The organism is uncultured Shewanella sp. (assembly GCF_947491715.1).
GTDB lineage: Bacteria > Pseudomonadota > Gammaproteobacteria > Enterobacterales > Shewanellaceae > Shewanella.
In genome coordinates this window covers 57,672-115,048 of sequence record NZ_CANLKR010000014.1, presented here as the reverse complement: position 1 = coordinate 115,048, position 57,377 = coordinate 57,672, and the positions used below count along the sequence as shown (strand labels likewise).

General features: G+C 41.1%; 46 protein-coding genes and 1 pseudogene (1 of these 47 only partly in view). 23 read left to right on the top strand and 24 right to left on the bottom strand.

Features of this window, described 5'->3' with window-relative positions:
* From Q0779_RS11660 to Q0779_RS11635, 6 genes are all read left to right on the top strand, one after another.
* On the top strand, window positions 1-316 hold a 316-nt coding region (locus Q0779_RS11660; RefSeq protein ID WP_298772747.1), incomplete at its 5' end, for a hypothetical protein.
* A gap of 16 nt (window positions 317-332) precedes the next feature.
* Window positions 333-1,010 carry a hypothetical protein gene (locus tag Q0779_RS11655; RefSeq protein WP_298772746.1) on the top strand — a complete coding sequence of 226 codons (678 nt, stop codon included), beginning with the start codon at window positions 333-335 and terminating at the stop codon, window positions 1,008-1,010.
* Window positions 1,007-1,444 carry a helix-turn-helix transcriptional regulator gene (locus Q0779_RS11650; protein ID WP_298772744.1) on the top strand — a complete coding sequence of 146 codons (438 nt, stop codon included), beginning with the start codon at window positions 1,007-1,009 and terminating at the stop codon, window positions 1,442-1,444. Before Q0779_RS11655 ends, Q0779_RS11650 begins: the two co-directional genes overlap by 4 nt.
* A gap of 174 nt (window positions 1,445-1,618) precedes the next feature.
* Window positions 1,619-4,300 carry an ATP-dependent helicase HrpB gene (gene hrpB / locus Q0779_RS11645; protein ID WP_298772742.1) on the top strand — a complete coding sequence of 894 codons (2,682 nt, stop codon included), beginning with the start codon at window positions 1,619-1,621 and terminating at the stop codon, window positions 4,298-4,300.
* 46 nt (window positions 4,301-4,346) lie between these two features.
* Window positions 4,347-6,692 (top strand): penicillin-binding protein 1B, encoded by a 2,346-nt coding sequence (gene mrcB, locus Q0779_RS11640; RefSeq protein WP_298772741.1) that lies wholly within the window; start codon window positions 4,347-4,349, stop codon window positions 6,690-6,692.
* Window positions 6,693-6,902: 210 nt separating this feature from the next.
* Window positions 6,903-7,664: a hypothetical protein gene (locus Q0779_RS11635; protein ID WP_298772739.1), complete on the top strand. Its 762-nt coding sequence runs from the start codon at window positions 6,903-6,905 to the stop codon at window positions 7,662-7,664.
* A gap of 3 nt (window positions 7,665-7,667) precedes the next feature.
* Here the strand turns inward: Q0779_RS11635 and Q0779_RS11630 are convergent, their stop codons facing one another.
* From Q0779_RS11630 to Q0779_RS11620, 3 genes are all read right to left on the bottom strand, one after another.
* Entirely contained in the window at window positions 7,668-8,246 is a 579-nt protein-coding gene (locus Q0779_RS11630; protein WP_298772737.1) for a DUF4879 domain-containing protein, read from the bottom strand.
* Between the two features lie 396 nt (window positions 8,247-8,642).
* Window positions 8,643-9,572 (bottom strand): hypothetical protein, encoded by a 930-nt coding sequence (locus Q0779_RS11625; protein WP_298772735.1) that lies wholly within the window; start codon window positions 9,570-9,572, stop codon window positions 8,643-8,645.
* Between the two features lie 87 nt (window positions 9,573-9,659).
* Window positions 9,660-10,121: a hypothetical protein gene (locus Q0779_RS11620; RefSeq protein ID WP_298772733.1), complete on the bottom strand. Its 462-nt coding sequence runs from the start codon at window positions 10,119-10,121 to the stop codon at window positions 9,660-9,662.
* 298 nt (window positions 10,122-10,419) lie between these two features.
* Here Q0779_RS11620 and Q0779_RS11615 point away from each other — a divergent pair, with 298 nt between their 5' ends.
* Complete coding sequence (locus Q0779_RS11615) at window positions 10,420-11,382, top strand: DUF4097 family beta strand repeat-containing protein (RefSeq protein ID WP_298772731.1); 963 nt, start codon at window positions 10,420-10,422, stop codon at window positions 11,380-11,382.
* 86 nt (window positions 11,383-11,468) lie between these two features.
* Here the strand turns inward: Q0779_RS11615 and Q0779_RS11610 are convergent, their stop codons facing one another.
* Complete coding sequence (locus Q0779_RS11610) at window positions 11,469-12,191, bottom strand: pseudouridine synthase (protein WP_298772729.1); 723 nt, start codon at window positions 12,189-12,191, stop codon at window positions 11,469-11,471.
* 164 nt (window positions 12,192-12,355) lie between these two features.
* Between Q0779_RS11610 and Q0779_RS11605 the strand changes: the two genes are divergently transcribed.
* The 4 genes from Q0779_RS11605 to Q0779_RS11590 all read left to right on the top strand — a co-directional run bounded on the left by Q0779_RS11605 (window position 12,356) and on the right by Q0779_RS11590 (window position 16,456).
* Window positions 12,356-14,440 (top strand): M13-type metalloendopeptidase, encoded by a 2,085-nt coding sequence (locus tag Q0779_RS11605; RefSeq protein WP_298772727.1) that lies wholly within the window; start codon window positions 12,356-12,358, stop codon window positions 14,438-14,440.
* A gap of 193 nt (window positions 14,441-14,633) precedes the next feature.
* Window positions 14,634-15,422 carry a RelA/SpoT domain-containing protein gene (locus tag Q0779_RS11600; RefSeq protein WP_298772725.1) on the top strand — a complete coding sequence of 263 codons (789 nt, stop codon included), beginning with the start codon at window positions 14,634-14,636 and terminating at the stop codon, window positions 15,420-15,422.
* Between the two features lie 85 nt (window positions 15,423-15,507).
* Window positions 15,508-15,915: an SMI1/KNR4 family protein gene (locus tag Q0779_RS11595; protein WP_298772723.1), complete on the top strand. Its 408-nt coding sequence runs from the start codon at window positions 15,508-15,510 to the stop codon at window positions 15,913-15,915.
* Between the two features lie 40 nt (window positions 15,916-15,955).
* Entirely contained in the window at window positions 15,956-16,456 is a 501-nt protein-coding gene (locus tag Q0779_RS11590; RefSeq protein WP_298772721.1) for a DUF4447 family protein, read from the top strand.
* A 67-nt stretch (window positions 16,457-16,523) separates the two neighbouring features.
* Here Q0779_RS11590 and Q0779_RS11585 read toward each other — a convergent pair whose 3' ends face one another.
* From Q0779_RS11585 to Q0779_RS11575, 3 genes are all read right to left on the bottom strand, one after another.
* On the bottom strand, window positions 16,524-17,885 hold the full coding sequence (locus Q0779_RS11585) for a glycerophosphodiester phosphodiesterase family protein (RefSeq protein ID WP_298772719.1): 1,362 nt from the start codon (window positions 17,883-17,885) through the stop codon (window positions 16,524-16,526).
* A gap of 371 nt (window positions 17,886-18,256) precedes the next feature.
* Entirely contained in the window at window positions 18,257-18,922 is a 666-nt protein-coding gene (locus tag Q0779_RS11580; RefSeq protein WP_298772718.1) for a glutathione S-transferase family protein, read from the bottom strand.
* A gap of 113 nt (window positions 18,923-19,035) precedes the next feature.
* Complete coding sequence (locus tag Q0779_RS11575) at window positions 19,036-21,639, bottom strand: TonB-dependent receptor (RefSeq protein WP_298772716.1); 2,604 nt, start codon at window positions 21,637-21,639, stop codon at window positions 19,036-19,038.
* A gap of 470 nt (window positions 21,640-22,109) precedes the next feature.
* On the opposite strand from Q0779_RS11575, the gene Q0779_RS11570 reads away from it, so the two are divergent.
* The 3 genes from Q0779_RS11570 to Q0779_RS11560 all read left to right on the top strand — a co-directional run bounded on the left by Q0779_RS11570 (window position 22,110) and on the right by Q0779_RS11560 (window position 25,979).
* Window positions 22,110-23,375, top strand: coding sequence for a divalent metal cation transporter (locus Q0779_RS11570; RefSeq protein ID WP_298772753.1), 1,266 nt, complete (start codon window positions 22,110-22,112; stop codon window positions 23,373-23,375).
* Window positions 23,376-23,438: 63 nt separating this feature from the next.
* Entirely contained in the window at window positions 23,439-23,903 is a 465-nt protein-coding gene (locus tag Q0779_RS11565; protein WP_298772715.1) for a DUF1456 family protein, read from the top strand.
* A gap of 387 nt (window positions 23,904-24,290) precedes the next feature.
* Window positions 24,291-25,979: an NAD-dependent malic enzyme gene (locus Q0779_RS11560; RefSeq protein WP_298772713.1), complete on the top strand. Its 1,689-nt coding sequence runs from the start codon at window positions 24,291-24,293 to the stop codon at window positions 25,977-25,979.
* A 74-nt stretch (window positions 25,980-26,053) separates the two neighbouring features.
* On the opposite strand, the gene Q0779_RS11555 is transcribed toward Q0779_RS11560, so the two are convergent.
* From Q0779_RS11555 to Q0779_RS11525, 7 genes are all read right to left on the bottom strand, one after another.
* Window positions 26,054-26,500, bottom strand: a complete 447-nt coding sequence (locus tag Q0779_RS11555) for a DUF3069 domain-containing protein (protein WP_298772711.1) — start codon at window positions 26,498-26,500, stop codon at window positions 26,054-26,056.
* A gap of 71 nt (window positions 26,501-26,571) precedes the next feature.
* Window positions 26,572-26,928 (bottom strand): cupin domain-containing protein, encoded by a 357-nt coding sequence (locus tag Q0779_RS11550; protein WP_298772709.1) that lies wholly within the window; start codon window positions 26,926-26,928, stop codon window positions 26,572-26,574.
* A 61-nt stretch (window positions 26,929-26,989) separates the two neighbouring features.
* Window positions 26,990-27,535 (bottom strand): phosphatase PAP2 family protein, encoded by a 546-nt coding sequence (locus tag Q0779_RS11545; protein WP_298772707.1) that lies wholly within the window; start codon window positions 27,533-27,535, stop codon window positions 26,990-26,992.
* 143 nt (window positions 27,536-27,678) lie between these two features.
* Window positions 27,679-30,834: a CusA/CzcA family heavy metal efflux RND transporter gene (locus Q0779_RS11540; RefSeq protein WP_298772706.1), complete on the bottom strand. Its 3,156-nt coding sequence runs from the start codon at window positions 30,832-30,834 to the stop codon at window positions 27,679-27,681.
* Window positions 30,835-30,846: 12 nt separating this feature from the next.
* Complete coding sequence (locus tag Q0779_RS11535) at window positions 30,847-32,106, bottom strand: efflux RND transporter periplasmic adaptor subunit (protein WP_298772705.1); 1,260 nt, start codon at window positions 32,104-32,106, stop codon at window positions 30,847-30,849.
* Window positions 32,106-33,425 carry a TolC family protein gene (locus Q0779_RS11530; RefSeq protein ID WP_298772704.1) on the bottom strand — a complete coding sequence of 440 codons (1,320 nt, stop codon included), beginning with the start codon at window positions 33,423-33,425 and terminating at the stop codon, window positions 32,106-32,108. Before Q0779_RS11530 ends, Q0779_RS11535 begins: the two co-directional genes overlap by 1 nt.
* Before the next feature lie 97 nt (window positions 33,426-33,522).
* Complete coding sequence (locus Q0779_RS11525) at window positions 33,523-33,903, bottom strand: hypothetical protein (protein ID WP_298772703.1); 381 nt, start codon at window positions 33,901-33,903, stop codon at window positions 33,523-33,525.
* A gap of 329 nt (window positions 33,904-34,232) precedes the next feature.
* Here Q0779_RS11525 and queG point away from each other — a divergent pair, with 329 nt between their 5' ends.
* Both queG and Q0779_RS11515 read left to right on the top strand, forming a co-directional pair.
* Window positions 34,233-35,450 carry a tRNA epoxyqueuosine(34) reductase QueG gene (queG, locus tag Q0779_RS11520; protein WP_298772702.1) on the top strand — a complete coding sequence of 406 codons (1,218 nt, stop codon included), beginning with the start codon at window positions 34,233-34,235 and terminating at the stop codon, window positions 35,448-35,450.
* 589 nt (window positions 35,451-36,039) lie between these two features.
* Window positions 36,040-36,933, top strand: coding sequence for a hypothetical protein (locus tag Q0779_RS11515; protein ID WP_298772701.1), 894 nt, complete (start codon window positions 36,040-36,042; stop codon window positions 36,931-36,933).
* Window positions 36,934-37,032: 99 nt separating this feature from the next.
* Here Q0779_RS11515 and Q0779_RS11510 read toward each other — a convergent pair.
* Window positions 37,033-37,815, bottom strand: a pseudogene (locus tag Q0779_RS11510) (class II fructose-bisphosphate aldolase); the annotation flags it as partial.
* A gap of 237 nt (window positions 37,816-38,052) precedes the next feature.
* Here Q0779_RS11510 and Q0779_RS11505 point away from each other — a divergent pair.
* On the top strand, window positions 38,053-40,068 hold the full coding sequence (locus Q0779_RS11505) for a S8 family serine peptidase (protein WP_298772700.1): 2,016 nt from the start codon (window positions 38,053-38,055) through the stop codon (window positions 40,066-40,068).
* Between the two features lie 100 nt (window positions 40,069-40,168).
* Here Q0779_RS11505 and fba read toward each other — a convergent pair whose 3' ends face one another.
* The 4 genes from fba to tkt all read right to left on the bottom strand — a co-directional run bounded on the left by fba (window position 40,169) and on the right by tkt (window position 46,401).
* Window positions 40,169-41,233 carry a class II fructose-bisphosphate aldolase gene (gene fba / locus Q0779_RS11500; protein WP_298772699.1) on the bottom strand — a complete coding sequence of 355 codons (1,065 nt, stop codon included), beginning with the start codon at window positions 41,231-41,233 and terminating at the stop codon, window positions 40,169-40,171.
* Between the two features lie 752 nt (window positions 41,234-41,985).
* Window positions 41,986-43,161 (bottom strand): phosphoglycerate kinase, encoded by a 1,176-nt coding sequence (locus Q0779_RS11495; RefSeq protein ID WP_298772698.1) that lies wholly within the window; start codon window positions 43,159-43,161, stop codon window positions 41,986-41,988.
* A gap of 20 nt (window positions 43,162-43,181) precedes the next feature.
* On the bottom strand, window positions 43,182-44,228 hold the full coding sequence (epd, locus tag Q0779_RS11490) for an erythrose-4-phosphate dehydrogenase (protein WP_298772697.1): 1,047 nt from the start codon (window positions 44,226-44,228) through the stop codon (window positions 43,182-43,184).
* 181 nt (window positions 44,229-44,409) lie between these two features.
* The gene (gene tkt / locus Q0779_RS11485) at window positions 44,410-46,401 is read right to left on the bottom strand and encodes a transketolase (RefSeq protein ID WP_298772696.1); all 1,992 of its coding nucleotides are present in this window, start codon (window positions 46,399-46,401) and stop codon (window positions 44,410-44,412) included.
* 398 nt (window positions 46,402-46,799) lie between these two features.
* Here tkt and Q0779_RS11480 point away from each other — a divergent pair, with 398 nt between their 5' ends.
* The 3 genes from Q0779_RS11480 (at window position 46,800) to Q0779_RS11470 (ending at window position 49,998) form a co-directional block, all read left to right on the top strand.
* Complete coding sequence (locus Q0779_RS11480; RefSeq protein ID WP_298772695.1) at window positions 46,800-47,573, top strand: hypothetical protein; 774 nt, start codon at window positions 46,800-46,802, stop codon at window positions 47,571-47,573.
* A gap of 753 nt (window positions 47,574-48,326) precedes the next feature.
* A complete protein-coding gene (gene metK / locus Q0779_RS11475; protein WP_298772694.1) occupies window positions 48,327-49,481 on the top strand; it encodes a methionine adenosyltransferase in 1,155 nt (384 codons plus the stop codon).
* An 82-nt stretch (window positions 49,482-49,563) separates the two neighbouring features.
* On the top strand, window positions 49,564-49,998 hold the full coding sequence (locus tag Q0779_RS11470; RefSeq protein ID WP_298772693.1) for a GNAT family N-acetyltransferase: 435 nt from the start codon (window positions 49,564-49,566) through the stop codon (window positions 49,996-49,998).
* A 4-nt stretch (window positions 49,999-50,002) separates the two neighbouring features.
* Here the strand turns inward: Q0779_RS11470 and Q0779_RS11465 are convergent, their stop codons facing one another.
* Window positions 50,003-50,554, bottom strand: coding sequence for a GNAT family N-acetyltransferase (locus tag Q0779_RS11465; protein ID WP_298772692.1), 552 nt, complete (start codon window positions 50,552-50,554; stop codon window positions 50,003-50,005).
* A 145-nt stretch (window positions 50,555-50,699) separates the two neighbouring features.
* On the opposite strand from Q0779_RS11465, the gene Q0779_RS11460 reads away from it, so the two are divergent.
* The 3 genes from Q0779_RS11460 (at window position 50,700) to Q0779_RS11450 (ending at window position 52,349) form a co-directional block, all read left to right on the top strand.
* Window positions 50,700-51,155: an META domain-containing protein gene (locus Q0779_RS11460; protein WP_298772691.1), complete on the top strand. Its 456-nt coding sequence runs from the start codon at window positions 50,700-50,702 to the stop codon at window positions 51,153-51,155.
* A gap of 12 nt (window positions 51,156-51,167) precedes the next feature.
* Window positions 51,168-51,608 (top strand): GNAT family N-acetyltransferase, encoded by a 441-nt coding sequence (locus tag Q0779_RS11455; protein ID WP_298772690.1) that lies wholly within the window; start codon window positions 51,168-51,170, stop codon window positions 51,606-51,608.
* A 210-nt stretch (window positions 51,609-51,818) separates the two neighbouring features.
* Window positions 51,819-52,349, top strand: a complete 531-nt coding sequence (locus Q0779_RS11450) for a VOC family protein (RefSeq protein ID WP_298772689.1) — start codon at window positions 51,819-51,821, stop codon at window positions 52,347-52,349.
* Between the two features lie 144 nt (window positions 52,350-52,493).
* On the opposite strand, the gene Q0779_RS11445 is transcribed toward Q0779_RS11450, so the two are convergent.
* From Q0779_RS11445 to Q0779_RS11430, 4 genes are all read right to left on the bottom strand, one after another.
* Entirely contained in the window at window positions 52,494-53,042 is a 549-nt protein-coding gene (locus tag Q0779_RS11445) for a hypothetical protein (RefSeq protein WP_298772688.1), read from the bottom strand.
* A 389-nt stretch (window positions 53,043-53,431) separates the two neighbouring features.
* Window positions 53,432-53,692: a hypothetical protein gene (locus Q0779_RS11440; protein ID WP_298772687.1), complete on the bottom strand. Its 261-nt coding sequence runs from the start codon at window positions 53,690-53,692 to the stop codon at window positions 53,432-53,434.
* Between the two features lie 932 nt (window positions 53,693-54,624).
* Window positions 54,625-55,050 carry a hypothetical protein gene (locus Q0779_RS11435; RefSeq protein WP_298772686.1) on the bottom strand — a complete coding sequence of 142 codons (426 nt, stop codon included), beginning with the start codon at window positions 55,048-55,050 and terminating at the stop codon, window positions 54,625-54,627.
* Between the two features lie 132 nt (window positions 55,051-55,182).
* Window positions 55,183-57,377, bottom strand: the 3' portion of a protein-coding gene (locus Q0779_RS11430) for a zinc dependent phospholipase C family protein (protein ID WP_298772685.1). The gene runs 613 nt beyond the window's last position; only the last 2,195 of its 2,808 coding nucleotides appear in the window; the start codon falls outside the window, past its right edge; its stop codon occupies window positions 55,183-55,185.

Below are 57,377 nucleotides of genomic sequence, written 5' to 3'. Positions count from 1 at the left end.
TTGGGCGTCACCCGTGCCCTTGGGTGGCGGTGGTTCGAGTAAGCCTAATAACGATGCCAATGTTGCTTTATTGAATGGTGAAGCAGGTTGGGTGTCACCCGTGCCCTTGGGTGGTGGTGGAACAAGTAAACCGAATAACGATGTAAATTTTGCTTTATTGTATGGTGAAGCGGGTTGGGCGTCACCCGTGCCCTTGGGTGGCGGTGGTTCGAGTAAGCCTAATAACGATGCCAATGTTGCTTTATTGAATGATGAAGCAGGTTGGGTGGCGGTGGGGGGACAAAGCTTAGTGAAAATATCAAATTATCTTAGATAATGAGTAAGGAGTCTGCATGGATGTGTGGTTTGTCGTGCTCATTGGCATCGGTTTGATTGGCTCAGGAGTGATTTACTTTGCCAAGCAAAAACCCTTGTTGTGGTTAGGGGCCTTTGTTGTGAGCGGTGTTTTGGCGTTAACCTTAATTATTTCAGTTTTCTTTAGAGAGTTATATTGGTTAGGTAATATTGGTTTAGTGTTGGCGTTAGGCATGAGTGTGTTGATGTGTCGACGTTTACCTAATTGGGTTTATTTATTGATGATCCCAACAGTGATGAAGCTAGTGGATATGCTGTGGCTGAATGAGTATTTACTCACACAAGTGCCCAGTTGGGGCTTTTATTTCAGTTACATTGGCTATGACTTATTAGTGATGGCGCTGATTTGGTATCGTGGCCCGATAGCCCAAGCTTTAAAGCTTAATGTGCATTACAAACGCTTCGCGCAGGAATATTTATTACTGGGTGTATATGGATTGTTTGTATTGACCAATTTCATCACTGGCATAGAAGATTTAGTGCGTAAAGATGTATTAGGTCATTACTTTGTAGGTTTTGAACCAAGGCTTTTTTACGGTATTTATGAATATGTGCGTTTGCCAATGAATATTACAGAAATATTGTTATTAGTGGGCATGGGCTATGTGGCAGTGAAGGCGGGGACGTCAAATCGATTAACAGGAGCAGGGATGTGAGGGAGCTGGATAATATACGCACAAGTTTTGATTTAACTGAAACACAATTGGCCGAGATCATGAATGTGAGCGAGGCAGAAGTGCAGCAGTGGCAGGCGGGTGAAGGCCAGCCAAGCATGGGGAAAATGTTTAAGTTGTTGGGCTTTATTGCCAAAAATTATGGCCGCTACTTTCATCAAGCAGCCGAGGATGAATACCAGTTAGACCGTGAGCCTGAACCAGAACAACTGCAGTTTAATCCTGCTTGCGAAGAAAATGCCCCTATGGCTGTGCTGAGTCAGGAAGAAAATGAGAAAGTGCGAAATAAGCTCAACCAAGTGACATCCGCCACCAATATGTTGCTGCTGGCAACGGATGAAAATGAGTTACATCATGGCACGCTAAGTTTGATGTCCGATACCTTGTGGGACATGAAACAGATTTTAAAAAGTTGATGATATCTTTCTGAGCTTTTAATATGAGCTCGCAATATGAGCTTTTAATAAGCCGACGTTCATGCGTCGGTTTTTGTTTTTTATTGTTCAAAAAGAGCCTTATTTTTATTTTATGTGAGATCCGAGTACACTGTTTGGCATTATTTTGTATCGATTAATTTATTTGAGTCTGCTTTGAGTCAACTACCTGTTCTTGATCTGCTGAGTGATTTACGCGCCGCCTTTAGCCAACATAACCAAGTGATCCTTGAAGCCCCAACGGGCGCGGGTAAGTCAACGGCTTTACCCTTAGCCATGTTAGATTGGCCTGAGATCTCAGGCAAAATTATCATGTTGGAACCTCGGCGAGTCGCCACTCGAAGCGTGGCTCGTTATATTGCCGCTCAGCGAGAACAAGTGTCGGGTAAAGCCTTAGGTCAAGAAGTGGGTTATCGCGTACGAGGAGAGTCACAGTCTAGTGCGGGCGTGAAGCTTGAGGTGGTGACCGAAGGTATTTTGACGCGAATGATCCAGCAAGATCCCGAGCTAAGTGGTATCGCGATGATTATTTTTGATGAGATCCATGAGCGTCATTTGACCACTGATTTAGGCTTAGCCTTAGCCTTAGAAGTACAGCAAACCTTTCGAGAAGATTTAGCCATTCTGGCCATGTCGGCGACCTTATCGGGTATGCCTCTAACGACTTTGATGCCTGAGGCGATAGCGCTTAAGAGTGAGGGCCGCAGCTTTCCTGTTGAAGTGGCTTATCATACTATCAAAAAGGTTAACTCACTCCACCATAAAGCTTGGCTGGAACCCATGGGGGCTGCGATTATTGCTTTGCTTGACGCGAGCCGATGTGGTGGTGTTGTGGATAAAACCTTGAGTGCGCAATCTTGTGCATTTCTAGCCCAAATCAGTACTTTTGATGGCTTAGAAGACAAAAGTTTATTGGCTTTTTTACCGGGGCAATCTGAAATCAAGCGTCTGCAAACTTACCTTGAAGCTAGGCTGGACAGTCAGCTGTATGTTATTTGTCCTTTATACGGTAGTTTACCGCCTAAAGCTCAAGATATTGCCATTGCGCCTGCTCGAAATGGGCACCGTAAAGTGGTATTAGCCACGAATGTGGCCGAGTCCAGTTTAACCATTGAAGGCATAGGCATGGTGGTGGACTCAGGTTATCAAAGACAAGCTATTTTTAACCCTAAAACAGGCACGAATAAACTCATTTTAAAGCGGATCAGTCAAGCCTCAAGTGCTCAGCGAAGTGGTCGAGCGGGACGCTTGTCTAAGGGAGTGACATTACGGCTATGGGGGCAAGAAGAGCAAGGGCGATTAGCGAAAATGGACTTGGCGGAAATTGAGCACAGTGAACTGACAGATTTAGTGTTTGATTGTGCCTATTGGGGCGTTAAATCTGTGGGTGAATTGCCTATGTTGACCTTGCCAAGTGTGGGTAATGAAGAGGCGGCATGGCAGTTATTACAAGGATTATCGCTGGTGGATCATGCGCGCAAAATAACACCTCTCGGCATTGAGGCTTATGGCTTAGGCTGTGATCCTCGGTTAGCGCATATGCTGCTTAACGCCAAAAAGTGGGCGATTGACAATGATGATAGTGCCTTAGTTGGCTTGGCTTGTGTGGTCGCGGGCTTATTGAGTGCCCGTAGCCGTGTGAGCATGAATGTGAATATAGTGACGCAGTTACCATCGGCATTGAATGGAGAAGCGGGGCAATTAAGCCAGCAGTTTATTCGTAAGTTGGATGCTAAGGTTATGGATCGAAAGGCGCTGAATTTAAAGACGTTGAATCTACACTCTGTGATAAGTCACGCGAGTCCTGCTTCAGTGGCTTTTTTATTAGGGCTGGCTTATCCCGACAGAATTGCAAAAGAGCGCGGCAATAAAGGTTATCAGCTGGCTAATGGCACTGGGGTGGAGCTACCCGATAACGATCCGTTAACGGCTGAGCCTTGGTTGGTGGTGGCAGATTTTCAGGAAAAATCACAAATGGCGGCGCGAGTCTATTTGGCGGCGCCGTTTCCTCATGCGCTGTTAAGGGGCCGCTCCACTCAAAATGGCAGCCATAAAACCGAGCTTTTAGCGGTTCATGACCTGTCTTTTTTAGTGTCTTTGATTAATTTTTGTGAATGGGATGATGACAAAGGACGCTTTTATTCTGAGGATAGGCGTTATATCGGTAAGATTTTACTCAGTAAAGTGGCTGGCGCCAAGCCTGAGCCTGAACATGTGGTTCAAGCACTGTTAGCACAAATTCGCAGCAAAGGGCTGCAAATATTGAACATGAATGATAAGGTGCGACAGCTGCAATATCGCATGAAGCTGGCAACAAGCTTAGATACAAGCGAAGCATGGCCTGATATATCTGATCAATATTTGTTAGAAAGCTTAGAGGATTGGTTAGCGCCTTACTTAATCGATGTAAGCAGTTTAGCCCAATTAATGAAGCTTGATTGTTATCAACTACTATTGAATATCTGTTCATGGCAACAACAGCAAAGATTAGATACTCTGCTGCCGAGCCAGTGGCCGATGTTAACGGGCACTCAAGCGGCAATAGAATATGATGATGCAGGACGTGCCACATTAAGTGTGCGTCTGCAAGAAGCGTTAGGGATGAAAGAGAGCCCGCGTTTAGCTCAAGGCAAATTGGTGGTTACAATGGCGTTATTATCGCCAGCAAGACGGCCTTTGGCGTTAACGGCAGATTTAGCGAGTTTTTGGCAGGGGCCTTATGTTGAGGTGAAAAAAGAGATGAAAGGGCGATACCCTAAACATCTGTGGCCAGAGGATCCGGCTAATACACAACCGACTAAATTTACAAAGAAAAAGACACTAAATACTCAAAAGTAATAACGTTGAGTTCTAGGTTTTGAGTTCTAGGTAATGTGGATAGACAATGAAAACGAAAGCGAGCGGAAAATCAAAAGAGTCGACAGCTAAGCCGTCGAATAAGCGCACGACTAAAAAAAAGCAGCCGAAACGCAAAGGCTCACTCGGTGCGGGTCGTAAAGTTTGGTCCATGTGCTGGAAGCTGGGTCTTGTCGTATTCGCGGCGGTGAGTCTTTATTGTATTTATTTAGATCAGATAATTGCCAATAAGTTTGAAGGGCAAAAGTGGCATTTACCGGCACAAGTGTTTAGTCGTTCAATGGCCTTGTATCCTGGTGCGGCAATTAGCCATAACCAATTACTGTCTGAACTTAAACTGTTGGGTTACCGCAAAGTGGCTAATCCTCGTCAAGTGGGCGAGTTCTCAGCTTCAAAGACCAAAATTGATGTTTGGCGTCGACCTTTTTTACATCCTTTAGGGCAGCAAGCAGCACAGCGTGTGATGGTGACCTTTAATGCGCAAGGGGTGAGTTCGGTGGCAAGATTAAGTGATCATCGTCAATTGGCGGTGTTTCATTTAGAGCCTGTGTTATTGGATCGTATTATCACAGGTGATGGGGAAGACAGATTATTCGTGCCCATGGCGCAGATCCCTAAACCAATTGTTAATGCATTAATCATGACAGAAGATCGTACTTTTTATGATCATTACGGGATTAACCCTTTTGCTATAGTACGTGCGGCATTGGTCAATATTAGTGCTGGCCATACCGTGCAGGGAGGTTCGACACTGACTCAGCAGTTAGCAAAAAACTTTTTTCTCTCGAGTCAGCGGTCATTGACGCGAAAATTACGTGAAGCCTTAATGGCGGTCATTATTGATTTTCGCTATTCAAAAGATGCCATATTAGAAGCTTACCTTAATGAAGTGTATATGGGGCAAGATAAAGCCCGTGGTGTCCATGGCATGGGACTGGCTTCACAGTTTTATTTTGGAAGGCCCATTGCTGAATTGACCTTGCCCCAGCAGGCCTTTCTTGTCGCGGTCATTAAAGGCCCATCTTATTATAATCCGTGGCGTTATCCTGAGCGGGCGCAAGCACGTCGAGATTTAGTATTACGTTTATTGATGGACGCGGGTAAGTTAACTGTGCCTGAATATAAGGCTGCAGTGGAATCGCCTTTAGGGCTGCGTAAAGCCGATAAACCCGTTCATCAAAAATTGCCTGCTTTTTTTGCGGTGGTCAAGCAAGAGTTAAATGATAAATATGGCGGTGCGTTATTGAAACGTTCCGGTGTAAAGGTCTATACCACTCTTGATCCTATTGCACAGGAGGCGGCAGAAAAAGCGGTTAAAGGCACCATGAAGCGTTTAAGCCAAAATGATAAATCATTGCAAGTTGGCATGGTGGTAACAGATAAATATTCTGGCGGCATTGCGGCGATGGTGGGCGATAAAGTGCCTGGGTATCATGGCTATAATCGTGCGGTTGAAATTCGCCGTCCTATTGGTTCATTAATCAAGCCTTTTGTGTATGCGACGGCCTTGAGTGAAGGGGATAAATACAGCTTAGCCACGCCGTTAAAAGATCAACCGATTACCCTTAAAAATGGTCAAGGAAAAACCTGGTCTCCGCAAAATGTGGATAGAAAATTTAGAGAGCAAGTGCCTTTATTGACCGCCTTTAAAAAATCCATGAATGTACCAACGGTGAATTTGGGCATGGCCATTGGCGTGAAAAATGTCGCTCATACGCTAAAGGTTTCTGGTTGGCGAGGGAAAGTCTCTCAATACCCGTCTATGTTACTTGGGGCGGTGAATGGTTCACCTCTCATGGTGGCACAAGCCTATCAAACTATTGCTGATAATGGGCGCTATCGACACTTATCGTCTATCACTGCAGTACTCGACTCCGATAATCAAGCTTTACCTGTTAGGCGTGAAGCTCGAGAGCAAGTGATCTCCCCCGCAACAGATTATTTAGTGAAATATGCCATGACACAAGTGGTGCAATCGGGCACTGCGACCCGTTTAGGGCAGGCTTTTCCGGGTGTGAAGTTGGCTGGAAAAACCGGAACCAGTAATGATTCGAGAGATTCTTGGTTTGCAGGTTTTGATGAGCGCAATGTGGCAGCGGTTTGGGTGGGTCGGGATGATAACGGTAAAACCGGTCTTTATGGCAGCAATGGTGCCATGGCGGTTTACCAGGCCTTTTTAAAGAATCGCCCTCCCATGAGTCTTCGAATGACACCAGTGAGCGGTGTGGTGAATGGTTATTTTGAGCGTACCTCAGGTGTAGCAAAACAAAGTGATTGCAACAATACTGTGGCGTTACCGGCATTAAGTGAAAGTTATCATCCGGCAGCGAACTGCGGTAAACCTTTATCTTGGTGGCAACGTATTTTGAATTAGCCCCTAAACTTTAAAAACAATTGAGAAAATGAGTTTTTAGCTTGTTTGGTTATAAGAGAGCATTTTAGTGGTCTATTAGAGGTGGTTGAGTGTAGACTTAAAATATTACAGATATAAATATTACATTTTATTGTTGCGAAGGAACGTCTTAATTAGTCATGTTTACGTGTTTATCAGTGAATGGCTACACTTGTATGAGGTATGACGTTTATGAAACCTTTAGCGCCTGCTATTGTGTTACCTTTGCTATTGTCGGGGCAAGCTGTTGCTGCCAAGGTGGATTCTTATTCATCTTTAGAGGCCAAAGGTCATCCTGATGTGACCGAACAGCAACTTAATGAGGCCATTAAGTTACGCCTGATGAGTCAATTGGGTGATGAGATATTAGCCAATGATTTAACTCAATTTTTAATGCAACAAGTGCTCACTTGGAAAGCTGAAATGCGAGACGTGCAACAAGGTGACAGTATTATTGCTTATTCTTTTGGGAATCGAATCGATGAGAAAGGCAATAAATTACCGGGACCGATGAATGAACAAATTGCCGACCGTGTCGTTAAAATTTTTGAGCAAAATCAAAAGCCTGTTTATGCTCAATGGGAAGTGGCACAGGCAATCGGCGATCGTATACCTGCTGATTTATTATTCTCTATTTATCCTAAAATCGACCCACAAGGTAAGGTGATTTATTTAAGCACCTTAGGGGTGGCTAAAGAGGTTGTTAGGTTGGCTAAAGGAGCTGAACATTTAGGCACAGCTATCGTGGTGGCTTTTGCCGATCATAGTTTACGCGCAGTGAATTTATCACGAGAAGTCGGCATTGATGCTTATGGACCTAAAGGAGTCAGCTTGCCAAAAGGTTATGATGCAGATTCGGGGCAAGCTTGGACGCGAAGTCGTGAAGCGTTTACTTTGTATGAAATTAAAACGCGAGCCGCTTATGCTGCAGAAGAAATAGAGAATAAAAAATAGTCTTTATTGAATGTAAAGGGAGTCACTCCAATAGAAAGGGTGGCTGTCAGAGTAAGAAGTGACATTTAAATGGCCATGCTCTTGACCACTAAAATCAAAATAATGGAGCCAAGCGGTAATTTTTTCTCCTACTTGGCAAAAATGAAGGGTGTTTGCATGTCCGCATATATATTCAGAATGTACTGTGCTCTTTTCTTGACCATTTAGGCTAGCTTGAGCAGAGTGGCCTTTTCCAAATTGAAACACCACAACCAGTAATTGTTTGCCCTCATGATCTAATTCGGTGGCTTTTTGTGATTGTGCAACATTCATCCAGCCGAGTTGACTCGAGCCAATGGAGACCACTTCAAAGTAGCTAATACCTTGCTTACTCGTATTGATTTGATGTTTGTTATTTGGCAATAAGGACTGCAAATCGTTTAGGGAGAATTCATTCCCTTGAAAACTGGGTCTATTGGCAAATCGATTGATATTAATCACGGTATTATCTTTTATCGTTGCAGCTAGAAGCGCTTCGCTGAATAAAAGTGTCACAGTGAGTAATGCATAAAGTGCCTTTCGAGTCATACTCATACCGACCATGGTTATCTATATACCTTACTTGGGTATAGAGTAGTTTTTTTAAAAACTCAACCTCTAGGGCCTGTTGATCTTTGATGATGATTTCTGCAGCGGTTTGTGGTTTTTTTATACAAGGTAGAGCTTGTGTGGTGTAGTTATTCTCGGCTTTGGTTCAAACGTCGCTCTACCTCCCCCATCCATGGGGTCGTACATAAACAAGCGATAACGCCGTAGAAAGGAGCCACAAACGCTGTCCGTAGGATTCACTAAACGTGTTTTACTCTTTGTTGGGAGCCTCTTTGTTAAAGAAAGAAGACTTAGATCACTAGGCGTCATCCCTCCCGTCGCGATTAAAACACGTTTATCTCGGACATAATTTAACCACCAAAGAGCAACAGGCCCTAGAAAAAGCTGCTTTCAAGCAAAGTGATGGGCAAGGCTCAGAAGTCTTTGTTCATCTGATGGTTCAAGTGTCAGGTTTTTAACGAGATAAACAACAGCTGCGGCTAGCGTAATTTGATGAAGGTTATTTTTATTTTTGAGCAATAATGAATGACAGGCATATTCTAATGGGCTCATTTTATTCGTGGATGTTAGTGGACTCGTTTTGTGTGGGGTGATAGTGGGAATATCACCGTCTTCGTTAAATACCCAATGACACTGCTGATACAGATTGAGTAAGCACTTATCCCATTGGACTTTGCTTAGCACCCCTTGATTTTTCATTATCCAACTTAGGGTAATAATATTATGCCCCCAAAACCCCGGTTGCGTCAGACAAGCGTTAAAAACGGTGTTTAACTCAGGAAAACCTTCCTTATTGAGCTTTGGATTGAAAGAGGGGGAAACAGGGTATTGTATTTGATTGTTACCATAAAAAGTGCTGGTGACAAATTCACAAAATCGTTCGGTGAAACGATAGGTTTGTTGATCATTTTCAAGCTGTGAATACGCTTCATTAAAACTGAGTAAAATGGAAAGGTGGTGGCTAAGATAATGTTCCGTGTTAAGGCATTCATTGAGGTAATAGTGAAAAATAGATTGAAAGCCTTCCTCATTTATCCACTGCTCCATGATGAAATAAGCATAAGGATAAAGTCCATGTTGTAATACCCAATGTCGCCTGCGAACAACCACAGCAATCTCGGTCTTTTCTCCAAGGACTTTTTCTAAATATAGAGGCTCTTCCATGTCGATAATGGACGCGATACGGGCCCAATCAACATGGGGCCAATCAAAGTGGAATTGTAGATAATGCAATGATAAAGAGCATTTTATACTGTGCTGCTGATGAATAATCGCAATTCGCTGCAGAGCGTTATCAAGTGTCATTACGGCTTGTGTCATTGAAAAGTCTTTAATTTATTCCTTTAATTTTCAGATGGTAACATGTATCAGCGACTAATGGACAATATAATCGATCTCCTTTTAATATCAACTCGGATCTCTAGGGAAGTTGCCTTGTAATTGATTAGGAAAGTCACTTTGTCTAAGTTTATCCGGATTTAGAGTATTAAGTAATTGTCCTGTTGGGCTAATAAGGTAATAGGCAGTGCCACCATCGCCGGGGAAAAAGACAGTCACTTTGTTAAATAGGCCAAATTTTGAAAGGGTGATTTGTGAGGCAAATACGCCTAAAAAGTCAGCTAATTGACCTGTTTGCTGACATGAAGGATTTTGCTTAATCACATTGGTAAGGCAGGAGGCATGATTGCTATCTTGATAGGATGGACATTTTGCCAATTTGGGCTGGCATTCTTGGTAGTTCGTTAAATTGAATCCCCCCTTAAGAAAATCAGGCTCTTGTATACTTGTTATGGGAAGTGGCATGGCGAATGTCGCGAAAGGCTTAAGCATAAAACACAATAATGCAATGAAACCATATTTCTTATACATGACTTAATTTCCTGCCAAACTGGGATAATAAAGAGTCTAATAAAAATACTGTGATTATTAAAGAATAAAGGGGGTAATAGTATTAATCTTCATTTAATTAACTGATTGTTTTCGTATTTTTGTTTTTCCGTTGGGTTTTTTTTTATACAAAATGATTTTATACTCATTTTATGTGTAACAAGTAAGGAAAATGTCATCAAAATAAGTCTAGAATGATAAAAGATAAGGGCACACAAGGTTTAGAGAAATATATAAGTTAGCAATCGATGAAAATTAAATAGAACAATCGAGGAGAAACATGATGCGATCCACCATTTTGATCAAATTTTTACTCATTCCTTTTTTATTTTTTAGTCAAGCCAGTTTTGCAGCCAAAAACGTTAATAAACAAATGCAATTACAAGGTGATGTAGCCTTAAATGTTAAAGTTTTACGAGGAAAAGTATTATTTAAATCTTGGCAAAAAAATGCCATTAAGGTGACCGGAAGTTTAGATAAGTTGAGCCAAGGCTTTGTTTTTGAAAAACAAGGTGAACAGGTCTTGATTGAAGATAAATTACCTCAAAAAGTCACGGGAGAAAATAAGCATGGTTCTGATCTTGTGATAACCGTGCCTGCATCGTTGAATTTAGAGGCTTTAGGGGGGTCTGCTCATTATGATGTCAGTTCACTGAGCGGAGAAATTAGCATTGAAACGGTGAGTGGGCATATTAAGGCACAGCAACTATCGGGTAACATTTTATTGCATACCATTTCTGGTGACATTATTACTCAGCGCTTGCAGGGAGATGCGAGTCTCGATACCGTTTCCGGTGTGATAGCTGATTATGATAGTCAAGGATCGATGCGTTATCGTTCAGTGAATGGCAAGTTAAGCGCGAATAACCAAGCAAGAAATGTGTTTGTTGAGCAGATCTCGGGAAATACCACTTTGCGTTTAACGCAAGTCGATAATTTAAGTGTTAAAAGTATCAGTGGTGATTTAGAGTTGAATTTAGACAGTCTCACCAACTCTGCCAACATTAGTAGTGTCAGTGGGAGTATTTTTACTCAGTTTTCTAAGATGCCAAACTGTAATTTTGATATTGATGCGGGGCCGGGTGGGAAAGTGACTAACACGTTAACCAAAGATAAACCCACCAAAGAGAAATATCGGCCTAATACTTACTTACGCTTTATGACTGGAGATGGTTCAGCTGATTTTATTGTGAAGACAATCAGCGGACATATTCAAATAAGAAAACAACGAATTATAGAATAGAGATATTTATGATATTTCTAGGTGGATCTTGCACCTTGTAGTATCACAGCGATAAAATGCCCGTTAATCGGGCATACACTATAAGGTTACTTCACTGACTCTACTTCTGTTGGTGTGAGGTAGCGCCATTCACCTAATGCCAACGAAGGGTCAAGTTCAATGTCGCCGATAGCTTCTCTATGCAGTTTGACGACTTTGTTGCCAACAGCGGCAAGCATACGTTTGACTTGATGATATTTACCTTCGGTAATGGTGAGACGCGCTTGGTGGCTGCTTAATATTTCTAAGATAGCGGGCTTTGTTAATCCTTCTTCATTATTGAGCGCAATACCTTGTTTGAATGTTTCAATAAGCTGTTCATTGAGCGGTTCGGCGACTTCGAGTAAATAGCGTTTAGCGCATTGTTTTTTGGGGGAAGTAATATTATGAGACCATTGCCCGTTACTGGTGATTAAGACTAATCCTGTGGTATCGGCATCTAATCGGCCTGCAATGTGTAATGTATCGGCTTTGATTACATCAATGAGACGCAAAACAGAGGGATAGTGTTCGTCAATGGTGGAGCATAGTGTGTCGAGTGGTTTGTTGAGCATAATAAAGCGAGCGCCGAGTAAATGAAGCTGCTGATCATTAAGGCAAATAACATGCTCATTTTTTACTTTAAAGTCAGAGCTTTTGACGACCTCTCCATTACAAGTCACATCGCCACGATGAAGGGCTTTTTTAGCTAAAGATCGGGTCAGCTCTGTGGAGCCACAGATAAATTTGTCTAAACGCACAATATACTCAAAGTAAAAATATAATGGCATGATTATACCTGCGCTTAGCCCAGTTGAATATGTTCATTCGATCTTATTAAGGTCTCTGTTCAACTTTTTTGAATGGATTTTACCTAGAGGGTTAAATGTATTTTATGCTGTTTTATAAATACCTAATGGAATTGGCATGTTAGGATTAACAAGAAGGATTATTCATGAAAAAACTTTTACTTGGAGGTCTATACGCCTCGTTAATGTTCGGTGTCTCGGCGTGTGATAATGAGAAATCTGCTCCTAAAGAAGAAAAGATAACACAACTGGATACGACAGCGGCCGTAAAAGAAGTTTTACGCTCTGGTGTTAATTTTGATAATTTTGATTTATCGGTTCGCCCGCAAGATAACTTTTATGATTATGTGAATGGGAATTGGATTAAAAATACTGAGATCCCAAGTGATAGAACCAGTATCGGTGCGTTTTACGATTTAAGAGATAAGTCACAAGAAGATGTGAAGCGCATTATTGAGTCTTTGGTAAAGCGAGGGGAGCTAACTCAAGGCAGTGATGAGCAAAAAGTGGCTGACTTGTATCGTTCATTTATGGATGTATCAAGCTTGAATAAATTGGGGGTCGTTCCCATTAAGGTAGAGCTTGATAAGATTGCGGCCATTAGTAATACCGATGACTTAATCGCTTATTTTGCACATAGTCAGATCATGGGTAATACGAGCCCACTGAGCTTTTATGTTGACGTTGATGCGAAAGATTCGAGTCGATATGTAAGCGCCATTTGGCAAGGTGGATTGAGCTTACCCGATAGAGATTATTATACCAATTCAGCGCCTCGTTTTGAGAAAATACGCCAAGCATTTGTTAAACATATTGAAAAAATGTATGTACTGGCAGGATTTAATGAGCCTAAAAGCAATGCTGAAAAAGTCATGGCGCTGGAAACGAAGCTAGCATCGAGTCAATGGGATGTGGTTAATAATCGAAATAGCACCAAAATTTATAATTTATATAAAGTGGCTGACTTATCGACACTGGCCCCTGTTTTTAACTGGAAAGTTTACTTGAATACGATCGGTGTGCCAACAGCGACTGATATTGTGATCAATCAACCGAGTTATATTCAAGGCCTAGATAAACTGATTAAGACTGTCGATTTATCGACTTGGAAGACTTATCTGCAATGGCAGTTATTATCCAGTATGGCGGGGGACTTAAGTACTGCCTTGGATAATGAACATTTTGCTTTTTTTGGCACAATACTCAATGGTCAAGAGGAGCAAAAACCCCGTTGGAAGCGAGGAGTGGAAACGGTCAATAGCCTTTTGGGGGAAGTGGTTGGTAAGGTGTATGTGAAGCGTTACTTTTCTCCTGCGGCTAAAACACGTATGCAAGAATTGGTGGAGAACTTAAGAGATGCTTATGGTGACAGTATCAAAGCATTAACTTGGATGAGTGATACCACTAAGGTTGCGGCGCAGGAAAAACTTGCCCAGTTCACTGCTAAAATTGGTTATCCAGATAAATGGAAGAATTATGATGGATTAAAGATAAAGCCTGATGATTTAGTGGGTAACAAAATACGATCGAATGCGTTTGAACATCAAGAAGAGATTGCCAAATTAGGTGGGCCCATTCAAAAGTGGGAATGGTTTATGACACCACAAACCGTGAATGCTTATTATAATCCATCCATGAATGAAATCGTGTTTCCTGCCGCTATTCTACAGCCTCCTTTTTTCAATATGCGGGCCGATGACGCAGTCAACTACGGAGGCATAGGTGCGGTGATTGGCCATGAGATGGGACATGGCTTTGACGACCAAGGAGCAAAATTTGACGGTCAAGGTAACATGCGAGATTGGTGGACAAAGCAAGATTTAGCGCAGTTTACTCAAAGGGGCGAAGCGTTAATTGCCCAATATAATGGCTATTCTATTTTTGAAGGTCTGAATGTCAACGGTCAGTTAACTTTGGGGGAAAATATAGGTGATTTATCGGGACTGACAATAGCATATAAAGCCTATCAAAAGTCGTTAAAAGGATTGCAAGCGCCTGTTATCGATGGTTTAACAGGTGATCAACGCTTTTTCATTGGTTTTGCACAGGTTTGGCGAGCTAAAATCAAAGAAGCAAGTATGCGTAAATATGCGGCAACGGATCCTCATTCACCGGCTGAATTTCGCTGTATTGGCGCACTGTCAAACATGCCGGAGTTTTACCAAGTGTTTGGTGTGAAAGCGGGAGATAAAATGTATATCGCACCTGAGAACCGTGTGAAGATTTGGTAATAAAGAAAAGTATTACGAGTATAAAGGCCATCTTAGTGTGGTCTTTACAATAAAATAAGAAAAAATATTTATCTTATTTTTCAATATCAAAGTCAATTTTTATAGCCTATTAATGAATGTTCATTCAGGGGGTGGGTTTATTTTTTTATTTGAGTCCTTATATTTTTAGTATCGTTATTGCATAAGGATTGCTATGAAAAGATTATTTAAGACGTCTTTTATTTTCTTATTTTTATTATCGACGCGCACTGGATTTGCACAAACGCCCCATTTTGATAAAGGAGGGCAAACGGAAAAAATACCGTTTTCAGTCTCTTCTTTGGCTGTCACCGATTTTGACAAATTGCTCAGTGTTCCTTCAAAACAATATTATCCTGCCATTCAATCGCACAGTGATTTATCCATTCTTTATCAACGAGCTTTTCATACTAAACACGATCTTGACACACTACTACATTCCATTAGTTTGACCACACAAACGCAAGCGGTATTAGCCCCTCTTAAAAGCCCCCAACGCACCGATGAAAAAATTCAAAATAAGTTTGATGGAGATAGCAGTAAGATCACTGATTTAGTGCGTGGTAGTTTAGTGGCGGATAATGTCAATGGATTGGTGAGAGCTTATCAAGCACTCACTTCTGAGGTTGAAGTGATCCAAGTTAAAAATCGATTTGCTTCCCCAAAAGCGTCTGGCTATCGCGATCTTAATTTATTGGTGAAATTACCCCATTCAAATATGATTTGTGAAGTACAGCTTCATCTTGAACAGATTGCTAAGATAAAAAGCGGTGCTGAACACCAGACTTATCAAGCGATACAAGCCATTCAAGCAAGAGCAAAACAGAGTCAGCGGGCGTTATCTGAACTGGAATTGGCGCAAGTGACGCGCTTGAGACAAGACTCCTTTAAGCTTTACCAGAGAGCATGGTTAAATTACAAACGGTTGAGTGATGTGCGTTTATTACCGATTGCGGCAGCTTAGGGTTTGTTGACCTTGGATATTGGCTTCTTTGTACAGTGACCGTATACTAGCTGGTAAATTCAACGCCGATAGTTAATAAAACCGAATGAATGAAATCATTGAGCAGCTGCAAAGTGTAAGTGAATCCGTACCTGTGCCATTGGAGTTGCCGACGTTTGAGCAGTTAGTGGATGTGGAAGAGCAAATTCTCATTCCTTTACCTATGGCGTTAAAGGAGTATTTGCTTTATGCCAGTGACGTTATTTATGGGTATTTGGAGCCTGTTACCGTTAGCGATCCCCATTCTCATACGTATCTTCCTGAGGTGACTAGTTATGCTTGGTCTATCGGTATGCCCAGAGAATTCATTGTAATTTGCCAGCAAGGCGACAGTTTTTTCTGTATTGATCAAGAAGGCCAAGTGATGCTTTGGAGTGAGGGAGAAATACAAGAAGACATTTGGGAGTCATTCTGGGAGTGGGCAGAAGAAGTGTGGTTACAAGGTGCCAAGTAGCCGAATAGAAATTGACAGATGAATCATTGGAAAATAAAGAATGGCTAAAGATGTAGGCTATAACGCCTTAGAAATACAGTATCTCCGTCTCTCCTTGGCATTAACTACGGCTCAAGTTGCCCAGTTAGGTAAAGTGTCTGAATCAGATGTGATCGCATGGGAAGCGGGTGAGCAAGCTGTGTCTATTCCTGTGCAAAAAAAGTTATTAGCAATGGATGAGACCATAGAAATGCAAGTGCTGAATACTTGTGATGGTATCGAAGCCTTATTTGAAAAAGAGCCCAAACGCCGACTTAGCTTTGTGGTGTATCCCACCCAGGCATTGTATGCACAATATAATTCAGATTTTTTAGGGGCGCTACCATTTGCAGAGCTTTATAATATGTCTGCTTGGCGAATAAAAAAAGAGTGTAAATTGATGCAGGAAGTGGATGTGACTTTAGTGCCTTTTTCATCGGAGTCTTATAAGGCTTTTAGAGATAAAGAAGGGTTAAAAGAAAGCCCTGATAGCCGAGCTAAATGGGCGGCGACTCAGATTTAATCGCTAGCATTGATAATAAAAAGCGTGCAACTGTAAATTGCACGCTTTTTATATCATTAATTTACTTTTATTTTGCTTTACCTATTAAACTTTCGGTATCGCTTGGTGACGCATTGGCATGTTTTTTCGGTAAGTTCATGCAATTAGCATAGTAAACGACGGTTGCAGGCCAATCGGAAAAGACCCCTCTGACTTTCACATCTTGTGCGAGTACATTAAGTAGTTTTAGGGTATCACCGTCATTCTTGATAGCTTTACTGATACTTTGATAATACCAACCACCATTGTCTGTGGTCAGTGGGCCTGAACGTTCTAATGACCAGGCAATAATATCAAGACCGGCTTCTTTAGCCGCTTTTGCATAAGCGGATGGAATAATATTGTTATCATCATCTAAGGTCACCAATACCCATAGAGGCGGAGCAATAATTTCTACGCCAGAATCTTTTAATTCTTCCATTGTAGGCGTCCAAGTTGAAGGATCGTTGGGATCTAGACTGGCTGTCTCATAACGGTCATCAAGGAAGACGGCTTGTTTGGCAAATTTAGGGTCGTTTTGAATCCAATATTTGATGTCATTCAAGTTAAAAGACTGGGCATAAACTTGAGAAGGTTTAACGCCAGCTTGGGTATACTCATCTAACATTTGCTGTGCATATTGCTCTTGAGTATAACCATCAAACGGCATGGAAACACTGGGTGCTTTTAACTCAGGAACCATTTTGACTCCTGCTTTTTTGAACATTTCAATGCTTTCTTTATGGGTCATCACGGTTGCGCAACTGGCGTAAAGATCGGTTCGCCAATCTGGTGTGCCATTCATAAATTCTTCTACGGTGGTGGCATCGGGATTAGTGCCATCCATTTTAGCGCATAAACTCTTAAATTCTTCGAGTGTAATGTCACTCGTACAGCATGTGGCTGTAGCGGCTGTGCCAGTTGAAGGATCGGCAGGAGAGAAGGGCTGAGTACATTTACTGGCTAATTCTGGCTTGGCTAATATGTTTGTGGTGGACGCTAAATCACATTGAGAATGGCGGCACACTAATTGTTTGTCTTTTGTAAAAGTCACATCACATTCAACAATACCCGCGCCAGAATTGATGGCGGCCTGATAAGATTCTTTACTGTGTTCAGGAAATTGCATTGAAGCGCCTCTGTGGCCTAAGGCAAATTCAGTACGATAAAAAGGTTTATTACTACATTGAGCAAGTTTTTTCTTAAGTTTTGGATCATCTAATTGGCTTAAAAGATAAAACGGGCGAACCCCTACGCGAGCCAGTTTCTTTTGTTTATGTGATGAGCTGTTGGCTTCGACAGTATTGTCTTGTGGGTGTTTCATATCTGACACATTGGCAAAGCTTAAAAAGCTGACAAAGGCAGTTGCGCCAATCACAGTGTATATAAGAGAGTAAGGTAATAATCGCATATAACGGCCATCCTTTATAATGACAAAAACGGATTTAGCATTAATAGATTAATCCTGTATAAAGAGTGCATTAATTTAGATCAATACGGAAATTTGGGGAACTTATTAGAAAATATTAAAAGGATTACATATAATTTATTGATTTTAAATGTTTTTATCTGTAATTGTTAACGTATGAAAAGATTGTAATAAATCTTGTATGTTGGTTTTTTGTGGGTTAAGTGAAATGTTTATTTGGTGTTTAGGTTTGATTGGTGTTTTTATTTTGTGTCTATGGACTATGAAAAATGGGCTACGAAAAAACAAGAAAATTGAGCGTATTTTGAGCATATTTAACGTAGCACTTTGATGTTTTTGAGGGACAAACTTGCTTATGCAGCCCTTACTGCCGCGGCTTCTTCGATTGCTGATGCTCGAGAAAGTGCGGGGCGGCAAGCGACATTTTTGAGATATTGAGCCAATTTAGGTGTAAGAGTGATACCTGATTTTGTTGCCCATTGTAGGGTGTGGGTGAGAAGAATATCGGCAATGCTTAAGGTCTCTCCAAACAGATAATCGCTATTTGGCAGCCAAGATTCGGCAATGCTCGCCGCTTTATCAAATTCCCAGATAGCCACGGCTTGCATGCTCTCTTGTCTCAATGTTTTGGGCAGTGCAAATTTGTGTTTAGCGAAAGTCCATAAAGGTTGTTCTAATTCGCAGGTAATAAAACTGATCCATTGATGATATCGAGCTGAATCAGGTGTTCCATTTGTTGGTTGGTACAGAGGCGTGCTTGAAGTGTCGTTATACCTTTCAACAAGGAAACTACAAATAGCGGTTGATTCAGATAAGGTAACGGGAGAGTGTTGGGCCGCTTTATTTTCATCAATGAGAAGGGGGATTTTTCCATATGGGTTGAGCGTTAAAAAATCAGGGTGTTGACTGTCGCCTTTGGCGAAATTGATATAATGGTATTGCCAAGTCAGGCCTAATTCTTCTAATAACCAAGAGACTCGGGCTGAACGAGTTCGAGGAGCTCCGTAGAGTGTGAGCATATTATGTCCTTACTTTTGATAAATAAGCAGCTAGCTACCAAAGAGATAGCTAGCTGATGATGACGTTTTAAGCCTAAGTATGGCAATGACTTAAAACACTTTATCTAGATTAATTAAAAGCGATAGGTGGCAGAGGCATACCAAAAGGCGCCGATAGCCGAGTAAGTATTTTGATCGTATCCCATGAAGTCAACCTTGCTAAATGGAGGCTCTTCATTGAAGACATTATTGGCGCCTATCGTAAGAGACCAATGATTAAAACCAATGTAAGTCACATTCATATCGACTGTGGTCATGGCATCAATGTAACCTTCGGTATTTTGCTCTTGAGTGTAAGCGACTTCACTGATGTAGTTTAAGCGCGTGGTGGCTTGCCAATCGTTTATCGCCCAATTCAGTCCGCCAGTCCAGCGATATTCAGGATGCTCGTAGCGTCCTTTTAGTTCAACAACGGAACCATCGGCGCGAACTTGCTCAAATTCATGAACCCAAGTCAGGTTATAACTTAATCCAAACTCGCCATATTCACCAGTATCAAACATGTATTGCACATCAAAATCAATACCATCAGTAGTTTGTTCATTCAGGTTGGCAAATTGATCTGAAATACTAATAATGCGCCCTGGAATACCACCAGAAGAGGCTTCTCTTTCTACAGCAGATGGTTGTGTATTGATTACGTATTGTGGATCGGCATCAATCAAACCATCGACTTTATAATACCAATAATCAATGCCCATACTTAAATTATCGATAACTTCCCATACAGCACCGACATTGTAAGAGGTCGACTCTTCCGCTTTGAGATCGGGGTTACCCGAAAAATTAACCGTTTTCTCTTGAGGAGTACAATCTTCATCAGCATTGGTAATATTGCAGCGCTGAGTATCAATGAGTTCTGGGGATTCTTGACTGGCACCTAGGCCGAGTTGAACCAGTGATGGTGCTCTAAAACCTTCGGCCCAACTGGCTCTGAATGTGAGAGTATCCAATGGGGTGAATAATAGTGCAACTTTGGGGCTGGTGGTTGTCCCAAAGTCACTATAGTTTTCATAGCGTCCGGCAAGCTGGGCTTCTAAGGTGTCAAAAACCGGTACCGCAAACTCAATAAATACCGATGTTTGGTCACGACTGCCATAGGCTTCTGTGGCTTCAGTGCCAAAAATCTCGCCACGTAAAAACAGTTCATCAGGCTTATCGGATAAATCTTCTTCGCGATATTCAAAGCCGACGGCCATGCCGACATGACCCGCTGGAAGCTCAAAAATCTCACCTGCAATGGTGCCATCAAACGCTGAAGTGGTGGATTTGGCATTACGGGTAGTGTTGACCGAAATCTCATCAATAACAGCAGCCGTTTGTGTGGTGGAGAAAGGGTTAAAATTTCCTGCATTGATTTCATCTTGCAAGACTGAGGTCCAAACATAACCATTTTGACCAAATTCATAGTTACGATTGTAAGAGTAAGTGTAAGCTAATTCCCAATCCCATTCACCCAGCATGCCGTCAAGTCCCATGACTAAACGGGCGCTGTCAGATTCGGCTTCTTTTTGACGGCCGCCGGTTTCGGTGACCCGGCGGCGCATGGTTAAATTTTCACCTGAAGAGGCATAAGGATTATTGACTGAGCTATAGTTTTGATTTCCAGATAAAATATAAAGTTCTGCATTTGAGGGGCTGGCGGCGCCATTGACGATACTTTCATTATGTTGATACATCATTTCGCTAAACAGCGTGATTTCATCATTGATATAATAATCATGAAAAACCGATAAACCAACCCGTGTGGTCTCTGGTGTTGAGGTCATCATGGGGGCATAATCGTAGACACAAAATGTACCATTATTGTTATCACTGGGACAGTTTGTGCCGGGCTGCCAATCATAGCTATTAGATAATGTGGTAATTGAACCATCGGTGCCAATGTCTGCTGGAATATAACTGCCGGGATTACCCATAGAAGATCGAGAATCACTGCCGCCTCGAGCGGTCTGATTGGCCGATTTAGAGTAGCTTCTATCCCCTAATGTGGTTTCATTTTCATGAAAATAGTTCAAAATAATACTGGTATGAGATTTTTCAGCATGGCTGCCCCATAAAATAGAGGCTGACGTTTGTCCGCCACCATCTTCAACGGTTTCACCCGCTTTTGCATTAATTTCAAACCCTTCAAAATCTTTTTTCAAGATGATATTGACCACACCTGCAATGGCATCCGAGCCATAGGTTGCAGAGGCGCCATCTTTTACGATATCGACACGTTCAACCGCTGACATCGGAATGGCATTAATATCGACAAAGGAAGTATCAATACTTTTTGCAAAAGAAGACACGGCAACACGGCGACCATTAAGAAGAACAAGGGTTGCGTCTGCACCTAATCCACGAAGTGAAATGGCGGCGCCGCCATTGGCGGTATCGTCGGAGTTATTGCCCTGAGTGGCAAAGGTGCCAGCGCCAGCAATGGGTAATTTACTCAACAATTGCGACATATCTTGTGCCCCTGATCGGGCGATATCTTCATCTGTGAGTACTGTCATGGGTGACGCACCTTCTAAGTCGGTACGTTTAATATGTGAGCCAGTCACCGAGATGTGTTCAAGTGGCTCTTCTTCTTTGAGTCGAGTTTCATTTTCAGCGGCAAAGGCAATAGGTGATAATATGCTTGATACTGCCAGCGCGCATAGGCTGGGCCATAGGTGAGGTTTCTTCATCATAATCCTTTATCATTATTATTTTTAAACGTTAAATCATGCAGTCATAGGGTTCAGTTCATGCCGACTTAAATAAAAACAAGCGACAGCAAAATAAAACCACTAAATTTTGACCGCTCAAATTAACAACAAACGAATAACAATTTAAATACTAAATAAATAATGTCAAACAATTGTTAATAAAAAGTGAGGGGTGAGTGCTGGAACGAGCGATTAACGGTATAGGGTAAAGGGCAGATGAAGATGGAAGGAGTCTGTTCGTTTTTTTGAATTAGTTGATTGTTTAATAAGGTTTTTTTATTTTATTTTGGAGTTAGGGGGTTAAGGTGAATCTAGGCTTGTCGTTTGCAAAAATTTTTTAAAACATTTTTATCAAAAGAGGTTTTGTGGTATTGCTAATGCCAACTTATTGGGGATTATGCTGTTTTTATCACTAAATACTCATTTGCTAGCAAAGGTTTTATATGAATAAGATGTCATCGATAACAAAAAGTACTCATGAGAAAGGTGCTTATCAATTGTTAAGAGCAATGGGACCTGGGTTGTTAATGGCAGCAGCTGCAATTGGGGCGTCACATTTAGTGGCATCAACACGAGCGGGTGCAGAATTTGGCTGGCAATTGGCATGGGTTATTTTAGTGGTCAATGTGATCAAATATCCTTTTTTTGCCGCAGGCGCACGTTATACCGTTGCGACAGGCGAAAGCTTATTGCAAGGGTATTATAATCAGGGGATTGGCTATCTTGTTTTATTTACTTTGCTTAATGCTGTCGCTGCGGTAGCCAGTACAGCGGGGGTAGCCATGCTAACAGCCGCTATGTTGACGCTATTTATTCCTTTATCCATTGATATTTTGGCGTTAATCGTGTTGATTTCAAGCTTAGCTTTAATTATTTTGGGTCACTATCGTCTGCTTGATAAATTAAGTAAGTTCATCATGTTTGGGTTAACCTTAATGACCTTGACCGCTGCTGCAATGGCATTGAATATTCCACCCGTAATGAACAGTGATTTTGTGGCCGTTTCTCCTTGGCAGTGGGCTAATATTGGCTTTTTGGTGGCTATGATGGGATGGATGCCTGCCCCTATTGAAGTGAGCGTTTGGAATTCTTTATGGTTGATTGAAAAGCAAAAACAAATGCCTATCAGTAAAAAACAAGCATTATTAGATTTCAACATAGGCTATGTACTGACGATTATTTTAGCATTAGTTTTTCTATCCTTGGGAACATTGGTGATGTATGGCACCAATGAGCATTTTTCGGATTCAGGTGCGTTATTTGCCAATCAACTTATCGAATTGTACAGCGACGTAATGGGGGGAGAAAGCCGCTACCTTATTGGTGCTGTTGCTTTATTATGTATTTTCAGTACAACGGTGACCGTTATTGATGGTTATAGCCGAAGTTTGGCTGAAAGTTGGCAGCTGTTAACGCATCATTCCAAAGATCAGCATAAAACGGTGGGGCTAACCCGCATCATGTTATCGGTGAGTGTATTAAGCTTATTTATTATTTTATTCTTTCAAGGGGCATTATTGCCTTTGTTAGAATTTGTGATGATTTTGGCGTTCATTACCACCGTTGTTTATGCTGCACTCAATTTTAACTTAATGATTTCAAAGCAACTCGCAGCTGAAGATAGGTATGGTCCATTGATGACGATCTGGTCTTGGTTGGGTATTCTTTATTTTGTTGGTTTTTCTGTGTTGTTTATTTATTGGAAGTTTTTCCAGTAATGGGAGACAATATCATTGCATGAAAGCGCAGCCGCGCTTTTACAGACTAAAAGATAAAACATTATGACCAACAATGATATTTTACGTCGAGTACGTTTTGTATTCGATTACAGTAATGCAAAAATGATTACAATTTTTGCAAACGCTAAGCATGAAATGACAACGGATGTGCTGATTAACATGCTACGAAAAGAGTCAGAAGAAGGCTATAAGACTTGTAATGATAAGGTTTTTTGTTCATTTCTTGATGGGCTTGTCATTGAAAAAAGAGGGTTAAGAGAGGGCAGTGAAGTGCCAGAGCCTGTTTCTCAACTCACCAATAATCTGATTTTTAAAAAATTGCGGGTCGCATTGGAATTAAAAGAAGATGACATCATTGGGTTATTAAGTTTAGCAGAATTTAACATGTCGAAATCTGAATTAGGGGCATTGTTTAGAAAGCCAGGTCATAAACATTATAAAACGTGTGGTGATCAAGTGCTACGAAATTTTCTTGCAGGCCTATCGCTTAAATATCGCGGAATGTAAATTTATATCATTAAAGTTTAAAAAGCACGATTAAACGTGCTTTTTTTGTTTCTTCTATTTTTGGTTTAAGGTACTTTTTGAGTAATTAAAACAAGTAGTTTCTCAAAAAAAATCGACTGAATGGCTCAATTAAAGGCAACAAAGTGTCGATTTCATGATAATCTTAGGTTATTAAAAGTGACGGGTTTATCGAGATCATTAGGCCTTCATGCTGACGATGATTTTAAGCTGTAAAGACGATGCGTCATATTTAGGATCGATAGTCAGATCCACATCCAGATCATAGTGTTATAGATTATTTTATTGAAAATAAGCAGTTAGTTATCACGTTAAATCATCTATAATGAAGTTTTATGTATTTAATCGTAATATTTAAAAAGGTTTCCAATGGACGATAATAAACGCCCGCTCTATCTTCCTTTTGCAGGTCCTGCAATTCTTGAAGCGCCCTTGATCAATAAAGGCAGCGCATTTACCAATGAAGAACGGATTTTCTTTAATTTAGAAGGATTATTACCTAGCGTTATTGAAACCATTGAAGAACAAGCTTCTCGTGCATATGCTCAGTACAAGAATTTTACTAATGATCTTGATAAACATATTTATTTAAGAAATATTCAAGATACAAACGAAACCTTATATTATCGTTTATTGCAAAATCATATTACTGAAATGATGCCAATTATTTATACTCCTACAGTGGGATCGGCATGTGAACGTTTTTCTAAAAACTATCGTCGTAACCGTGGTTTATTTATTTCTTATTCCAATAAAGACAGAATTGACGATGTGCTGAATAATTCGACCCGTCAGAAAGTGAAAGTCATTGTTGTGACGGACGGAGAACGTATTTTAGGTTTGGGCGATCAAGGTATTGGCGGCATGGGGATCCCCATTGGGAAATTGTCGCTCTATACCAGCTGTGGTGGGATCAGTCCTGCTTATACGCTGCCTATTACATTAGATGTTGGGACCGATAATCCACAGTTATTGGATGATCCTATGTATATGGGATCGCGTCATCCTAGAATTGGCGGTGAAGAATACACTGAGTTTGTAGAAGCCTTCATGGAAGCCGTTCATCGTCGCTGGCCAGATGCCTTGATTCAATTTGAAGATTTCGCTCAAAAAAATGCCATGCCATTACTTGAGCGCTATAAAGATAAATATTGCTGCTTTAATGATGATATTCAAGGTACGGCAGCCGTAACTGTGGGGTCATTATTGGCGGCATGTAAAGCCGCTAATAGCCAACTCAGTGAGCAAAGGGTTGCTTTTCTTGGTGCAGGTTCAGCAGGGTGTGGTATTGCAGAAGCCATTGTGGCACAAATGGTTGCTGAAGGGATCAGCATTGAGCAAGCGCGTTCACAAGTGTACATGGTTGACCGTTGGGGAATGTTAGTCGATAGCATGCCGAATTTATTGCCTTTCCAGCAGCCTTTGGCACAGAAAGAAGCCAATGTCGCAAATTGGAATACTGAAAGTGATCATATTTCTTTATTAGATGTCGTGAATAACGGCAAGCCGACGGTACTCATTGGTGTGTCTGGTGCGCCAGGTTTATTTAGTGAGAAGATCATTAAGGCAATGCACAGCCATTGTGAACGTCCGATTGTGTTTCCTTTATCTAACCCGACCAGCAGAGTCGAAGCGACACCAAAAGATGTGCTGCACTGGACGAAAGGTCAAGCGTTAGTGGCCACCGGAAGCCCATTTGAGCCGGTTGTGGTAGAGGGAATAACCTATGAAATTGCTCAGTGTAATAACAGTTATATTTTTCCTGGTATTGGCTTAGGGGTATTAGCGGCGGGTGCCAAACGTGTGAGTAATGAGATGCTGATGGCGTCGAGTCGTGCTTTAGCTGAGTGTTCTCCGTTAGCCATTCATGGAGAAGGCCCATTATTACCAAGTCTTGAAGACATTCATGCAGTGAGTAAGCATATTGCTTTTGCCGTGGCAAAAGTGGCCATTGAGCAAGGCCATGCATTGCCAACGTCCGATGATTTAATTAAAAAGTCTATTGAGAAAAACTTTTGGAAACCCGAATATCGCCGTTATAAGCGTACTTCGTTCTAACTGATTTTTATAAAAGATAAAAAACCGCTTCATGCAAATGAAGCGGTTTTTTTGTCATTGATTTTTTGAGGAACTTATCCTGCAATGACTTGCTTGATACTATTAAGCATGGCCCTATCTGTACGCGCTTTTTTAAGTTTTCGGCTGCTTTCTTTTAAAGCACTGTCAGATAAACGAGTGAAAATACCATCGTATTCTTTTTCATTAATGGCTTCATCTGTGTCAGCCATTTCAGCGATATCTTGAGCAACGCGGCTGAGTTGAAACCACGCATTGGCAATATAGAATCCATGGAAATCGGCTTGGGGAAGTAAGTTTTTAGCGCTATTGGGTAAAGCGGACCAAACGGTAGCGAATTTTTGATCTTTATCTTCAATTAGCTCATTGCATAAGTTTGCATAGGCTTCCAATAAGTTTTCTGGGATTTGTGTCATAGGCATGACACTGTTACAAACATTCAGTGAGACAGTTTCAACTTGCTTCCTGTATGTGGATGTTTGCGGCATGGTTAATTCGGCCATGGGGAGAAGGTTACTCTGTTAATGATTAGCGTGAGGTAAATTTTACGTGTCTGAGCAGTAAAGATAAACCGTTATTGAGTTTGTGTTGGATCAATGACAACAATAATGGCTCTGCCTTTCGTGAGTGTGTTTGTAATATGCCCCTTTCCTTGAGTGTCATTGGCAAATAAAATATCACCTGCTTTAAAGGTTTTTCTTGTGCCATCACTTGCCGTTATCTCAACTTGGCCCTCAAGATAAAAGATAAATTGCGCTTGTGGAGCGGGGTGCCAGTCGAAATAATGGCCTGCTTCAAAATCACGAAATTGTAGTGTCGATACAGGATAAGGAATGGAATATAGGCCTAATTCTTTTTTAATGCTGCCCTCTGATTGTCTGGTAATAAACGATGACAGGTCATTCATTGAGATAAGTTCAATATATTCCATGTTGATGCGCGTAAATTCAGTGAGCTTTGATATTGAGCTTAGCTGATAGTGGCGCTATACGTTAAAAAGCATAGTTAATATTAACGCCATAATATTGACCAGTGGCAATGGGAGTGATTTTTATCCCTTGATAGGGCTCGGTAAAATACCAGGCACTGAGTATTCCAATGGCCGCACCGGCTAATACATCTTCAACGTAATGCTGTGAACTATTGATGCGCGTATAGCCAACAAAACTCGCAGCAGCATAGGCTGGAATGGCCCACTTCCAGCCATATCTTTGCTGTATAAACGTGGCTGTTGCAAAGGTATCGGCGGTATGGCCTGATGGAAAAGAATCATCATCGGAGCCATTGGGTCGTGTTTTGTCTATGCCAAATTTGAGTGCTTCAACGCTGAGCCTTGAAACCCCTACGCTTTTGACAAGTTGCCAACTTCCTTGATAATTAGGTTCATAAAGAGCTGTTGCACTGAGAGTTGCAGCTGGCAATAATAAATGAATAATGTCTCCTGAGCGTTCAATGTCTGCTTGGACAGGTTGGATAAGGCCGAGTAGAAGCGTTATTGAAAAACAAAAGCGGACAATCACGGGTTTTGATAACAACATAGTTTTTATTTTATATTGGCAGGGATCAATTGAAGGGGCTTTTATACAGATTGTTAATGTTAAATGCAAAATTTTTACAAATTAGCAGAGATAAAAAGAGAGCCGTTTTATGCTCTCTTTTCATTTTGGAGTCTGTATGATTGCTAGTTTGAAGAATGTTCGGGTGCTTTTGTCACTAAAGGTAGGCGGGCGCGATACACTAATAAATAGAGTATCGGCAGTACGATTAGAGTCAGTAAAGTCGATGAAACAATACCACCTATGACGACTGTGGCTAAAGGACGTTGCACTTCTGCTCCTGTTCCCGTATTCAGTGCCATTGGAATAAAGCCTAGACTGGCTACAAGGGCGGTCATAAGCACAGGTCTTAAGCGTTGGCTGGCACCTTGTTTAATTGCATCAAGCAGTGGTGTGCCCTTTTCAATCAACTCTTTTATGAAAGATAACATAACAACACCATTAAGCACGGCGATACCCGATAGGGCGATAAAACCGATACTGGCGGAAATAGATAAGGGCATATCGCGCAGTGCGAGTGCGATCACCCCACCCGATAGCGCTAGAGGGACGCCGGTAAAGATAATGAATGAATCTCTTATTGAACCAAATGCACTATAAAGCAGGCCAAAGATTAATAACAAAGTGAGGGGGACGACTATCATCAATCTTTGTGTGGCTGACTCTAGCTGTTCAAAGGTGCCTCCGTACTCAATCCAGTAACCGCTTTTCAGCGCCAGCTTATCATTCATTAATTGCTTGGTATCGGCAATGAAAGAGCCTAAATCTCGATTCTCTACATTGGCCGTTACGATGACATGGCGTTTGCCATTTTGCCTGTTAATTTGATTGGGTCCGACTTTTTGAATAATGTCGGCAACTTCCTTTAATGGCACATAACTTAAGTCAGGATTAAGATCTGCTGGAAGGGCAATAGGGAGATTGCCTAGAGATTGAATATTAGCATCATCGCTAGATAATCGTACGACCAGTTTAAATCGACGATCCCCTTCATAGATTAAGCCTGTTTGAACACCTGAAATGGCGGTTTGAATGGCTTGTTGTACATCGACAATATTCAATCCAAGTAAAGCTAAATGATCGCGATTGGGCTCAATCGACAAAGTCGGAAGTCCAGACATTTGTTCCATGCGGGCATCTTTGGCGCCATTGATTTGACTGAGTAAGTTTGCCGCTTGTTCACCTGCCGATTTGAGCTTAGCTAAGTTATCGCCATAAATTCTCAAGGCGACATCGGTTCGTACGCCGGCAATTAGCTCGTTAAAGCGCATCTCAATCGGTTGAGTGAACTCGTAATTATTACCTGGAATATGATTGACAAGTTCGCGCAGTTCGTCAATAAATTCTGCTTTTGTTTTATTGGGGTCGCTCCACTGTGACTGAGGCTTCATTATGATGAAAGTATCGGCGACATTAGGGGGCATAGGATCGGTTGCCACCTCTGGCGTGCCAATTTTTGAAAAGATGCTGTCGACTTCATCCATGTCTGCAATGAGGCTTTCGAGCAGGATTTGCATTTCAACTGATTGTTGTAACCCTGTTCCCGTGATCCTCATGGCATGCATGGCGATATCACCTTCATCGAGTTGAGGCAAAAATTCAGAGCCAAGACGAGTAGTTTGTATGACGCTGACAATGATTATTCCCGCAGCCATAGTGAGCAATAACAAGGGTCGCTTTAAGGAGAAAAATAGTACAGGTTCATAGAGTGAGCGGGCTTTCACCATGATAAAATTTTCTTTTTCGTTGACTTTACCTTTAACAAAAATGGCAATAGCAGCGGGGATGAAGGTCACAGAAAATATCATGGCGCCAATGAGTGCTGCGACGACAGTGAAGGCCATGGGGTGGAACATTTTTCCTTCAACACCATTAAGAGCAAAAATAGGTAAGTAGACCAGCATAATAATGAGCATACCAAATACGGCGGGACGGAAAACTTCCTTTGTGGACTGACACACGACCTTAAGTCGCTCTTCTAACGTCAATAATCGACCATGACTATGCTGGGCTATACCTAAGCGGCGTAGTGCATTTTCAACGACAATGACGGCACCATCAACGATGATACCAAAGTCTATAGCCCCTAAACTCATTAAATTACCCGAAACACGGTTAGTCGCCATGCCACTAATGGCGAACAGCATGCTTAATGGGATCACTAACGCGGTAATAAAGGCCGCCCTAAAGTTACCTAACAATGCAAATAGGACCACAATGACTAATACCGCGCCTTCAAAGAGATTCTTTTTAACTGTATTAATGGTTTTATCAACCAGACTGGTGCGATCATAAACAGCCTCCGCGATGATACCTTGCGGCAAGCTTCTATTCACTTCAATTAGTTTGTCACCCACTTTTTTAGCGACGACTCGGCTATTTTCCCCTATCAGCATAAAAGCTGTTCCGAGAACGGTTTCAACGCCGTTTTGAGTCGCAGCACCAGTGCGAAGTTGCTTGCCATAAAAAACCTCGGCGACATCACTAATGCGTACAGGAGCGTCGTCTCGTTTCGTGATAACGACATTACGAATATCATCTAGGTTTTTCAGTTGACCAGGAGAGCGCACTAGCCATTGTTCTCCATTGCGCTCAATGTAACCTGCCCCTGCATTGAGGTTGTTACGCTCGAGTGCCTGAATAACATCATTTAAGGTCACTTTGAATGCCAATAATTTACTGGGATCCGGTGCAACTTGATATTCACGTTCATAGCCGCCGATGCTGTTAATTTCGGTGATCCCGGGAATATTGACGAGTTGAGGACGAATAATCCAATCTTGAATCGTACGAAGATCTTCAGTGTTATAAGCGCTACCATCTGCTTTTACTGCGCCTTTTTTGGCGCGTACTGCATAGGTAAATATTTCTCCAAGGCCGCTGGCTATTGGGCCTAAAACCGGTTCTGCGCTGGCGGGGAGTTCACTTCTTATACCTTGTAGGCGTTCACTGATCTGTTGTCTAGCCCAATAAAGGTCGGTGCCTTCTTTAAAAATAACAGTAACTTGAGATAGCCCATATTTACTGATTGATCGGGTATAATCTAAATTGGGGATCCCCGCCATCGCGTTTTCGACTAAATAAGTGACTCTTTGTTCTGATTCTAAAGGTGAGTAGCCATCAACAGCAGTATTAATTTGTACTTGGATATTGGTGATGTCGGGAACGGCATCAATAGGTAACTTTAGGGTATTATAGACACCAAAAGCGGCGACTAATAATGTCATGGCTAAAATAAGATAGCGTCGCTGCAATGAGAAGGTAATGATTGCATTCATCATATGATAGACTTCCTAGTGTTGATGCTTGGCAGCATTTTTTTGAATATCGGCTTTGATCAAAAAACTGTTTTTTGAAACGTATTCAACGCCAGCATCTAGACCATCAAGTACTTCTACATATTGGCCATCGCTTTCTCCAAGTTTAAGCATACGCACTTCGAAGATATTACCATATTTGGCAAAGACAACAGGATGACCTCGAAAGGTTTGTATTGCTTGGACATTGACGGCAATAGGAACCGTTTTTGTTGCCGTTTCAATTTCTGCTTTAATGTGCATACCCGGACGCCAATGCCCTTGCGTGTTATCAATCACTGCGCGTGCTCTGGCGATGTGCCCGCCTGTCATCAAAGGTGAAATATAGCTAATTTCTGTGTTAATTTTATCTTCATTGTGATCATCGAGTACCTTAACGGGGAGGCCGACTTTCAGTTTGTCCATTTGAGAGGGAAAAGCGGATAAATCGATCCAAACCGATGAGAGATCGCTGATGCGAACGATAGGGCCATTACCCGTGTGATCGCCCTTATTAAGGAATTGCTCTGTGACTTGGCCATTGGCAGGGCTTTTTACATGATAGAGACTGAGAGTGTCGCTGTTAATAATATTCGCAATGATCTGCCCTTTTTTAACTTGATCGCCAATGCCGACATATAGCTTATCGACAATACCCGTGTAAGGGGCATTAACATTAAAAATATGATGAGTAATGGGTTCCACAATACCAAATAACTGTTCCGTAAAAATGAGTTGATGTGGACCTGATTTTTGAGTTTGGACATCAGATAAGGCCAATAATCTCTTGCTTATCTGCGTTCTTCCCTCAAAGCTTTCATATTGCCATTGAAGCTTCTGTTGTTGATATGTTGCATTGACATTGACCACAAAAGAATGGGGCTCGGTCACCACTTGCTGGCTAACAAGATAATCTTTTTCAGGGGTAAAGGTCAGTTTATTTTGTTCTCCACCAAGGCGAGTTAATTGCACATCAAGATCTACCTTATTGGGAGCAATCGCCTTACCTGATTGGTAAGCGTAAATGCGCATTTCTGGTGGAATACCCGCTTCATAAAGCGTGATTTCAATTTCAAATTCTCCTTTTTGGAGTAATTTTCCTCCATGAGGTCCTCTCGTTTCTTCAAGCGCATCATGATTGCCATGATCATCGCCACTGGCAACACTGATATTGGAAAAGAGGAGTATGGTTATAAACAGAGAGCTCAAAAAGACGAGTAATGGCTTAAGTTGCAGAGTCGAAAGGGGATATGTCATTATTTTGTCTCCAAAGCATCAACAGAGGTGTTAAGTGTTGCAGGGATGGCTTGCCCGGTAATACGCGCAAGTTCAAGCCGTTGTAGGTATACCGCCGCATTGGCTTCAATGATCTCACGTTCGATTGCGAATAATTCTTTTTGAGCATCCACTAGTTGTAATACTGTGGCATGCCCCGTTTTATAGACCGCTTGGGTATCAATTAATAATTGCTTCGCAAGGGGGAGCAGTGTTTGCTTTAATCTTTTGGCTTGTTTGGCGTTATTCATCATAGCTTGGTGAATTTCCAGTAAGCTTAATCGAAGTTGCTCACGTAATAGTTTCTGTTGCTGGAAGACTCTATCTTGTTCGATTTTTGCTGCGAGTATATTACCTTGATTAGGGTTCGTGAAATTTAACGGCATAGAAAAGGAAAAGACTAATGCAGTATCGTTGTAATCTTCAAAACGGCGTAGTCCCATACCCAGGTTTATGTCATATTGTCCTTTTGCTTCTTCGAGTCGCCTTTTGGCTTGCATGACTCGTTCTAAACTGAGTAATTGCACATATTCAGGCGCTGTTTCTATGGCATTGAGAACATCGGCTTTACTGGGGAAGGTTGTGGGTAACTCTAGTCCTCCTTGTGCAGAAGAAAACGTGGCATCTTTTGCCCACATTGATGCCAGTCTCTGTTTTTCAACCGTTATCATGTCTTGTAAATGTTGTAATTCTATTCTTGAATGAGCCAGCTCTAAGGACATTTTTGAAACGTCTGCTTGTAAAATATTACCAGCTTTGGCACGACGCTTGATTGCTTTTAGCGCTTGGGCTTCAAACCCAATACGTTTGTTATTCCATTTAATCAATGCTTGTAAGCGTAATAATTGATAAAAGCGACGTGTGGCTTCTGACAATATATCGAGGCGTAGAATTTCATATTGATTGATTTGTTGCTGTTTGTTGCTGACGGCAAAATTAATGCGCCGTTGCCGTTTTTCGCCCAGTTCGATAAGTTGACTCAGGACTAAGGTGGTTTCGGTACTATCAATCCCTTGTACCTCACCCGTCCCTAAGACATTATCGATAGCAAGAGATAATTCGGGGTTAGGGGTGATCCCTGCTTGCAGTATCCGTGCTTCTTCTATTCTCAAATCGTAAGGGAAGGTTTGCAGCTGGCTATTGTTTAATAAAGTTTGCTCCATGACCCAAGGTAAAGTGATGGAAGCTTGTTCATTAGCTTGAGCCAAGCGGGTGGTAAAGAGTGTTATGAGTGCACAGTTTATCGTTATTGCCAGTATGCGCAGGCATTGAAACAATAAGATCGATTTATTCTTCTTCACAGGATATGACTCCAGTTTTGAATATATAAAAGACATTGATAAGTATCACTTTAATAGTTAAATGATATTTATTTAGTTAAGTTTTATTCGAGTGTGACTAAATCAAAAATGAAGAATGAGGAGGGCGAATGGGAGGTGCGTAATTGCAGGCCTGATAACTAAGAGTCGGGAATGGAATACCATGGCTTTTTGGAAGCGTTGCTAATGGATTCATTTCAACAGGGGGATGACATGAAGTATGGGAATGAAAGTCATGTTCATGATCGGCATCATCGTTACTGAGATCATTGAGGTTGACATTGAGGGTATTGCTGTCATGAAAATGGCATTTCATAATGTCGAAATTATGCCCATTTTGTGGATATTGACTATGAGCAGACACACAGCTTGCAAAAAATTGGCACACAAATATTAAAAACACTAAATTCAGTGTTAACTTCGATGTCGCTTGGCGATGTGAAGTTTTTGTGCGATGCAAAATACCAAATTCCCTTTGATTGTAGATTAAGGATTGTGATAACAGAAGGTTATATATCAATTGATGCTGAAAATTTTGCCTCAGTTATTTTACAATGAGCGCTTATACGACATAAATATAACAAAAAATCCAGTATAATTCTAAGCGAGTCTAACATGAAGATCACAGGTACGACAAATGTAAAAATTCAAAGTCAGGTAAAAATTTAGGTTTCTAGCATTAGATGGATTGAAAAGTCTTTATGTGATAGTGGTATTTTTTGTGGATGAGTTTAGGAATAATGCAATAACTGTTATTATTATGCTATTCCATTTTTTGTTAAGTCATTCATGTCAGACAGCAGCCCTTCTATTCAATCAATCACTGATTATTCTCAACTTGATCCTTTTTTACTTAATCAGCTAGCTCAGCAAATCAAAGTGTGGGGCAAGGAGCTAGGGTTTGCTCAAATTGGTATTTGTGATACAGATTTAAGAAGTGAAGAGCCTAAATTACAAGCTTGGTTGGATAAAGGTTATCATGGAGAAATGGCCTATATGGCAACTCATGGCATGATGAGAGCCAGACCCCATGAGTTACATACTGGCACCGTGAGAGTGATTTCTGCAAGGATGAATTATTTACCGGTTGATGCAGGGTTTGCTTATAATTTGAAAGATCCTAATTTAGGCTATATTTCTCGCTATGCAGGTGGGCGTGACTATCATAAGCTTATTCGCAATCGATTGAAAAAATTAGGCCAAAAAATTGAAGCCGAGCTTATTCAACTTGGGCTTCAAAAACCCAATTTTCGTCCTTTTGTCGATTCTGCGCCAGTATTAGAAAGACCATTAGCTGAAAAAGCAGGGCTAGGCTGGACTGGAAAACATTCGCTGATCCTCAATAAAGAGGCTGGAAGCTGGTTTTTTTTAGGTGAGCTGCTAATTGATTTACCTTTGCCCGTGGATATTCCTGTTGCTGATGGCTGTAATACCTGTGTCGCCTGTATTAAATCCTGTCCAACCAATGCCATCGTTGCCCCTTATGAGGTGGATGGTCGTCGCTGTATTTCTTATTTGACCATTGAACTGCAAGGGGCTATTCCCGAAGAATTTAGACCCTTAATCGGTAATCGTATTTACGGCTGTGATGATTGTCAGCTCGTTTGTCCTGTTAATAGCGCAGCGCCGTTAACGATAGAGGCCGATTTTCAAACACGCGATCCCCTTAAACAACCTGAGCTGCTCAACTTATTTGCTTGGAATGAAGGCACCTTTTTAAAACTCACTGAAGGGAGTGCTATCAGGCGTATTGGGCATAAACGTTGGTTGCGTAACATTGCCATTGCGCTAGGCAATGCCCCTGCCAGTGAAGCCATTGTGGCAGCATTGAAAAATAGAAAAGAAACCGATGAAGTCGATGAGATGGTGCTTGAGCACATCGATTGGGCCCTTGAGCAGCAAGAAAGTAAAGCATTGGAAATAAGTAAAGGCGTGGCTTTAGTCGGTAGTCGTAAAACACAAAGGGTCATTCGCAGTATAGAAAAAGGCTTACCCAGAGATGCTTGAGGGAGTATTAATATGTTCCTTCAATATTTTTAGGTTGTTTGGGGGTAAATGATTACTAGTCAAATCAAATCAACTCAGTTGGTTTAGTGAGGCTTTGTATGGTTTTAAAAATCAATATCTTAACTGTGATGATACCTAAATTAATATAAATTAGTATTTGATTTTGTCAGTGATATATGCCTTCTCTTGTTAATCTTAAATGTGCTCGTTATAACATCGAGGCTAATACTAAAGTATTGGCCTTTGCCTGTTAAATATCTCTTAGTTGGGCTAGATCCCATACCTGAGCATGATGTGTCTTTTATTTTAATCAGTCACGATGACCTTTCACTACATTAACTTTTGTTTATGTAAATATCTATCAAGTAGCCATGATGTCGAAGTGAGTTATTAGACGATAACAAATTAAACACTTTGAGATAGTCAATAAAGGTTACTTCGATTAAATGTTTTAGGGGAGGTTATCATGAATTATTTCACATCGAAAGGAAGTAGGGTATTTAAGAGCGTACTTGTTTTCACTCTATTTTTGTATAGCGCAATAGCATTCAGTTTGGAATCAAGGCTTTCACTATTGGAGGAGCAAGAAATGCAAGAGGAGGATGTAATGATGACAGCTTGTATTCCCCCTTATTATCATCATTCAATCAGTTTGCCAAATGGGGATATGAAGGTATATGAATCGTCTTCCAAAGCCGTTCTCAAGTTTGAGATAAATACTAATGGGGAGATAGTAATATATGATAACTCTCATCAGCCAGTGACGATTTATTTAGAACAGGAATTATTGCGTAAAATGATTAAAAACGTACAAAGTGGAAACCAGGTGTGCGTATATTATCTGGCACCAGAAGAACTGACTTCCAATGAGGAGCCTGTCATTGCTCCAGAGTCGGACTTAACGGATAGTGATAATGATGGTCTTTCAGATGAATACGAATTAAATGATAGTTTGACTGACCCCATGCTGGCTGATACCGATAACGATAACATTTCTGACCGTGATGAAGTGCATTTATGGGGCACAAATCCCATTCTTGCGGATACTGATGATGATAATATTCCTGATGGGCATGAAGTGAACGAGTCATTCACCGATCCATTAACCCAAGATTTATGTTTTGACGAGAAAGCCACTCATTGGGGCACCAGTGGTGATGATCACATTGATGGTACTGATAACGCGGACGTTATTATGGCCTTTGGTGGCAATGACACCATTTATGGTTGGGATAATGGAGATAAAATATGTGGAGGTGCCGGAAATGACATATTAAAGGGTAAATCTGGCTGGGACTTTATAGACGGTGGAACAGGTGATGATGTTATTTCCGGCAGTGGCGGTAAAGATGTCTTGTTAGGTGGGGATGGCAATGATCAACTTATTGGCGGCGCTAAAGATGATCTGCTTGACGGCCAAGCGGGAATGGATAGTTGTGACGGCGGTATAGGCATTAACGAGACTTTAAATTGTGAGGCATGATAATAGCCTGCACAAATATCAGATGAGTATCCTTATGAAATAAAAATAGCCTTAACTGAGGTAGTTAAGACTATTTTTGCATCTTTTTATTAATACTATTTAGTTAATTTGTGGATCTAATTCGCCCGCTTGATAGGCTTTGTACATGGCTTGTAATGATAAAGGCTTAATTTTTGAGCCCATACCGGCACTGCCAAAGGCTTGATAGCGTTCGCTACAGATAGCCGCCATGGCATCCATTGAGGCTTTTAAGAATTTACGGGGGTCAAATTCACTGGGGTTTTCCGCCAAGAATTTACGGACTGCACCGGTTGAAGCTAAGCGTAAATCGGTATCCACATTGACTTTACGCACGCCATGTTTAATCCCTTCCACGATTTCGTCTAACGGCACACCGTAAGTTTCTGGAATGGCGCCGCCATATTGGTTAATAATCTCTAACCATTCTTGTGGTACAGATGAAGAACCGTGCATCACTAAATGTGTATTAGGAATACGAGCGTGAATTTCTTTAATACGATCGATTCTCAGTACATCACCCGTCGGTTTACGACTAAATTTGTAAGCGCCGTGGCTGGTACCAATGGCAATGGCTAGGGCATCAACATGAGTATCGGCAACAAAACGAGCCGCTTCTTCTGGAGTGGTGAGCATTTGATCTTCGCTTAATGTACCTGTCGCGCCAATCCCGTCTTCTTCACCAGCTTGGCCAGTCTCTAAGCTGCCTAAACAGCCTATTTCACCTTTAACTGATACGCCACAGGCATGGGAGAAAGCAACGGTTTTTCGAGTGACATCGACGTTGTGTTCATAAGAAGAAGGGGTTTTTCCATCAGACATTAACGAGCCGTCCATCATGACCGATGACATGCCTAGTTGAATTAAATCAAATGTTCATTTTCAATGTGATACGACTGGCTGAGTGCTAGCCTTGGTAGGTATTTACTTTATATTCAATCTGTTTTTACTTAATGGAGTTAATACCAAAGTGTTATATAGTGCGTTATTTGTAGCCTGTTGTCTAAGATAGTTTTCATACCTAGGTATGATGTGATAGCTCAGCCTTTTTGACAAAATCCTCCTAAATATTAAATAAATTTAATGTTAAGAGAGGACATCATGGCGTATTTCATTATGGCAGTTATTGGAGTCATTAATTATTCTTTCATTCAACTAATACAGAATAAAGGGTTTAAACTATTAAAACTGTTCAGCCATATGTTAAGCGCCGGTGTTGTTTATATCGGCAGCTTTTTTATTATACCTAGCGCGTACGCTGTGTTTCCAAATGATCCAGGATTTGGGCATGAATCAAAAAAAGCATTGCTACATGATATTGCTGCGCCGGAAGCATGGGAGATCACTACGGGGAGCAAAGAGGTGGTGGTTGGCTTAATAGGAAAGGGAATTGATTATACTCATGAAGATTTGATTGACAATATGTGGGTTAACCCCAAGGAAATTGCTGACAATGGATTGGATGATGATGGCAACGGTGTGATAGATGATGTCCATGGTTACAATGCGTTTGATGACAACGGCGATCCCATGAATTACGGAGAATATGGAACTGAAGCTTTTCACGCTAGTATGGAGGCCGGCATCATAGGCGCGAAAGGGAACAACGGATTCGGTGTCGTTGGTGTGAATTGGGATGTGAGCCTCGCTGCTTGTAGAGTAATGGATATGGAAGTGGACATTCAGAACTTAACACTATTAGATGAATGCCTTAGGTATTTTATTAATTTAAAACAAGATTACGGTATTAATATTAAGGTTATTCATATAGGGATATCAGGAGCTTATAGCGATGAAAATGCAGCAGTATGGCTTAAGGCTGCTGCTGATGTGGGCATATTATTGGTTGTACCTGCTGCCGTTAATAATAACAATGAACAAGCAACTTATCCGATGAGCTACCACCATATCGATGGTATTTTAACAGTGACAGCGTACGATTTGATCACAAAAGTATTGAATTTAGGCACTAGAGAGCCTAATTATATTGATATGGCTGTACCATGGGATGCAGCACTTGCAAGAGATTTTTCTTTTTTTATGTCATCGTCACTACCTTCCTTTTATGCTTACATGAATAAACCTTCTCATGATGCTGCGGCACATGTCAGTGGTGCCGCTGCTTTAGTTTGGTCTATATATCCCGATTTAACTGCAGCTGAAATGAAGCATTTATTAATGCATTCAGGTACCCCTGTGACGAGTTTAGAGTCGACAACAGTGTCGGGTAAGAGCTTGAATATTGCTAATGCGCTAGCCGTCGCTGAGGCCATGACACCAGTACGAGAACCCGCACCAGATACACCGCCAACCGCGCATGTAAGCGAAGCACAAACGGTATGGGTAGGGGATATGGTATGGTTAGATGGCAGCGAGAGTCATTTACATCCTGGCAGTGACGCTAATATGTTGAGTTTTCACTGGGATGTGGTTGCCACGCCTGCTGACAGCAATGTGAATGCAACTAGCTTGAGTAATAGCAGTGACATGTCACCCAGTTTTACTCCCGATGTCACCGGCAGCTATATGTTGTCACTGATGGTCAGTGATGGCATTTTTGACAGCGAAGTGGTAATGGTCACAGTCACAGCTAATGATGGCTCAATCGACACGGATAATGATGGTCTAACGGATGAATATGAGACTAATCATAGTTTCACCGATCCAATGTTGGCCGATACCGATGGTGATAATATTCCCGATGGTCATGAAGTGAATGCCTCATTAACCAATCCGTTAGTGCAAGATCTTTGCTTTGGCGAAAAAGCCACCCATTGGGGCACCAGTGGTGACGATCGTATTAACGGCACCCATGGCGAAGATGTGATCATGACCTTTGGCGGTAACGATACGGTTCATGGTTGGGATAAAGCCGATAGGATTTGTGGTGGCGCCGGTAACGATGTGATTTATGGTAAACGTGGCACCGACTTTATTGATGGCGGTGCAGGTGATGACTATATTCACGGCAATGCAGGTCATGATGTGGTACTCGGTGGTGACGGCAATGATATCCTGATTGGCGGTAATAAAAATGATCATCTTGATGGAGGAGCGGGAACTGATAGTTGTGATGGTGGTACGGGCATTAACGACACATTAAATTGCGAGGCGTGATCACCATATTAAATGAACACAACAATAGCGATAACAAAAGCAAATGGCCTAAGGTGAATATCTTAGGCCATTTTTACTGGCATTGACGCTCCAATAATCCCTAGTTAATTTGTGGGTCTAAATCGCCCGCTTGATAGGCTTTGTACATGGCTTGTAATGATAAAGGCTTAATTTTTGAGCCCATACCGGCACTGCCAAAGGCTTGATAGCGTTCGCTACAGATAGCCGCCATGGCATCCATTGAGGCTTTTAAGAATTTACGGGGGTCAAATTCACTGGGGTTTTCCGCCAAGAATTTACGGACTGCACCGGTTGAAGCTAAGCGTAAATCGGTATCCACATTGACTTTACGCACGCCATGTTTAATCCCTTCCACGATTTCGTCTAACGGCACACCGTAAGTTTCTGGAATGGCGCCGCCATATTGGTTAATAATCTCTAACCATTCTTGTGGTACAGATGAAGAACCGTGCATCACTAAATGTGTATTAGGAATACGAGCGTGAATTTCTTTAATACGATCGATTCTCAGTACATCACCCGTCGGTTTACGACTAAATTTGTAAGCGCCGTGGCTGGTACCAATGGCAATGGCTAGGGCATCAACATGAGTATCGGCAACAAAACGAGCCGCTTCTTCTGGAGTGGTGAGCATTTGATCTTCGCTTAATGTACCCGTCGCGCCAATGCCGTCTTCTTCTCCTGCTTGGCCAGTCTCTAAACTGCCTAAACAGCCTATTTCACCTTCAACCGATACGCCACAAGCATGGGCAAAGGCAACCGTTTTACGAGTGACATCAACATTATACTCGTAAGACGAAGGGGTCTTGCCATCAGACATTAACGAGCCGTCCATCATGACAGAAGACATGCCAAGTTGAATTGAGCGTTGACACACATCTGGATGAGTTCCGTGATCTTGATGAATACACACTGGAATATCAGGGTATTGCTCTAGGGCTGCTGCCATCAGGTATTTTAAAAATTGTGGTCTTGCGTATTTACGGGCACCTGCCGATGCTTGCACTATGACAGGGCTGTCACAGGCTTCGGCGGCTTGCATAATGGCACGCATTTGTTCTAAGTTATTGACGTTAAAAGCAGGTACGCCATATCCGTGTTCCGCTGCATGATCTAACATTTGACGCAAAGAGATTAAAGCCATTGTTTACTCCAAGTTGTAGGGTGACAAAGGTGATCTTGATGTCCGCTATCGCGATCCTTAAGTCATTGGATATTAAAATTGTCTGTTTAGGTCTTTTTTCTTTCACATTTTTTAGCAGTGTATTGCTAAAGGGGTATTCTAGGGCAGCACTCAGGTAGTGAGTGGTCCCACTTAATACCCAAATCACTTGAAAGTGCATGTTTTCAGAGCCCGTAAAAGGGCTTAATTCAAGGCGCATTAGTGAAAGAATGCTTATTGCCTTGTGAGATCATGCAACGCAGAAGTTAGCGTTTTTACGGACTCCCAACGGGCTGGTTTAAAACACTTTTATACTGCGTTATTGAGTATCAACTTAGAATGACTAAGCCAGAAACTCAATGCCTTGCCTAAAAATGTTTTAATTCCAGCTGAATCCTGCATCTTCAAGTGATTTGGGTATATCACTGAGCACGATTTTTATTATATTTTTAACTATACCCGTGATACTTGAAGATGCATGTTTTCAGAGCCTGTAAAAGTGCCTAATTCAAGGCGTATTATTGCAAGAATGCTTATTGCCTTTTAAGGTGATACAACGCAGAAGTAGGTGCTTTTACAGACTCCCAAAGGGCTGGTTTAAAAGCCTTTTATACTGCGTTACTGAACATCAGCTTAGAATGACTAGGCACGCTGTTCAAAGCCTTGCCTAAAAGGCTTTTAATTCCAGCTGAATCCTGCATCTTCAAGTATCACGGGTATATATATCTTACTATTTATTGACCACGGCTTTCTAGCATGGCAACAGCCGGCAGTTCTTTGCCTTCTAAAAACTCTAAGAAGGCGCCGCCACCAGTTGAAATATAAGAGACTTTGTCGGCAATACCATATTTATCAACCGCTGCAAGTGTATCACCGCCACCGGCGATGGAAAATGCTTTTGAGTCGGCGATGGCCTTGGCAATGCGCTCAGTACCTTGACCAAATTGATCAAATTCAAATACGCCGACGGGCCCATTCCATACAACAGTGCCTGCTTTGCTAATAATATCAGCTAATATTTCACTGCTGTTTGGACCTATATCAAAGATCATGTCTTCACTGCTGACATCGGTGACCTTCTTTAATGTGGCTGTGGCCGTTGGGCTGAACTCACTTGCCACAACTACATCTGTCGGCACTGGAATGCTGCCTCCTCGGCTTTGGGCAGTATCCACTAGACGTTTAGATTCATCAACTAAATCGGCTTCAAATAGAGATTTGCCGACATCGTGACCAGCTGCTGCGATAAACGTATTCGCAATACCCCCGCCGACAACAAGCTGATCGACAATACCAGATAGACTTTCTAATACAGTGAGCTTAGTAGAGACTTTTGATCCACCTACAATCGCAACCATGGGACGTGCCGGATTGTTCAGTGCTTTACCCAGCGCATCAAGTTCACCTGCCAATAATGGGCCTGCACAGGCAATGGGTGCATGTAATCCCACGCCATGGGTTGAAGCTTGAGCGCGATGGGCAGTACCAAAGGCATCCATAACATAGACATCACATAATGCGGCCATTTTTTTGGCCAGTGATTCATCGTTACTTTTCTCGCCCACATTAAAGCGCACGTTTTCAAATACAACGACTTCACCGACGTTAGCATCAACGCCCTCTAAGTAATCTGTGGCTAAGCGAACAGGGCAGGTGAGTGCATCATTTAAATAGTCGACAACAGGTTGCATTGAAAATTGTGCATCAAACTCACCTTCGCTTGGACGGCCAAGATGAGACATCACCATGACTGCTGCGCCTTTTTCAAGGGCCATTTTTATCGTGGGTAATGCAGCGCGAAGACGTGCATCACTGGTGACCTTACCGTTATTGACTGGCACGTTAAGATCTTCTCGAATGAGCACGCGTTTAGACTGAAGGTCTAATTCACTCATATTAATAATAGCCATTCGTAAGCTTCCTTTAAGGTTTAAAAAATGGGTTCAATATGTTGGTTTGATCCTGCACGCTTTGCATGGATCATGGCTAAACTGGTGTCGAGCATACGGTTTGCAAAGCCCCACTCGTTATCGCACCAAAGTAATAGTTTGACTAAATGGCCGTCACTGACACGGGTTTGGGTGCCATCAACCACACTGGAGCGGGGATCGTGATTAAAATCACAGGAAACCAGCGGCTCATTGGTGTAACCGACAATCCCGTTAAACTGGCCTAAGGTGGCGCTGCGTAATACGTTATTAATGGTATCAATATCGACACGCTTTTTAAGGGTTAATGATAAGTCGATGGCGGTGACATTAATGGTAGGCACGCGAACAGAAATGGCTTCAAACTTATCTTTCATGTGCGGCAAAATACGCTCTATTCCTCGAGCCAATTTGGTATCCACTGGAATAATAGACTGACCTGCTGCGCGAGTACGGCGTAAATCGTCGTGATAGGCATCGATCACTTGTTGATCATTCATCGATGAATGTATGGTGGTTATTGCTCCACTTTTAACCACAAAATGCTTATCGAGAACATCGATGACAGGAATAACACAATTAGTGGTACAAGAGGCGTTTGATACTATGGTATGACTGGCTTTGAGCACCTGTTCATTGACGCCATAAATAATGGTCGCATCAACATCATTACTGCCTGGTTGGCTAATGAGCACCTGCTTTGCGCCAGCTTGAATATGAGCCAAACACGCTTGTTTGTCACCTAAAACCCCAGTCGCTTCATAAACAATATCGATGTCGAGTGCTTTCCAAGGAAGCTGACTGGCATCTTCTTCATTTAATAATCGAATACTGTCATCACCGATCAGCATATGATCGTTTTGTAATTGCACTTGGGTTTGAAAGCGACCGTGAGTGGTATCATATTGGGTTAAATGAACCATGGCTTCGGGCTTAGCCAATTCATTTATGGCGACAATTTGAATTTTATCGCGTTTATCCGATTCATAAACAGCACGAAGAATAGAGCGTCCTATACGGCCATAGCCATTGATTGCGACTCGGATCATGATGCTTTGTTACCTCTAATCTTAATGTGGTGTGCTGCAAGAGTATATCAATGTTTCATCGATAAAATAACGGCCTACCCTAAGGTAAGCCGTTATTTATTTGTCATCGATTTAAGATGTTAACAAAGCCTGTTGTCGTAACATGCTTAAATCACATTGCGCCATAGTGCTAAAAACAGTATTAAAGTAACTCTTTAGCGGCGGCAACCACGTTATCGACAGTAAAGCCAAACATGTCGAAAAGTTGGTTAGCTGGGGCCGACTCACCAAAGGTGGTCATACCTATGATACGACCATTCAGGCCAACATATTTATACCAGTAATCGGCAATACCTGCTTCAACAGCGACGCGGTTAGCGACAGCACTTGGTAGTACTGACTCTTTATAAGCCGCATCTTGTTTGTCAAATACATCGGTTGCTGGAATTGAGACAACCCGTGCTTGATGACCTGTGTTTGCCAATTCAGCTTGTGCTTTAACGGCAAGTTCAACTTCAGAGCCCGTCGCAATTAAAATCACATCAGGTGTGCCTTCACAATCGACTAAGGTATAACCGCCTTTTGCGATGTTTGCGAGCTGTTCATCTGTACGTGTTTGTTGCGAAAGATTTTGACGAGAGAAAATCAATGATGTTGGGCCATCATTACGCTCGATAGCGTATTTCCATGCGACAGCAGATTCGACTTGGTCACAAGGACGCCAAGTGCTCATGTTAGGGGTTAAACGTAATGATGCCATTTGCTCAACAGGTTGATGAGTCGGGCCATCTTCACCTAGACCAATAGAATCATGAGTGTAAACGAAAATAGAGCGTTGCTTCATAATCGCTGCCATACGCAGAGCGTTACGAGCATACTCCATGAACATTAAAAAGGTTGCACCGTAAGGCACAAAACCGCCATGCAGAGCAATACCGTTCATGATGGCTGACATACCGAATTCACGGACACCGTAGTGGATGTAGTTACCGGATGCATCATCCAATGTTAGCGGCTGAGAACCTGAATACATGGTCAGGTTAGACGGTGCTAAATCGGCACTGCCGCCCATAAATTCTGGCAACATTTTACCATAAGCTTCAAGTGCGTTTTGCGATGCTTTGCGAGAAGCAATATTAGCAGGATTCGCTTGTAGCTCTTTAATATAGGCTGCTGAGTCGTCTGCAAAGTTGGCAGGAAGCTCGCCTAATGTGCGGCGTTTAAGTTCAGCTGCGAGTTCTGGGTATGCAGCGCTATAGGCGGCAAACTTTTTATCCCAAGCTTGCTCTGCAGCAAGACCGGCTTTTTTTGCATCCCACTGGGCATAAATGTCAGCAGGGATTTCAAAAGGTGCATGTTCCCAGCCTAAGAATTCACGGGCTGCTGCAATTTCAGCATCACCTAGAGGCGCACCGTGACAATCATGGCTGCCACCTTTATTGGGGGAGCCGTAACCAATGATGGTTTTACAGCATAATAGGCTTGGGCGAGGATCGTGTTTCGCTGCTTCAATCGCCGCATTGATAGCATCGCTGTCATGGCCATCAACACCAGCAATAACGTGCCAACCGTAGGCTTCAAAACGTTTAACGGTATCGTCAGTAAACCAACCTTCGACTTCGCCGTCGATAGAGATACCATTGTCATCCCAAAAAGCGATAAGCTTACCAAGACCTAAAGTACCGGCTAATGAACAGGCTTCATGGGAAATCCCTTCCATTAAACAACCGTCACCCATGAAAGAATAAGTGAAGTGATCAACGACATTATGGCCTTCGCGGTTGAACTGTGCGGCTAATGCACGTTCAGCAATTGCCATACCGACAGCGTTAGTGATCCCTTGGCCTAATGGACCTGTTGTGGTTTCAATGCCTGGGGCATAGCCGTATTCAGGGTGCCCTGGTGTACGAGAGTGCAATTGACGAAACTGCTTCAAATCTTCGATGTGTAAATCGTAACCCGCAAGGTGAAGTAACGAGTAATGCAACATAGAGCCATGGCCGTTAGATAAGATAAAACGGTCACGGTTAGCCCATTCTGGGTTAGCAGGGTTATGGCTTAGGTGATCACGCCATAAAACTTCAGCAATATCAGCCATGCCCATAGGTGCGCCTGGATGACCAGAGTTTGCTTTTTGAACGGCGTCCATGCTGAGTGCGCGGATAGCGTTTGCGAGTTCTTTACGAGATGACATGCTCTCTCCTGCTTATGATTGAGGTGTAGTCTGCAATTATGGAGGCATATTTTCCCTTACTAATCGCGTTGAAGCAAATAAAATTCGTTAACAATGGTGCTTTATTCGGGTCTATCTTATGAAAAAAGCAATTGATGATCTTTAATAATAATGAATACAGTAGGTTGCTTATATCTTATTCAATATAATAAGGTCATTATTTTTTAAGGTGTGGTTAAGTTGTGTGTGACCCCTCCTTAACCCAATGTCTTGAAGATGACGCTTATGGTTATTTATTGCACGTTGCACCTAACGAATGAAATTAGTTTGTTGCCTATGTTTTTATTATGTTACTTAAGGTTGTTTTTTAAGATATTATCTCGTTTTTAGTGAGTAACCTATAATTGCGAGTTGTAATAATGAAAATAAAAACAATTTTTGTCACTGTATTATTGCTGGTTTTTCTATCTGGATGTCAATCAACGTCTGCTTATAACCCATATAAAGCGGATAAAAATATGATTTTGACAAATGTTAAACGTGTTGGTTTGATGCCAACGAATCTATTGGTTGAGGTCCCTAATGAAGAAGAAAAGCGAGGGTATTTTAATGCACAATTACAAGGTGTATTTGAACAAAAAGGATTTGAGGTTATTCCTGCCGAAGAATGGCGTCATATATACGATACAGTGAAAGCAAAAAGCGGTGATTTATTTGATGCTAAAACGGGAAAAGCGGATAAAGATAAATTTAAGGCAATAAAGGAAGAGGTGTTAGCGATTTACCAAAAAGAATTTCATGTCGATGCATTTGTTTATTCCGGGGTGATGGTAGTGAAAGCTAATTGGGATAGAAGTACAGCTCATTGGGATGGCGCGACAGCATCGACGACCGGACGAGAAGGTTTTTGGGCTAATTTTTTTGGTCCGCAGGCGACTGGGACAATGGGAGCCTTGTCGTTTCTTGTGAATATTGAAGATGTCAAAGGGGAATCACTTTTTGTAGAGTTTGGTGGGATTCAGTTATTAAGCAGAGTGTCGAGCCGTGATTTTGTGCCAGTTTCTAAAGAAGACTTGCTTGCGAATAATCAAATTAATGATAATGCGATAGCATTATCGACTTGTCGCTTTTTTGAAATATGGGAGCCACCCGTTAAAAATAAACGAGGTAAAGTACAAAGTTGTCGACGTTAATCATTTACCTGAGTTTTTATGACAGAATAAAAAGCTCAGGTAAATTTATATCGAACCAGTGATATAGCTATAAAGAGTAAAAAGTAAAAAGAAATAAACATAGAACCTAAAGTAAATTGCTCATTTGATAACATGAGATTCGCCTGAGCCAAACTGTATAAGCTAGATACTAGGGCAAAAGCAAAGGTTAGTAGGGCGGAGGCCATTCCTTGTCCCTGTTTGATATTGGCCATGGCAAAACTACTGGACATAGGGTTTAAAAATCCGATGGTAAAACTGATGATATACAGCGCAGTAATGCTAAAAAATAAATGGATTTCAAAATAGAATTGGTATAATAAACATATTGCCAGTTAAAGAAAATCCTGCCCCTGGCTAAAATTGATTGTGACCTACAAAGCATAAATAAAGGTTAATGTCAGTATAGAAAAAGATGTCAATAACTCTTAAAAGCATGTGATTTTAGCTGTGAAAGCATCAATTGATTAGGTGGAATAGTTATTCTTAAGCATCATATTTCATGATATTAGTTCGTCTCGGCAATAACTTTACAGCCTGGTAGGTTTACTTTAATAAATTGATTTTAATTATTTTAATCGTTTTATTTTATTGTGTTGTATCAAAATTTCTGCGTGTTCAATTGATAAATTTTAACGTTTAAGGCTATTAACTGATGCGATTTTCCACTAAGATAGACGTCTAGATGTAGATACTTCTACACATTCAAATTGTAATTATACGGGATTATTCATCATGGCAAAGCACTTGTTCACCTCTGAGTCGGTCTCAGAAGGTCATCCTGATAAAATCGCCGATCAGATCTCTGATGCGGTTCTAGACGCTATTTTAGAGCAAGATCCAAAAGCGCGCGTCGCTTGTGAAACTTATGTCAAAACTGGCATGGTGATGGTTGGCGGTGAGGTGACGACTTCGGCATGGGTTGATATTGAAGAAATTACGCGTAAAACTGTTCGCGATATTGGTTATGTTCACTCTGATATGGGATTTGATGCTGATTCATGTGCAGTGTTAAATGCGATTGGTAAGCAGTCCCCTGATATCAATCAAGGGGTTGATCGGGCCGATCCCAAAGCGCAAGGTGCTGGTGATCAAGGTCTTATGTTCGGCTATGCCAGTAACGAAACGGATGTTTTGATGCCTGCCCCTGTGACTTATGCCCACAAATTGGTTAAGCGTCAGTCTGAAGTTCGTAAAGACCGCACTTTACCTTGGTTACGCCCAGATGCGAAGAGCCAAGTGACATTTGCCTATGATAATGCCGGTAAGATTCAAGGTATTGATGCGATTGTGTTATCCACTCAACACTGTGACACGGTTAGCCAAGCTGATTTGATTGAAGGGGTAATGGAAACCATTATTAAGCCTGTGTTACCCGCGCAATGGCTCAATCGTGATACGAAATATTTTATTAACCCAACAGGCCGTTTTGTGATTGGTGGTCCTGTCGGCGATTGTGGTTTAACGGGTCGTAAAATCATCGTAGATACTTATGGCGGTATGGCACGTCATGGTGGTGGCGCATTTTCGGGGAAAGATCCTTCTAAAGTGGATCGCAGTGCAGCTTACGCTGCTCGCTATGTCGCGAAAAACATTGTTGCAGCTGGCCTCGCTGAACGTTGTGAATTACAAGTGTCTTATGCTATTGGTGTGGCAGAGCCGACTTCCATCAGTATTGAGACCTTTGGCACAGAAAAAGTGTCTCACGACATCTTGATTGACTTAGTGCGTCAACATTTTGATTTACGCCCTTATGGATTAACAGAAATGTTAAATTTAGCCCGCCCAATTTACCAAGCTACAGCGGCTTATGGGCATTTTGGCCGTAGTGAGTTCCCTTGGGAGCAAACGGATAAAGCTGAAGTGTTACGTAGCGATGCCGGTCTTTAATATTCGTTGCATTGGATAACATATGTATGTGTATAAGAACCGCCTTTGGGCGGTTTTTTTGTACTTATAATTTAGGAATACTATGAATATTAAGCAATTGAAGTTTAATTGGCTGTCTGAGAATAGGCGAGAAGTTAAAGCTTTCTATCGTCAATATATGCCTTATGCTAGGCTGAATCGTAAAGAAGCGATGGCAGTATTCCAATTAAATTCTACGCAAATTGTCGCAAGCGTCCGCTTTAGACCAATAGGGAAATTACTGTTAATGACGGGATTACTCGTCGATCCCACTTTTCAAGGTATGGGATTGGCGAAGAAATTAATACTCAAAACATGCGTTCATTTGGACGAAAAGCCGATTTATTTATTCACTGAAGCATCTTTAACTGACTTTTATCAGTGCAGTGGCTTTATGTCAATTCAGCAAGGTCCAAATGATATCATGCAGCTTTTATTGAAATATCAAAAGCAAGGAAAACCCTTGCTTTTGATGCAATATGTTGGGAACAATAATTGAAATGTCACGCTTCATCTCTTGTGTGACTCAATAACAAATAGTAGTCACGGTCTTCAAAGGTAAAGAAGTCGATGACTTGCATGGCTGCTTTTTGGGTATGGGCGGCAAAAGATCGCTCATTTTCATCAGAAATAAAAGTGATCATATAAGGGTACTTTTTGACGACTTGTTGTTTTATCTGATTGACTAAATTATTAAATAACCCTTTTCCTCTATAGCTAGGATGGATCCAAATTGGGCCATATTGGCAAGTATTGTCTTTTGTTAGGGTGATAGACTCGAGCTCCATATGCTGAATTCTTCGTAGCAGCATTTGGTAAATTGGCCCGTGTTCAAAGAAAGCCCAACTGCCAGCAATAACATAAGCGACGATATGGCTTTCGACTTCAGCTACCCATAAGTACTCTTTTTCAATGAGTCGTGCCAGATCATTGTGATTAAAGCTTTGGCCTTGCAGTTTAGTTGCTTGATTCTGAGATAACTCATCTTGTTGGTAGGTTTGCTCCAATTGCGCTAATGCGCTAATGTCTGTTGCATGCGCGGCTCTGATCTTCATAGTGTTCTCAATAGTGCTTTTTAGGGATAATACCGTATTTAGGCCTACATTGGTGGGGGTTTCTTTTCTCAAATTAACTTTATCTTACTGATTTTTACGTTATAATTATTAAAATGTAATTAAATTAATGGCTTTGAGAGCAAATATGGTGACGTTAAGATTGATCCAAGTCAGTGTTGTATTACTGCTTACTGGCTGCCAATCGACAGGAGTGACAGTTGATAATCAACTTAAACTGGAAGGGGCATGGCATATTGAGAAAATCAATGGCCAATCAGTTGTCAATTACAGCCCAGCTAAATTAAATTTTAGTCAAAACGGTGTATTGAGTGGCAATAATAGTTGTAATACCTTTTCGGGGAATTATACCTTTATCGGTGATGCATTAACTTTAGCCCCTGAAGCAGGAACAATGAAAGCTTGTGTTGATGCATTAGAGTCACAAGAAAAACAAGTGATGACGTTAATGCCAAAAGTGACTCAAGCGCGGTTGGTTAAAACGCAATTATTATTACAAGATGAAGATGATAAGACATTGTTTATCCTAAATAAAACTTCTAATTTTCAAGATGATAATGTTTCGGTGATATTAGAAAAATAAGGAATGATGTAGATGCAGATCCGTCAAGCTCAACAAAATGATAAAGCGGCGCTAGTGGCGTTTAATCTGGCAATGGCAAAAGAGACAGAAGGACGCGATCTGGATGTTACGCTTCTCAATCAAGGTGTGAGCCGGTTGATTGAATCGCCTGAAAAAGGCTTTTATTTAGTCGCGGATATTGAAGGCGAGATTGCGGGCTCTTTGATGGTCACCTTTGAATGGAGTGATTGGCAAGCAAAAGATTATTATTGGATCCAAAGTGTATACATTTCGCCACAATATCGACGCCAAGGGATTTATAAGAAGCTATATCAAGCCGTGAAAGACAGAGCTGAAGCACAGGGCGGTGCGGTAAGTTTTCGGCTTTATGTTGAGCAACACAATCAAGTGGCCCAGAATACGTACTCTGCATTGGGCATGCAGCAAAGCCACTATCTTTTATTTGAAGAGTAGTATTAAGAAAATTGGCTTATTAAAGAAACATCAGGACAATGAGCATTATTTGGATTTAGGCTGAGACTATTTGGTATTTGAAGTATGGAAACGGTTTTTATTGGTTAGATGTCTTTTCGCCTACCGTTTAAATGGCTAACCAAAGAAACAATAGAATAGAAGTGATTGTTTTAAAAATTTAATATTCAGCCTTAGTGTAAGGATATTTTTATGGGTAATTTTGAATTTCGAGGGATCAATCATCTTGCGTTGGTTTGCCGAGATATGAAAAAAACGATTACGTTTTATCGTGATATTTTGGGAATGCCGTTAACTAAGACAGTGACTTTACCAAGTGGACATGGTCAGCATTTCTTTTTTGATTGTGGTGGAGGTGATCAATTAGCCTTTTTTTGGTTTTCCGATGCCCCTGAGTCGCAGCCTGGGGTGACAACGGCCAAAAATTTAGTCACTAAAGGGGACATAACGACAGCACATGGCTCGATGAATCATGTTGCTTTTGATGTGCCATTGGAGAGAATGGATGATTATAAGCAGCGGTTGAAGCAAGCAGGATTGGAGTGTACGGATGTTTATCATGATGATTCTGAACAAGGGATCGGTCAGGAATTAAATAAATCGACTTTTATCCGATCGATATATTTTAAAGATCCAGATGGAATATTACTTGAATTAGCATCATGGACACGTGAACTGACACTTGAAGATGTTAATGTTGAACCCATGAACTTAGAGGACTAAGATGAAGTCAGTTCGGAGCTTTTTCGGCGTAATATTTAGAAAAACAATCGGACGGTTTATGCACGGATTTGAATAAGGAATACAGTAAAGCCACCATCGATTATTTAAAGAATGGTGGCTGTTTTGAAGTATTATTTTAACGGCTTAATTCAAAGTGACTGTAAAATCAGCATTTGGGGCTCCGCCTTGACATTTATCAGCCCAGTCTCCGTGGTGATCTGGAATATTTACATTGTCTGTTTCATTATGAAGCCTCCAGCGATATCTTTTAGTTGTATTAGCATCTCTACCACAGTGTTTAGAATTAATGTCTAATTGAAATTCCCATGAATTTTCATCATCATCGCCAAAGACCAAATCAATTTGTGTCTTTTTCTGATTTTTATCTTTATTTGTGTATATTTCCATATAACATGATGAATTAGGAGCAATTTCGCTTGTATTGCAACCAACAGTTTCAGCACCAGTAGTTTGATCAAATATAGACTTTGAAAACTCATAGGCCACGTAGTCCTCTTGTTGATCATCAGAGTTTTTAAAAGTGCCAATGGAATCCACAGATGACTCTTCATTAAACGTAATAGTACTATCACTATTATTTGTTATTGTGATCGTTGCTGTTGAGTCATAAGCAAAGCAATAAGAGCTGAAAACAAAAATAGGGGCAATTAAAGAGAATGTTAATTTTTTCATGGTACACCTGTCGATTTAATAAATTTTAAGTGATTAACTAAAGTTTATTTTACTTGAATAGTTAATTTATTTTAATCTTGTAATTGTTAGGTGATATTTTTAATTTATATTTTTTTATTCAAGTCGTTAGGTTTTTTAATTTTGAGATTTACATTCAGTTATGTCAGGTTATGTCTGAATGTAAATCTTTGTGTGAATTCAAAGCAACTAAAAGCGGGAAAAGAGTGAGTTTAAATTAATTAGCCAATTCATATACGGTGAGTCAGTTTCAGTATTATTGATCCACTTTATGATGATGCAGTTTGGGATCCCAAGCGAGCGCGAGAAACAATCACGCAAAGAATACCGATGCTATCAGTAAATAAAAGCTTGTGTTCCAGCCTGAGTATTCAATGACGGTGCTCATAATCGCATTGGCGGGAACGGTTCCGACAACATAGCCAAAGACCAGTAAATCCAGCGGCCATGCCTGCGGCTTTTTTGGGAACCAAATCTAAAGCATATAAGCTTATGAGCATAACAGGCCCATAGATAAGAAAGCCTAATGCGGTGAGTGAGGCCATATAAATCCAAATTTCATGAATAAGGTTAAGCCAACAAATAGGAATGGCAACCAGCATGAGTAATAAGTCAATCCTAGATCTTAGCAATAAGCGACACACGTTTACCTTTGGCTCATTTACCTGAAAGCCAACCACATAAAATAGTGCCTAGGATCCCAGCATATTTAAACCAAAAAGTGGACCAAGCAGCGTTATTATTTGAAAAGCCTTTATCACAGATAAGATAAGTTGGGGTATTGGCTTAATCATAAAATCAATCGTGGTTGAAAGGAATAATTCTGAGGCTACAAAATAGCGAATTTTCGAATAATCCGAGACATTGCTCATAAAAATCTTATCAAAATGTGGTCGGGATCCGCTGTGACTCAATAAAGATTGAATCTATTGTATAGGGGGGGCGGCTGACGAAGGGGCAGAAACTTCTGAAGATGTTTTGATATCAATATGTTATTTTAGATTTTATTTATTAAATAATGTTTATATTTAATGTGTTAACGTTAATGTGTTCTTTTATGATAAGCAGTGTTGAATTGGTAGGTGTTTTTTTATTTTTTTGTTCTCAAGTTTCAAATTTAAAAGAATTAATTGGGTTTTTCACTGTTATTTATTTGAAATAATATTTTTATTTTAGTGCGGAAAAAATAGATGATACACATTTTTTGTTGTGTAATGGTTTAAAAAATGATCTTTAAGGTTTGTATTTTGTTTTTAACTTTATTTCTACAACAGGATAGTTGTCATTTTATGTGATTATTGTTTTTATTTTAAAAGAGGCGCTTTAATGTTACTCAAAATAGGCTAATATCATTATGGCAATTAGGCTTTAGTCTGGTTCACTAAGGCTTGTATAAGAAATGTAAGTCATACCGATGTGTGAGAATAAGCGAGTCAATAATAAAGTAGAGTAGGGGGCGATGATGGCAGTGTCTTATAAGTTAGTCATAATCTGGTGTGGTCTAGTCTGGTTAGTTTGGTTTGATATCGTTAATTTAGTTGGGTTTATTTAATATTTTATTCGCTCACATTTTCGTTCTGAGCGTTTTGAGTTGGGCTAAATAAATAAAAGGTAAGGTCATAATACTTGTGGTTAGAATATCCATGATGCTATGGTATTGCTGATATACCATTAACAGACAATAAAGCAGCATTGAAGATGTTGCTAATATGAATTTTGTTGTTGATTGACGGGAAAAGTAAACCATAAAGACCAAAGCGAGTGCGGTATGGGTACTGTAATCGAGCCCGAATCGAGGCCAAATATTCATCGTGTCATCTAGCCACATGAGCCCATAGATAAAGCCGATTGAAACGATAATACCGACAATAGATTGCTTTACATTAATCCAACCTCTATTTCTTGAGATTTTTACCACGGATATGACAAAATATACACCCAATAAAGGAATATACGTGTCAGCAATAAAGTCCCACTCTTGGTATGTCATGTATTGATTCTCTAGTCAGTGAATATGTTTTTAAAGCGAGTTACTTTAACTGAAAATTTTATTAACCGATTAAAGTAACTCATTTTTATTATTGTATTCTTAAGTAAGAATACAAATAGTGATGTTATATCATTAATGCAACATTCCGGTGAGAATGGGGATCAGGATTATTGCTAAGCATTTTCTATCTTGTAAATTGGCAGGGAAAGGATTTGCCATACACACTTGATAGGGGTAGTTACTGCCTGCGATATGATTACCTGAAAACATACTATCTAAATTCGGAGTGAGTGGGCCTTTAAATAGGCCGTTAAAGAGTTTATCTCGGTTATTCTCCCTCCAAGGAACAAATCCTATGTTGGTTGAATAGCTATTCAGACTTTGATTATAGACATCGTGGCTATTAGGTAAAGGTGGTGCAATGGGCATCCATTGATGGTTACCATCGATGTTTGCAAAAGCACTTGCCATAATATTATGAGTACCACTGAAACTATTGGATGGTAATCCCGCTTGGGTGGCTAAAACTGATAAACCATTGGTATCAAGTAAAGCCAATTTAGCTAATTGCAGTGAATTAAAAACAACGGAAAACTGGTTTGGGTCAAATTTTCCGGTCGTGTTTAATTGCATATCTGCTTTTATGCGTTGTGCCATATCAGGTAGCATCAAAATTCCTTTTGAAGACTGCGTTTCAGGCACGCTAAAGTAGTGGTTTAATCTAGAGTCATTGATTTTTTCGGACGATACATCGAGAAGTAATTGCACATTTTCGGGCACTAAGTCACGCAGTTCATCACCTACTTGTTGTTTAAGTTCATTCGTTAAATCTTCGATGATATTGTTAGAGAGCTCTTCAACTTTTGCTTTAACGCTCGATGATACGCCAGGTGGCGATGCTAATGTGTTGATGATTTCAACAATATTCTTCATTGCATCGATAAGTTCTCGAATCGAAGATAATAACCCAGCATTACAGGCATTGCCTACAGCGCTGGGAATACCGAGCAGTTGTGCATGATAGCATTTAAACCAAGTTTCTAATGGCTCAATAGTCTCCGCACCTGTGTAGGTACTGTTTAGCATGACTTGCCCATTGGCTTTGACGTAGGCAGACATAGCGCTGTCTAAATCCCCTCGCCAACTTCGCAGTAAACCTTGTATGGGGGAAACATCAAGCGAGATCACTTGATTAAGATCGACAAAGGCATTGGCAACATTATTAACGGACTCGCTTGCGGCGATCATTTCTTTTTTCAGTTCGATGACCTTTTCAGTATAGGCAATATGGTTTTCTAGTAATTCATTTTCTAGTGAATATTTTACATTCACGATATCGATTAATTGGTCATTAATCGTATCGTTTACATCATAGCAAAGCTTACCTATTGCAGTACTGCCTGCGGCATCATTAACATTAGGGTGAGTACCTTGTCCTGTACTGTATACAACACTACTTGTATAAGGGACTCTTGTTATTCTACATTTTTGTGTTGGGGGGAGTGTGTCTTCAACCCAACATTCCTCCTTTTCAACAGTTTTAATATCAGGCCATAACAATAGTTCTAGTTCAACTAGTTTTAGCATGTTTCTGTCGATATCTAGATCGTGCTGAACATTAGCTCTTTTATTGAAGCAGATACTATCGCCGTCCCTACAGGCAAATGTAGGAATTTTTTTTCTATTAAATTCGATGTTTTTTATAAGTTCAGTTTTAGCGGTTTTGAAATCGTTATGGGTTCCATTGATTCTATGAGTTTCTGTTGAGGGGCGTTTTCTTTCTCTTCCAAATAATCCTCGAAGAATAGAAACTCCTATAGAATGGTTTGATATCCATTCGGATAATCCTGTTGGATCCCATTGAGTAGCATCATCTAGTCTTTCACAAGATTTACCTCTAAAATGAGAGTCTATTTCTAAAAGGGTTGTTTCTAGTTTTTGTTTTGTATTGAGTAAATCTCGTTGAAGTGTTTTTGCTTCATCATTTATTTTTTCCATACCATCAACTTGCAAGGTTTCGAATTTATTGCTGATGGCATACATTTTATTACTGGCAGCTTGAAGTTCGTCGGTAACAGGGCCATTTAAGATATCGAGAACAGGTTGCACGGCATCGACTATTGCGCCTGCTTCGGCATCTGATAAATCAATATTGAGCCAGTATTGGGCGGCAATTTGAGTGACCCATTTATCGATTTCATGCCAAATGCCTGCCTCAGCTAAATCATCGATGACTTGACGATATTGCCAATAAGCCGCTAGGTGTTTAGCGTAGGTACTTTGCTGATATAAAACCTGAGTTGTGTCGTTATAAATGAGTGTATCTC

Bases quoted from the DNA above. Each gene is read 5' to 3' on its own strand.
- Q0779_RS11655 (WP_298772746.1), top strand. From the start codon at position 333: ATGGATGTGTGGTTTGTCGTGCTCATTGGCATCGGTTTGATTGGCTCA.
- mrcB (WP_298772741.1), top strand. From the start codon at position 4,347: ATGAAAACGAAAGCGAGCGGAAAATCAAAAGAGTCGACAGCTAAGCCG.
- Q0779_RS11635 (WP_298772739.1), top strand. From the start codon at position 6,903: ATGAAACCTTTAGCGCCTGCTATTGTGTTACCTTTGCTATTGTCGGGG.
- Q0779_RS11630 (WP_298772737.1), bottom strand. From the start codon at position 8,246: ATGGTCGGTATGAGTATGACTCGAAAGGCACTTTATGCATTACTCACT.
- Q0779_RS11625 (WP_298772735.1), bottom strand. From the start codon at position 9,572: ATGACACAAGCCGTAATGACACTTGATAACGCTCTGCAGCGAATTGCG.
- Q0779_RS11620 (WP_298772733.1), bottom strand. From the start codon at position 10,121: ATGTATAAGAAATATGGTTTCATTGCATTATTGTGTTTTATGCTTAAG.
- Q0779_RS11615 (WP_298772731.1), top strand. From the start codon at position 10,420: ATGATGCGATCCACCATTTTGATCAAATTTTTACTCATTCCTTTTTTA.
- Q0779_RS11610 (WP_298772729.1), bottom strand. From the start codon at position 12,191: ATGCCATTATATTTTTACTTTGAGTATATTGTGCGTTTAGACAAATTT.
- Q0779_RS11605 (WP_298772727.1), top strand. From the start codon at position 12,356: ATGAAAAAACTTTTACTTGGAGGTCTATACGCCTCGTTAATGTTCGGT.
- Q0779_RS11600 (WP_298772725.1), top strand. From the start codon at position 14,634: ATGAAAAGATTATTTAAGACGTCTTTTATTTTCTTATTTTTATTATCG.
- Q0779_RS11595 (WP_298772723.1), top strand. From the start codon at position 15,508: ATGAATGAAATCATTGAGCAGCTGCAAAGTGTAAGTGAATCCGTACCT.
- Q0779_RS11590 (WP_298772721.1), top strand. From the start codon at position 15,956: ATGGCTAAAGATGTAGGCTATAACGCCTTAGAAATACAGTATCTCCGT.
- Q0779_RS11585 (WP_298772719.1), bottom strand. From the start codon at position 17,885: ATGCGATTATTACCTTACTCTCTTATATACACTGTGATTGGCGCAACT.
- Q0779_RS11580 (WP_298772718.1), bottom strand. From the start codon at position 18,922: ATGCTCACACTCTACGGAGCTCCTCGAACTCGTTCAGCCCGAGTCTCT.
- Q0779_RS11575 (WP_298772716.1), bottom strand. From the start codon at position 21,639: ATGATGAAGAAACCTCACCTATGGCCCAGCCTATGCGCGCTGGCAGTA.
- Q0779_RS11570 (WP_298772753.1), top strand. From the start codon at position 22,110: ATGTCATCGATAACAAAAAGTACTCATGAGAAAGGTGCTTATCAATTG.
- Q0779_RS11565 (WP_298772715.1), top strand. From the start codon at position 23,439: ATGACCAACAATGATATTTTACGTCGAGTACGTTTTGTATTCGATTAC.
- Q0779_RS11560 (WP_298772713.1), top strand. From the start codon at position 24,291: ATGGACGATAATAAACGCCCGCTCTATCTTCCTTTTGCAGGTCCTGCA.
- Q0779_RS11555 (WP_298772711.1), bottom strand. From the start codon at position 26,500: ATGGCCGAATTAACCATGCCGCAAACATCCACATACAGGAAGCAAGTT.
- Q0779_RS11550 (WP_298772709.1), bottom strand. From the start codon at position 26,928: ATGGAATATATTGAACTTATCTCAATGAATGACCTGTCATCGTTTATT.
- Q0779_RS11545 (WP_298772707.1), bottom strand. From the start codon at position 27,535: ATGTTGTTATCAAAACCCGTGATTGTCCGCTTTTGTTTTTCAATAACG.
- Q0779_RS11540 (WP_298772706.1), bottom strand. From the start codon at position 30,834: ATGATGAATGCAATCATTACCTTCTCATTGCAGCGACGCTATCTTATT.
- Q0779_RS11535 (WP_298772705.1), bottom strand. From the start codon at position 32,106: ATGACATATCCCCTTTCGACTCTGCAACTTAAGCCATTACTCGTCTTT.
- queG (WP_298772702.1), top strand. From the start codon at position 34,233: ATGTCAGACAGCAGCCCTTCTATTCAATCAATCACTGATTATTCTCAA.
- Q0779_RS11515 (WP_298772701.1), top strand. From the start codon at position 36,040: ATGCAAGAGGAGGATGTAATGATGACAGCTTGTATTCCCCCTTATTAT.
- Q0779_RS11505 (WP_298772700.1), top strand. From the start codon at position 38,053: ATGGCGTATTTCATTATGGCAGTTATTGGAGTCATTAATTATTCTTTC.
- fba (WP_298772699.1), bottom strand. From the start codon at position 41,233: ATGGCTTTAATCTCTTTGCGTCAAATGTTAGATCATGCAGCGGAACAC.
- Q0779_RS11495 (WP_298772698.1), bottom strand. From the start codon at position 43,161: ATGGCTATTATTAATATGAGTGAATTAGACCTTCAGTCTAAACGCGTG.
- epd (WP_298772697.1), bottom strand. From the start codon at position 44,228: ATGATCCGAGTCGCAATCAATGGCTATGGCCGTATAGGACGCTCTATT.
- tkt (WP_298772696.1), bottom strand. From the start codon at position 46,401: ATGTCATCTCGTAAAGAACTCGCAAACGCTATCCGCGCACTCAGCATG.
- Q0779_RS11480 (WP_298772695.1), top strand. From the start codon at position 46,800: ATGAAAATAAAAACAATTTTTGTCACTGTATTATTGCTGGTTTTTCTA.
- metK (WP_298772694.1), top strand. From the start codon at position 48,327: ATGGCAAAGCACTTGTTCACCTCTGAGTCGGTCTCAGAAGGTCATCCT.
- Q0779_RS11470 (WP_298772693.1), top strand. From the start codon at position 49,564: ATGAATATTAAGCAATTGAAGTTTAATTGGCTGTCTGAGAATAGGCGA.
- Q0779_RS11465 (WP_298772692.1), bottom strand. From the start codon at position 50,554: ATGAAGATCAGAGCCGCGCATGCAACAGACATTAGCGCATTAGCGCAA.
- Q0779_RS11460 (WP_298772691.1), top strand. From the start codon at position 50,700: ATGGTGACGTTAAGATTGATCCAAGTCAGTGTTGTATTACTGCTTACT.
- Q0779_RS11455 (WP_298772690.1), top strand. From the start codon at position 51,168: ATGCAGATCCGTCAAGCTCAACAAAATGATAAAGCGGCGCTAGTGGCG.
- Q0779_RS11450 (WP_298772689.1), top strand. From the start codon at position 51,819: ATGGGTAATTTTGAATTTCGAGGGATCAATCATCTTGCGTTGGTTTGC.
- Q0779_RS11445 (WP_298772688.1), bottom strand. From the start codon at position 53,042: ATGAAAAAATTAACATTCTCTTTAATTGCCCCTATTTTTGTTTTCAGC.
- Q0779_RS11435 (WP_298772686.1), bottom strand. From the start codon at position 55,050: ATGACATACCAAGAGTGGGACTTTATTGCTGACACGTATATTCCTTTA.